The sequence below is a fragment of the Streptomyces sp. NPDC047085 genome (assembly GCF_040643735.1).
GTDB lineage: Bacteria > Actinomycetota > Actinomycetes > Streptomycetales > Streptomycetaceae > Streptomyces.
Genome location: NZ_JBEYUW010000005.1, coordinates 508,027 through 565,109, shown reverse-complemented (window position 1 = coordinate 565,109; position 57,083 = coordinate 508,027). Strand labels below are relative to the sequence as shown.

Here is a 57,083-nt window from a genome sequence, read left to right as displayed (position 1 = left end):
CAGGCGGTGCGCGAACAGCGACGTACAGGGCTCACGACGTTGGACGGTACCGCACTCTTGAGCGGGCCGCGACGACTCTCCACCAGGTCACTCCACCGTGTCGTGCTGTGAGACGCCCCACATGCTTTTCCGAACATACCTTGCTGACCTGCGAGGACGAGGTGGCGCGGGAACTTGGGCGGGGATACGTCCGGTCATGAGTCGGCACAAACACCGTCAATTGCCTTGAGTTCACTGGTCTTGGAAGGTTACGGAAACGAGCCAGACCTTGGCTGGAATGGTCATCCGGCGACATGGGGAGTGGGTGGGGTCGGGGCGGCCGCCGGTGACGGTGGTTGCCGGTGGTCGCAGCGTGGAGCCGGGCGGGCTGGGCGTGGGGCCGGGCGGGCTGGGCCTGCGGGGACTAGGCTTCAGCGGTGATGGACAACCGTGTACCGCCCCGTGCCGCAGGCCCCGGGCCCCGACGTCGTGATCGCCATGGAAGGGGCATGCGAGGGCCCATCGCGCCGCCGCAGGTGCCGCTGGCGGCGAGTCGTGCCGAGGTGTTCGCGGATCTGGTGCAGGACTCCGTGGAGCGGCTCGAGCGGCGGTGGCCGCAGTTGGCGGACATCGATTTCCTCGTGCTCGAGGTGCCTCGGCTGGAGGGGCGGGGTGCGGAGGCGTGGAGCGATGAGCCGGTGCCGCTGGGTGGGGTGATTCCTGCGCGGGACGGGCGGCAGGCGCGGGTGGTCGTGTACCGGCGGCCGGTGGAGATTCGGACCAAGGGGCGGGACGAGCGGGCCGCGCTGGTGCACGAGGTTGTCGTGGAGCAGGTGGCGGAGTTGTTGGGGCTTACCCCGGAGACGGTTGATCCTCGGTACGGGGAGGACTAGGCGCGGCTTGGTGCGGGAGCCTGGGTGCCCTGTGCTTCGGGGACTCCGTGTGCTGTGGCTGGGCTGAGGTTGGGTCGCTTGTCCGCGCTGACGGGGTGCCGCCTTTCTTTGGGACGGGCGCCGCCCCAGCGGCACGACTGCCCGCAGCCGGGTAGGCACGACCGCTGTGGCGCTTCTCGGCCCCTTCTACTTCTGCAGGACCGAGAGGTCTTCGTCTGTCTCTGGGACGGAGACCAGGCCTCGGTCGGTGGGGAGCGTCTGGATGGTGAAGGCGGGGATGCCGGAGGCGGTGGTGGTGAGGGTGCGGGAGGCGTAGAGGGGGCCGCCGGAGAGGGGTTCCAGGGTGAGGGCGTAGGTGCCCTTGAGACCGGAGGGGACGGGGGCGGGGATGTCCTGGGTGGTGCCGGACTTGATCGTGTAGGTCTTGGTCACGGGGGTGCCGCCGTCGCTGCCCGCCGAGGCGGTGATCTTCACCGTGGTGGTGGCCGTGGGAGCGGCGAGGGACAGCGTGGTGCCCTTGGCGCTGTTGTCGGCGGAGGTGGCGCGCCGCCCGACGGGGGCGGTGGCGGGGATGTACGCCGTCTCCTGCTTGTCTCCCTTGCCCCGGACCACGCGCAGCGCGGCCACCAGGGGGACCGACTGGTCGGTGGGGGTGAGGACGAGGGAGCCGGCCTCGCCGCGGGTGACCGCGCCGAGGTCGGTCGCGGTGGTCATGCCGCCCTTGACGTGCAGGGTCTCGTTGCCCGCCGGGGTGAACATGCCGCTGGGGGAGGCCAGGCGGACCTTGAGGTCCGCGTCGGCGTCGCCGGGGGTGAAGGCGATGAGGCGGACGTCGGTGGCGTCCTTCGGGATGCCGGGCAGGACCAGGCTGCCGGCCGGGTCGGTGGACGCGGCCAGCCAGTCGCCGCCCGCCTTGTCGTCGAGGGCCTGCACGGCCGCGCCGACCCGGCCGCTGCGTACGCTGACGTGCACGGTCAGGTCGGGCTGCCGCTGGTCGGTGAGCGTGGAGAGCAGGATCGGCTTGCTGGAGTGGGGCGGGATCGTGAAGCCGTCGGTCACCGTGGACTTGATCGCGCCGTCCTTGCCGTACAGCTCGATGTCGACGACGGCTGCGGAGTCGTCGGGGTTGGTGAGGTGCACGTAGTCGGTGCGGTCGGCGGCGGTGCTCGCGCCCGGGAACCAGAACTCGGTGTCGGCGGGCGTGCAGGTGACGCCCAGGAGACCGCGTCCGGTGCCGGCGGCGACCTCGGTGGTCTCCTGGACGGTCCAGCCGGGCGCGAACTTCCCGTCGGCGGTGCCGACGAGGGCGGGCGCTTCGGCACCGGAGCTGTCGCCGGTGGCGGGTGTGCCGGGTGCCTTCGGTGTCAGGACCGGCTTGTCCGCGCCCTTCTTGGAGTCCTTGCCCTTGCCCGTCTGGGAGCTGTCCGTGCCGTCCGCCGACTGCTCGGCGGCCGCCTGGAGTTCGGCCTTGCCGCCGCTGTCCGCGCCCTGGGTGACGGGCGTGAACGACGTGTACGCCGTGTCGGCGATGTCGGAGATGCTCGGCGCCGGGCACAGCAGGCTGGTGCGCTCCACGGGCAGCTCGGCGGCCGCCTTGGCGGGGCTCGCGCCGGACGCGGAGGGCGTGTCGAGTGCGGCGAACGCGGTGACGGCGGCCAGCGCGGCCGTGCCGGCGATCAGGGACAGGGTGGTGCGGTTCACTGCTGGCTCCCGTCGGGGCGCTCGCTGCCGGTGCCGTAGGGCTGCTGGGCCGGGTCGTAGCCCTGGGGGTAGGACGCCGGGTCGTACGGCATCTGTTCGGCCGTACCGCTATAGGCGTCGGCCGTACCGCCGTAGGCGTAGGGGTCGTACTGGCCGGACTGGTAGGGGTCGGGCTGGTACGCCTGCTGGTCGTAGCCGGCCGACTGGTACTGGTCCTGGTACTGGCCGGTGCCGTAGCCCGGGTAGTCGGCGTCCGCGTAGGAGGCGGCGTCCCAGTCGCCGTACGGCTGCTGGTGCGGGACAGCGGCGGCCGGGGCCTCCTCCGGAGGAGGAGGCGTGCTGCCGGGGGCCGGCTGTTCGAGGTCCGCCTCGTCGGGGCCGGCCTGTTCCTCGGCCTGGGCGCGCAGGCGGCGGGCTCGGCGGCCTTCACCCGCGGTGGCCTGGGCGGGCAGCGGCTGCTCCTCGGGGAGGTCGTCGTCGATGTCGCGGCGGCGGCCGGGCAGGGCGAGGACGACGAGGACGACCGCGAGCAGGCCCTGGGCCCACAGCCAGGCGGTGTGGGTGACCGGAGCGTCGTAGGTGACGTCCAGCCTGCCGCCGCCCGAGGGGAGTTCGAAGCCCTGGGCCCAGCCGTCGACGGTGGTGCGGGTGAGCGGCTTGCCGTCCAGGGTGGCCGTCCAGCCGTCGGCGGCGGCGTCGGCCAGGCGCAGGACGCGGCTGCCCGAGCCGGACGGGACGGTGGTGTGGATCTCCACCGCTCCGGCGGCGACGGGCTGGGTGGTGCCGGAGCCGCCGGCGGGCACGATGGTGGCGCGGGAGACCTGCTGGTCGACGCGCCACAGGGCACTGCCGTTCTGCTCGCTGAGCCGGCTCAGGCCCGGCGTGGCGTCCAGGACGCGGCTGATCTCGCGGGGCGCGCCCTTGTGGACGAGGACGTAGCGCACGGCGAAGCCGCCGAGCTGGCCGGCCTGGTCGGCGCCGGAGCCGGCGACGAGGTTGGCGACGATCTTGTCGAGCTTCGCGTTCTCCCCGTCGGCGGCGGCGAGTTCGGCGTCTCCCATGCGGGCGCCGGAGCCGCGCACCAGGGTGTAGCGCACGCGTGCGGTGGAGTCGCTGTCGAGGATCAGGGTGCGGGCCTGGTCGCGGGTGGTGGCGTCCTCGGCGACGAACGCGGGGACCTGGACCGGGTCGCGGCGCTCCAGCGGGCCGTCGGCGCCGCCGAGCATCCAGCCGGTGGCGACCAGCAGCGGACCCGCTGCGGAGGCGAAGGCGATCAGGGCGGCGACGGGCTGGCGCCAGCCGAAGCTCTGCTCGGCCACGCGTGCGCGTGCCCCGTCGGCGCCGAGCGCGGCGGCGGCCAGCAGGGCGATGCCGTAGACCAGGGTGGCGGGTCCGGCCCAGGTGGAGTGGTTGGACAGGACGGCGAAGACGAGGCCGACCAGGGCGACGGCCCAGGCGGTCCGGATGCCCAACTGCCGCTCGGAGCGCAGGAGCGCGGCCAGCGCGGCGAGGACGATGCCGATGAGCATCAGGCCGTGCACGGTGCCGGGGCCGCCGGGGCTGGCGCCGAGCAGGTCCGTGGCGGAGGCGGCCGAGGAGCCGTACTCCAGGCCGGCTTCCTTGAAGAAGCCGAACGGGAGCAGGGTCAGCGACCAGGGGGCGAGGACCAGCAGCGGGGTGCCGAGCTGGGCGAGCAGGCGCAGGCCTGTGGCGACGAGGTCGGTGCGGCGCACGGCGAGCAGGCCGAGGCCGAGGATCAGCGCGATGGGCCAGACGATCGGCGTGAACGCGGTGGTGATGGTCAGCAGCAGCGCGTACGCCCAGGTGGCGCGCCAACTGCCGCGTGCTCCGGAGCGGCTCGCGAGACCGCTCGCGGCGATGCCCGCGCGCGCGATGAGCGGCAGGAACACGGCGAGGACGGCGGTGCCGATGCGGCCGCCGGCCAGGGCGCCGGTGGCGGCGGGCAGGAAGGCGTAGGCGATCGCCGCCCAGGCGCGCAGCAGGCGGGAGCTGACCAGGGGCCGGGAGGCGAAGTAGGCGGTGAGGCCGGCCAGCGGCACCGAGCAGACCAGCAGGACGGTGACGGCGAGTCCGGTGGAGCCGAAGAGGATCGTGGCGAGGGTCGCGACGACGGCGAGGTAGGGCGGCGCCGCGGGGGTGCCGCCGGCGCCCACCGGGTGCCAGGCGGTGACGTAGCGGGACCACAGGTCGCCGGCGTCGGCCGGGGCGGGCAGCATGGCGCCGCCGGCGAGCGCGCCGCCGCCGAGCAGGGCGCGGCAGGCGACGAGGGAGATCACCAGCAGGGCCAGGAAGAGCACCGGGCCGGGCTTGCGGGCGATGCGCTTGAGCCGGGCGAACTGCTCGATCTCCAGGAAGTCGGCGTCGTCGCCGCCGGGGCCGGACTCCACGGCGCCGCCGTGCCGGCCCGCCGAGGAGGTGTCGCTGTCGGTGCCGCCGGAGAAGTTGCCCGCGATCTGTTCCACGGTGGCGCGGATGGTCGCGCCGGGCGGTGGGAAGAGCCGGCGCAGTTCGGCCTTGTCGATCTGGGAGGGTCCGCGGCGGCGCCGGCCGGCGAGGATCCGCTCGGGCCGCAGCAGAGTGCCCAGCAGACCTCGGATCTCGTCGACGGCCTGCCCGGGGACCTTGCCGACGAGGTAGGCGAGGGTCCGCAGGAGGGTGCCGAGGACAAGTCGCAGCAGCACCCAGGGCAGGGCCCCGGCACGGGTGTTGACGAGGAGGGTGTAGATCGCGCCCGCCTTGTCGACCTTGTGCGGGGAGGCGGTGGTGCGGCCCGCGCAGTCGACGGTGCGGCGCTCGCGGGAGGCGGCCTCGGCGTGCCGGACGACCGCTTCGGGGGCGACGAGGACGCGGTGGCCCGCCTTGTGGGCGCGCCAGCACAGGTCGACGTCGTCGCGCATCAGGGGCAGCCGGCGGTCGAAGCCGCCGAGCTGTTCGAAGACGTCGCGGCGGACGAGCATGCCGGCGCTGGAGACGGACAGGACGGTGCGGACGTGGTCGTGCTGACCCTGGTCCTGTTCGCGGCGGTCCAGGCCGGTCCAGCGGCGGCCGGAGTTGGCGATGGAGACGCCGACCTCCAGAAGCTGCCTGCGGTCGTACCAGCCGCGCAGCTTGGGGCCGACGATCGCCACGTCGTCGCGGCCGAGTTCGATCTCGTTCTCGACGACCCGGAGCAACTGGGCGAGGGCGTCGGGTGCGGGGGCACAGTCGTCGTGCAGCAGCCACAGCCACTGGACGGGCTCGCCGTAGGGCAGCTCGGGCAGGTCGTAGGCGTCGTCGCGCCAGGTGCGGGTGACCGGGTCCCAGCCGCTGGGGCGCTTGAGGTACGGCAGGTCGTCCGGGGTGAGGACGGGCGCGGTGCGGCTCGCCTCCTCGACGGCCTGGCCGAAGCCGGTGCGGCGGGCGAGGTGCAGGACGTTGCCCTCGCCGAGGGCGTCGGTGACCAGCTGGGCGGACTCGTCCGCGCTGCCGGTGTCGGCCGCCACCGCGTACTGGACCGGGCGCTCCTGGCCGAGCAGCCCGGCGAGCGCGTCGGGCAGCCAGCGGGCGCCGTCGTGGGAGACGAGGACCGCGGTCACCACATGACGCGGGAACTCAGGGAGGGCAGCCTGGTCTTGGGCTGCCGTATGGCTGTGCACGGTCATCGAGGTACGGGCCCCGGTTCGATGGACTGCGGTGGACGCCTGTGTCTCCTCGTGCGTCGAGGGGACAGCGGGGCGTCTCGGACGAGCGACCACACTATCGGCTGACCATGACGACGGCCCGCCGCCTGTGGATAACCCACCGGTGACGGGCCGTTCGTGATGGTTTGGTGCGAATGTGTGTTCAGACGGCGGCCTTCTTCAGCCGGCGGCGCTCACGCTCGGACAAACCGCCCCAGATCCCGAAGCGCTCGTCGTTGGCGAGGGCGTACTCAAGGCACTCGGAGCGGACCTCGCAGGCGAGACAGACCTTCTTGGCCTCTCTGGTCGAGCCGCCCTTCTCGGGGAAGAAGGACTCGGGGTCGGTCTGGGCGCACAGCGCGCGCTCCTGCCAGCCGAGTTCCTCGTCCGCGTCGTCGACCAGCAGTTGCTGCACCAGCTCGGTCATGTGCGCCCCTCGTCTGTCTTTCGCGTCCCCGTGTGTAGCCGTTACCGATTTCGGCTGAACGACACGAGTGAAATTACAAGTGTGCTGCTCCGGGCGAGTCAAGCCGAGATCTGCTATTGAGCCCGTTATTCACTCTGCGGAACCAAGGCCGTGCGGAAAGTGTTCAAATCGCCATAAACCTTGACATGCAGACGAGGGCCCGGAGGGGCAGCGGACCCGTACAAGGCTCTGTACGAAGAAGGACGCCCCCGCGTTCGATCGCGTTCCGGGAGGCTCGACCACTCGGATGTGCGCCATGTGTCCCGGGGGTCGGATGAACAAACCTTTCACCTGAGAGCCGTACCGGATGAGGTGAAACATGTCGCACATACCGGGCGTCGAGTTGACAGTGTGGGTGTGAACCGATGTCCTAGTGGGCATGCTCGCGAACTTGGCACCCGCCTCGACCCGCATCGCCGGGTCCCTCGGTGCTGCTCGCGCGCGCTGTTGCTGTTGTTGCTGTCCCAGCTGTTGAGCCCAACGCGCTCCAGCTGTCCCCGGGCCCATCTCGGCCCGGCCGCGTTTCCCCGTTCCTGAACCCTCCTCCAGGACACCCCGCACGCCCGTGACCCGGGCGGACGCCACGCGACACCCAGCCAGCCCCCACTCTTCACCGAGGAACCACCGCACCCCGATGAACAGCGACAACGACCTCCAGATCGCCGGCGACATCCTCGAAGTCCAGCACCTGCTCCAGCCCCCGCGCGAGCACCCCGCCACCGTCGCCGAGTACGTGGGCCTCGCCCGCGCCATCGCCGCCGACCGCGACCAGTGGGCGCACCTGGTCCAGTACGACGCCACCACCCGCTGGTACCACCGGCTGCGCACCGGCCCCGGGTACGAGGTGTGGCTGCTGTCCTGGGTGCCCGGGCAGGGCAGCGGGCTGCACGACCACGGCCGCTCCTCCGGAGTCCTCACCGTCCTGGAGGGCAAGCTGACCGAGCGCACCGAACGCGGCACGCGCGCGTTGGCGGAGGGCGCACAGCGGGTGTTCGCACCGGGCTACGTGCACGAGGTGGTCAACGACACGCTGGAGCCCGCGGTGAGCCTGCACGTGTACTACCCGGGTCTGACCGAGATGCCGATGCACACCTCCCCCAGCTGCGCGGCGCGTACCGAGCCGCGCGCGGTCACCGCCTGAATGACCCATCGGCCACCTGACGCACTGTCGTACCCGCCTGCCAGACTTGCCCCATGCGCATTGTGGTTCTGGCAGGCGGCATCGGTGGTGCCCGGTTCCTGCGCGGTCTGAAGCGGGCCGTGCCGAACGCGGACGTCACGGTCATCGGCAACACCGGCGACGACATCCATCTCTTCGGGCTGAAGGTCTGCCCGGACCTCGACACGGTGATGTACACGCTGGGCGGCGGTATCAACGAGGAGCAGGGCTGGGGACGGGCCGACGAGACGTTCCACCTCAAGGAGGAGCTGGCGGCCTACGGCGTCGGCCCGGACTGGTTCGGGCTCGGCGACCGGGACTTCGCCACACACATCGTGCGGACGCAGATGCTGGGCGCCGGCTATCCGCTGAGCGCGGTCACCGAGGCGCTGTGCGACCGCTGGAAGCCGGGCGTGCGGCTGATCCCGATGACCGACGACCGCGTGGAGACCCACGTCGCCGTCGAGATCGAGGGCGAACGCAAAGCCGTCCACTTCCAGGAGTACTGGGTACGGCTGCGCGCCTCGGTCCCGGCCGAGGCGGTCGTGCCGGTCGGCGCCGAGCAGTCGAAGCCCGCTCCGGGGGTGCTGGAGGCCATCGCCGAGGCGGACGTCATCCTCTTCCCGCCGTCCAACCCGGTCGTGTCCATCGGCACGATCCTCGCCGTGCCCGGCATCCGGGAGGCGATCGCCGAGGCGGGCGTGCCGGTGGTGGGCCTGTCCCCCATCGTCGGGGACGCGCCGGTGCGCGGGATGGCCGACAAGGTGCTCGCCGCCGTCGGCGTGGAGTCCACGGCCGCCGCGGTGGCCGCGCACTACGGCTCGGGACTGCTGGACGGCTGGCTCGTCGACACCGTGGACGCGGACGTGGTCGAGCGGGTCGAGGCGGACGGCATCCGCTGCAAGGCCGTACCGCTGATGATGACCGACCTGGACGCGGCCGCGCAGATGGCCCGGGAGGCGCTGGCGCTGGCCGAGGAGGTGCGGGGCGCGTGAGCGAGGAACCCCCCGGCCGGACCGGCGAGGAGCAGCTCGGATACGCCGGTGAGGAGCGGCCCGGGTACGAGGTGTGGGCGCTGTCCGGGATTCCGGAGGTGCAACAGGGCGACGATCTGGCCAAGTTGATCGCCGCGGCGGAGCCGGCCCTGGCCGACGGGGACGTGCTGCTCGTCACCTCCAAGATCGTGTCCAAGGCCGAGGGCCGGATCGTCGAGGCGGCCGACCGGGAGGCGGCGATCGACGCCGAGGCGGTCCGGGTGGTGGCCCGGCGTGGCACGCTCCGCATCGTCGAGAACCGGCAGGGCCTGGTCATGGCGGCCGCCGGGGTCGACGCGTCCAACACCCCGGCCGGCACGGTCCTGTTGCTGCCCGAGGACCCGGACGCGTCCGCGCGCGCGATCCGCGAGGGGCTGCGGGACACGCTCGGGGTCAACGTGGGGGTGGTCGTCACCGACACGTTCGGGCGGCCCTGGCGCGCGGGGCTCACGGACGTGGCGATCGGCGCCGCCGGAGTGCGCGTGCTGGACGATCTGCGCGGGGGCACGGACGCGTACGGCAACCCGCTCGTCGCCACCGTCGTCGCGACGGCGGACGAGCTGGCCGCGGCGGGCGACCTGGTCAAGGGCAAGGCCGCGGGGCGGCCGGTGGCCGTGGTGCGGGGGCTGCCCCAGGTGGTGACCCCGGTGGAGGACCAGGGCGAGGGGGCGCGGGCGCTGGTACGGAACGCGCAGGACGACATGTTCCGGCTCGGCACGTCCGAGGCGGTCCGCGAGGCGGTGACCCAGCGGCGTACGGTACGGGCCTTCACCGACGATCCCGTCGACCCCGGCGCGGTGCGCCGCGCGGTGGCCGCGGCCCTGACCGCGCCGGCGCCGCACCACACCACGCCGTGGCGGTTCGTGCTGCTGGAGTCGGCGGAGTCGCGGGTACGGCTGCTCGACGCGATGCGGGACGCGTGGATCGCCGATCTGCGCCGGGACGGCAAGAGCGAGGAGTCCATCACCAAGCGGGTGCGGCGCGGGGACGTGCTGCGCAACGCGCCGTACCTGGTCGTGCCGTGCCTCGTCATGGACGGCTCGCACACCTACGGCGACGCGCGGCGGGACGGCGCCGAGCGGGAGATGTTCGTGGTCGCGACGGGCGCGGGCGTGCAGAACTTCCTGGTCGCGCTGGCCGGGGAGCGGCTGGGGTCGGCCTGGGTGTCGTCGACGATGTTCTGCCGGGACGTGGTGCGCGAGGTGCTGGGGCTCCCGGCGGACTGGGATCCGATGGGGGCGGTGGCGATCGGGCGTCCGGCGGAGGAGCCGAGGGCTCGGGCGGAGCGGGATGCGGAGGCGTTCATCGAGGTGCGGTGAGTGTCCCGTCACGGCGGAATGTCCCGTACGGCCGTGTGGTCTCGCCTAGTCTCGTAGGACAGCAGCAGCCTCTCCCCCTCTCCCCCGGACCCCCTAGGACTCCCTCGTGGCAGGACGTTTCGCTCCGCGGCCCACGCGTACGACCGTGCGCGGTGGGGACGTCGCCGTGCCCGTAGCGGCCTCCGGGGTGCCGCGGCAGGCGGTGGGCCCTGCCCGGGTGCGTACGTGGGTACCGGACGGGCCGCTGGATCTCGGGCTAGTGCTCGGGCCGCTGCGGCGCGGGCCCGCCGACCCGACGTTCCGGGCGACGCGGGACGGGTCCGTGTGGCGGGCCAGCCGGACGCCCGCCGGGCCCGGGACACTGCGGGTGTACGGGCACGGCGGTGAGGTGCGCGGCGAGGCGTGGGGGCCGGGGGCCGAGTGGCTGCTGGAGCGGTTGCCGGAGCTGCTCGGGGCCGCCGACGATCCGGACGCGTTCGTGCCCCGGCACCGGGTGGTGGCGCTGGCGCGGCACCGGCGGCCGGGGCTGCGGCTGACGCGGACCGGGCTGGTGCTGGAGTCGTTGATTCCGTCTGTGCTGGAGCAGAAGGTCACGACCGACGAGGCGTATCGGGCGTGGCGTTTGCTGGTGCGGAGGTTCGGGGAGCCGGCGCCGGGGCCCGCGGGGGTGGGCGAGCGGCCCATGTGGGTGATGCCGGCGGCGCGGACCTGGGCGTTGATTCCGTCCTGGGAATGGCATCGGGCCGGGGTCGACGACAAGCGGGCGTCGACGATTCTGCGTGCCGTACGGGTCGCTGCGCGGCTGGAGCAGGCGGTGGGGATGCCGGCGGCCGATGCGCAGGCGCGGTTGGAGGTCGTCCCGGGGATCGGGCCGTGGACGTCGGCGGAGGTCGTGCAGCGCAGTCACGGGGCGCCGGATGCGGTGACCGTCGGGGATCTGCATCTGCCGGGGATCGTGGGGTGGGCGCTGGCGGGGGACCGGCATGCCGACGATGCGGAGATGCTGCGCTTGCTTGAGCCGTATGCGGGGCAGCGGCATCGGGCGGCGCGGTTGATTCTGCTGAGCGGAAAGGGGCCGGCGCGGAGGGCACCGAAGATGCCTCGGGTGGATATCGGGTTGCTGTAGGGGCGTTGCTGCGGCGTCCTGTGCGGCGGCTGGGCGGGGGGTGGGGTTCGCTTGCCCGCGCTGGCGGGGTGCCGCCTTTCTTCGGGACGGGCGCCGCCCTGGCGGCACGACTGCCCGCAGCTATGCGGGGACGGCGGGCCCGTTGCCGTCTGCGGCTCTAGCGACGGCTACGGGCTCCAGCTACGGGGCTACGGCGCCTATGCGGCGGACGGGGCTGCGACTCCCTAGAGGCGCGGGGAACTGCGCGACCAGCCACGGTGGGCCCGCGGCCGAGGGAATGGCGGTGGACCAGCGGCGAGTTGTGTGGGGCTGGGGGCGAAGCCCCTAAGGCGGTGCCCCCAGCTCACCTGTGTGGCTACTGGTCGGAGGAGAAGCGGACCGCGCCCGCTGGGATGTGGGCGTCGCACCAGACGCGGACGCCTTCGCGGAGTTCGTTGTCGGGGCCGACGACCGCGCCGTCGCCGATGACCGTGCCGGTGAGGACGGAACGTCGGCCGACGCGGGCCCGGGTGCCGATCAGGGAGTCGGTGATGACGGCGCCGGGTTCGATGACGGCGCCGGGGAGGATGGTGGAGCCGAAGACGCGGGCGCCCTCGGCTACGAAGGCGCCCTCGCCGACCACGGTGCCGCCCGTCAGCTTCGCGTCCGACGCGACCGTGGCCGTCGGCAGGATCAGGCGGTCGCCGCAGCGGCCAGGGACCGCCGGGGACGGGGCCCGGCCCAGGACCAGGTCGGCCGAGCCGCGCACGAAGGCCGCGGGGGTGCCGAGGTCCAGCCAGTAGGTGGAGTCGACCATGCCCTGCAGGTGGGCTCCGGCGGCGAGGAGTTCGGGGAACGTCTCGCGTTCCACCGAGACCGGGCGGCCCGCCGGAATCGTGTCGATGACCGAGCGGCGGAAGACGTACGCCCCCGCGTTGATCTGGTCGGTGACGATCTCCTCCGGCGTCTGCGGCTTCTCCAGGAAGGCCAGGACGCGGCCGGACGGGTCGGTGGGGACCAGGCCGTAGGCCCTCGGGTCCGTCACCTTCGTCAGGTGCAGGGAGACGTCCGCGCCCGTCGACTCGTGGGTGTCGACCAGCGCCGCGATGTCCAGGCCCGTCAGGATGTCGCCGTTGAAGATGAGTACCGGGTCGTCGGGGCCGGAGTGCAGCCGCGAGGCCACGTTGCGGATCGCGCCGCCCGTGCCGAGCGGCTCCTCCTCGGTGACGTACTCGATGTGCAGGCCGAGGGAGGCGCCGTCGCCGAAGTACGGCTCGAAGACCTCGGCGAGGTAACTCGTGGCGAGGACGATGTGTTCCACGCCCGCGGCTCTGGCCCGCGCCAACTGGTGCGTGAGGAACGGCACCCCGGCCGCCGGGACCATGGGCTTGGGTGTGTGCACCGTGAGCGGCCGGAGCCGGGTGCCCTTGCCGCCGACCAGGAGGATCGCTTCTGTCACCTGTCGTCTCTGCTTCCTGCCGGGACCGGCCGAACTACTCGTATCGGCCGGCCAGTGTATGCAGACCGTGCGACGGAGCCCTCGATAGCCGCGCGGTGTCGAGCGAAATCCGCGTCGAGATCCGCGTACGGTCTCCCCGACCGATCCCGCTCCGCCCGCACCCGTCGCCCCGACGGCAGTGAACGTGCTCCCCCGGCCGCCGGATCGCACAAGACCCGAGACCCGAGACCCGAGACCCTCCAAGCCGCCCAAGTCCCCCGGGCCTCAGCGCCCCTGATACTTGGCCGCGCTGGAACGGGCCGAACCGAGCTTGGCGTAGAGCCGCTTGCTCGGGCAGTCGGTGGCATACCCGTCCCGATGGCCGGAGATCACGTTCAGTCGTACGTTCTTCCCCTTTGGGTAGAGATTGCCACCTCCCGAGGTCAGATATGTCTTTCCGCGCGGATCGGCGCCGAAGAGGCCGAGCTTCCACTCGGTGAGCCGGGTACGGCCTTCACCGCGGCGCCGGCCGGCTTGGTGGAGCCGAAGCTGCCGATCACGGCGATGCCCATGCTGTTGTTGTTGAACCCGAGGGTGTGGGCGCCCAGGACGGCCTTCGCCACGCCGCCGGCCCGGCCCTCGTAGATGGTTCCGCACTTGTCGACGAGGAAGTTGTAGCCGATGTCCCGCCAGCCCATGCTCTTGACGTGGTAGCGGTAGATACCGCGGATGACGGAGGGGGCCTGGGAGCAGCTGTCGGCACCTGGCCCGTGAGCAGGCCCAGTTCCTGCTCGGTGGCCCACCTGCCCAGCTCGGGGATCTCGACGGCGCCGAAGGACCTGGACCGTGCCGTGCAGCTCTCTGTCCGCGTCGTCCCAGACCACACCGACCAGCGAGAAGTGCCGTACGCCGACGCGGAAGAGGCCCTGTTCCTGGGCGGCGCCGAGGACTCGGTCGCGGGAGAGGGGGACGAGGGGCAGCGACTGCGTGCTGCCACCGACCGCGCCCTCGGCCGCCCGGCCCGGGGTGGCCGTCCGCTCCACTCGCGCGGGTGCTGCCGCCGCAGGCGCGGCCGACGGGAGTGCGAGTGCGGCCGCGCAGGTGACGCCGATCGAGGACGTGAGGAGTCCACGCATGCTCACGACCCTGGACATAGTCATTTAAATCTGTCCATCAGGGAACTGACGGGCCGTCGGGAACCGTTCCCCCGAACCGGTGGCCCCGCCGCTCCGTGACCGCACCCGCCCCGGCGTACCCTTGCGCGGGTGAATGCCACCGATCGCACCCCTGCCGACCTGCTGCGTTCCGCGCTCGCCGCGGACCCCGGCCGCCCCCTGGTGACCTTCTACGACGACGCCACGGGGGAACGCGTCGAACTGTCCGTGGCCACCGTCGCCAATTGGGTGGCCAAGACCGCCAATCTCCTCCAGGGCGAGCTGTCCGCCGGCCCCGGCGACCGGGTCGCACTGCTGCTGCCCGCGCACTGGCAGACGGCGGTCTGGCTGCTCGCGTGCGCGTCCGTGGGCACGGTGGCGGACGTCGCCGGGGACCCGGCGGCCGCCGATGTCGTCGTCAGCGGGCCGGACTCGCTGGAGGCGGCGCGGGCGTGCCGCGGGGAGCGGGTCGCGCTGGCGCTGCGGCCGCTGGGCGGGCGGTTCCCGGGGGGTCCTCCGGAGGGGTTCGTCGACTACGCGGTGGAGGTGCCGAGCCAGGGGGACCGGTTCGCACCCTTCGCTCCGGTGGATCCGGAGGAGCCGGCGCTGATCGTCGCCGGGGCGGAGTTCAGCGGGGCCGAGGTCGTGGAGCGGGCCGTGGCGGACGCGCCGTCGCTGGATCTGACGGGGCCCGGATCGAGGTTGCTGTCGGGGCTGCCGTACGACACGTGGGAAGGGCTCAGCGCGGGGCTGTACGCGCCGCTGGCCGCCGGGGGGTCCGTGGTGCTGTGCCGGAACCTGGACCGGCTGGACGAGGAAGGGCTCGCCAAGCGGATCGAGAGTGAGCGGGTGAGCTCGCTGCGCCGCTGAGAGGGCGCTCCTGCGACGTCACCACTGCCACCCACATGGAGTAATACAGGGCGCCTCCGATCCCCCTCGCGGCCATGGTCGTAAGAGCAGGACGTGACCTCGTACGCCGTGAGGGGGACGCAGGTGAACGACACCGCCGGCCAGTCCCCCGGCCAGTCCCCAGGTCAGCCTCCTGGCCGGCCCCTCACTCCCGGTCCCGGCTCCTCCGCGACCGGGCCGGGGCTCATACGGCGGCGTCGGCGGCGGTGGGCCGAGAGGGCGGCGCTGGGGATGATCGTGCTGCTCGTGGCGGCCACCGGGGCTGGCTGGGCCGTCTACGCCAAGCTCAGCGGGAACATCACCCCCGATGAGCGGGCGGCCCGGGAACTCGCCCGCTACGAGCGGGAGCGGCCCACGGCGCTGGTGCGGGGCGCGCAGAACATCCTGCTGATCGGGTCCGACACGCGGGCCGGGGACGGCAACGCCCAGTACGGACGGGATCTGGGCAGCGAGCGGTCCGACACGACGATCCTGCTGCATCTGGCCGCGAACCGGAGCAGTGTCACCGCCGTGTCGCTGCCCCGGGACCTGATGGTGGACATCCCCCGGTGCCTGCGGGCGGACGGCAGCCGGAGCGAGCCCGCGTTCGCGATGTTCAACCACGCCTTCCAGGTGGGCGGTTCGGCGTGCACGATCCGCACGGTCGAGAAGCTGACGAACATCCGGATCGACCATCACATGGTGGTCGACTTCAGCGGGTTCAAGGACATGGTGGACGCCGTCGACGGCGTGCAGGTGTGCTTGAAGGAACCGATCGACGACAAGGCGGCCCGGCTGAAGCTGCCCGCGGGCCGGGTGACCCTCGACGGGGAGCAGGCGCTCGGGTACGTGCGCGCCCGCAAGTCGCTCGGGAACGGCAGCGACACCGAGCGGATGGAGCGGCAGCAGCGCTTCCTCGGCGCACTGGTCGACAAGGTGCGGAGCAACGACGTCCTGCTGAATCCGGTGAAGCTGTATCCGGTGCTGGACGCGGCGACGTCCTCGCTCACCACGGATCCGGAACTGGCAAGTCTGCGCGGTTTGTACCAGTTGGCGCGCGGACTGCGCGATGTCCCCACCGAACATGTGCAGTTCCTGACGGTGCCGCGGGAGTCGTACGTCTACGACGCCAATCGCGATCAACTCGTGGAGCCGGCCGCGGAGAAACTGTTCGCGCGGCTGCGGGCGGACCAGCCGGTGGCCGTGTCGAAGGACATTTCGCAGGAATTCACCGAAGAAGCCCCACCGGGAGGCCCCGGCGGCGACCCCTCCCCGGCGCCGACGTTCCGCGGGAACACCGCCGCCGAGCACAGTTGCGAGTAATGGGCACACCAAATCGGCGAACTTCAGTTCAGAAGAATGCGGTGGATTGCCCGGTTGTAGGGACATGGAATTTGTCACCAGCGTCGCTCGACGCTGAACTGGGCGGATAGTGTGAGCGATCCGGTGCACCCGGCCGCGAGGTCCCACCTGGGGTCGTGCACTGATTCACCGAGACCCGAGCGCCTTTGAGGGGGAAGGCGCCGCGTGGCCCCGACGGAGGATTCGGACAACCGTGGACGCGCAAGGCCGTGGGCGGGCGGACAACATCGATCCCGCAGACCAGTGGGTGCTCAATCCGAACACCGGCGAATACGAACTGCGACTGAGCCCTTCCGCACCGCAGTCGTCGGTGCCAGGCCCCCGGAGACCGAGGCCCCGTGAAAACGGCGGTGTGCCGCGCTCCCGCAACGGCGGCCCGGGCCCCCGGGAGCCGCGGGAGCCGCGCGCGCCCCGGCAGGAGCACGCGGAGGTGCCCGCGCAGCGCCGCGCCCGCCGCACCGAGCCGGAGCCGCCGCAGGGGCGGCGCAGCCGGCGTCCGGTGAAGAAGAAGTCGACGGCGAAGAAGGCGCTGGCGTGGACCGGTGGCGGCCTGGCGTTCGTCCTGGTCGCCGTCGGCACCGCCGGCTACCTCTACCTCAAGCACCTGGAGGGCAACGTCACCGCCGTGGACGTCGGTGACGCGGCCAAGAACGGCTTCAGCAAGGACGACGCCTTCAACATCCTGATCATCGGTACCGACAAGCGGACCGGCAAGGGCAACGAGGGCTACGGCGACAAGGGCAGCGTCGGGCACGCGGACACCAACATCCTGCTGCACGTCTCCAAGGACCGGACGAACGCGACCGCGCTGAGCATCCCGCGCGACCTGATCGTCGATGTGCCGGACTGCGAGATCGTCCAGCCCGACGACACCAAGAAGGTCATCCCCGGCTCCGACGGGGTGCGCTTCAACACGAGCCTGGGCCAGGAGGGCCGGAACCCCGGCTGCACCATGAACACCGTGAAGGCGGTCACCGGCATTCAGCCCGACCACTTCATGATGGTCGACTTCAACGCGGTGAAGACGCTGACGACGGCGGTGGGCGGCGTCGACGTGTGCCTCGCGCACGCTGTCAACGACAAGGACTCGCACCTGAACCTGCCCGCCGGCCCGCACAAGATCGAGGGCGAGCAGGCGCTGGCGTTCGTCCGCACCCGGCACGCCTGGGGCAACAAGGGCGACCTGGACCGCATCAAGGTGCAGCAGAAGTTCATGGGCTCGCTGATGCGCAAGATGTCCTCCAGCGACACCCTCACCAGCCCGACCAAGCTGCTGCACCTGGCGGAGGCGGCCACCAAGGCGCTCACCGTCGACAAGGGCATCAACAAGGTGGGCACGCTCAAGGACATCGCGCTGGAACTGAAGAAGGTGCCACCGAAGAACATCTCCTTCGTGACGGTGCCCGTGCTCGACAACCCGGCCGACGGCGTCGTCCACAAGACGGTCATCGTCAACCCGAACACCGCCCCCGCGGTCTTCGACGCCATCAAGAACGACGTCTCCTTCACCGAGGTCAAGAAGAAGGAGAAGGCGGCCAAGGACGCCCAGGCCGCCCGCCTCAAGGGCAGCAGGTCCGCGCCCTCCGAGGTGCGGGTGCGGATCCTCAACGGCGGTGCCAAGTCCGGCAGCGCGCAGGAGACGCTGAACTGGATGCAGACCGAGAAGGGCGTGCTCAAGTCGGAGAACGCGGGCAACGCCCCGGCGGAACTGGCCAAGACCACCCTCGAGTACGCGCCCGACCAGGCGTCCCAGGCGCGGGAGCTGGCCGCGCTCATGGGCCTGCCCGGCTCGGCGCTGAAGCCCGGCAAGAGCGTGCTCAACGCGCAGGGGCTGCCGGCGATGACACTGACTCTGGGCAAGGACTTCAAGGGTGCGGGCGTCTCCCTCACCGCGCCGACGAAGGCCCCGAAGGTCGACGGCCAGTCCACGGCGGACAAGGTCGAGTGCGCCTCGTAGGTAACCCAACGGGTCCGTCGTGCGTCTAACCGGGCGCGGGACGGACCCGCTGCACCGGCGCAGGGTGGGGAGGCACGGAGTTGTCGCAGAGCGATGTACGGGGGAAGGCTCCTGCGGTCGAGAACACGACGTCGATCGATCCGACGTCGACCGACGCAACATCGACCGGTCCGCGGGCCGCTGACGCGCCGGACGGATCCGCCGGGCGGCACGGCGGCGCACATCGCGGGGGCGGACGTCGCGGAGGCGGCGGCAGGACCGACCGACGGCACCGCAGGCGGCGCGTGCTGCGCTGGTCGGCCATCGTCCTCGCGGTGGTGATACTGGGCACGGCAGGCGCCGGCTACCTGTACTACCAGCACCTCAACAGCAACATCCAGAAGGGGCAGCGGGCCAACGGCGACGACTCCAAGGCCCACCGGACCCGGCCGAACGCGGCCGGTCAGACGCCGCTGAACATCCTGCTGATCGGCTCCGACAGCCGTAACTCCGACGAGAACGTGAAGCTCGGCGGCAGCAAGGACAACCGGGGCAACCCGCCGCTCGGCGACGTGCAGATGCTCATCCACCTCTCCGCGGACCGCCAGAGCGCCGCCATGGTGAGCATCCCCCGGGACACCCGGGTCCCCATCCCCGAGTGCAAGGACCCCGACACCGGGCACGTCTACCCGGCGACCAACGACATCATCAACACCTCGCTGGCCCGCGGCGGAGCCGGCTGCACGCTGCTCACCTGGGAGAACCTGACCGGGGTCTACATCGACCACTGGATGACGATCGACTTCGCGGGCGTGGTGCGGATGGCGGACGCCATCGGCGGCGTCGACGTCTGCGTGAACCAGAACGTGTGGGACCGCTCGACGGCCGCCCAACGCGGCGGCTCCGGGCTGAAGCTGACCGCGGGACACCACAAGGTCAAGCACATCCAGGCCCTGCAGTGGCTGCGCACCCGGCACGCCTGGGGCAGCGACCTGATGCGGGCCCGCGCCCAGCACATGTACCTGAACTCGATGGTCCGCACGCTGAAGCACCAGAACGTCTTCACCGACTCGGGCCGGCTGATGGACCTGGCCGAGGCGGCCACAAAGTCCCTGAAGGTGTCCGAGGAGATCGGCACGGTCAAGAAGCTCTACGACCTCGGCATGGAGATGAAGTCGGTGCCGTCGGACCGCATCACGTCGGTCACCATGCCCAACGTCCCCGACCCGCAGAACCGGGAGCACGTCGTACCGGAGAAGGCCGGCGCCGACCGGATATGGCAGATGCTCCGCGACGACGTGTCGTTCGACAAGAACGGCAGGTCGGCGGGGGCGAAGAAGGCCTCGGACACGGCCCAGCCGACGAAGACCCCGTCGCTCGACCCGGCCCGGCTCGGGGTGCTGGTGCAGAACGCCACGCAGTCCTCCACACAGGCCGCCGTCGGGGGCCGGGCACGCACGATCGGCCAGGTGCTCGCGGAGAAGGGGTACAGCAGGGCCACGGCCGACACCACGGCGGCGACGGCCGCGGACGAGACGGTGGTGCGCTACCCGAGCGCCGACCTGGAGGGCGACGCGCAGGCCGTCGCCAAGGCGCTGGGGATCCCGCTGAACCACGTGGAGAGGTCGACCGACGTGTCGGGCGTCACGGTCCTCGTCGGCGCCGACTGGCGCACGGGGACGACGTACCCGAAGAAGTCCGCCCCGAAGGCCGGCGACCTGCCCGGCAACTCCGACGCCATCAACGGCTCGGACGACTCCCAGTGCATGGACGTGTACAAGCCCTACCAGTGGTAGGCGGCTGAGCATGTGAAAGGGGGCCCCTCCTCGGCTGGAGGGGCCCCCTTCACATGCTCACCGGGTCACACGCGTTCGGCGGGGGGTTCGAGGACCGCCGGGCGCCGAGAGGCGATCACGCGCTTCGCCAGGGACCTGGGGCTGGTCAGGAAGCCCCAGCCCCACGACATGTGCATGGTCGCCAGGGCGACCGGGATCCGCAGCCGGGCGCTCAGCGGCAGGCCCTTGCCCGCGGGGACGGAACCGAGGGCGATCGCCGCGAGGTAGCCGCCGGGGATCACGAAGGCCAGCGGGGTCACCAGCGCGCCCACCAGCAGGCCCGCCGCTATCACGCAGACCGCCGTCGGCGGGGCGAGGTAGCGCAGGTTGATGGAGCCCTCGTGGTAGCGGGCCACCACATGGCGCCAGCGGCCGTAGTCCTTGTACTGCTTGGCGAGCGCCTTCACGCTCGGCCGCGGCCGGTACGAGACCCTCAGCTCGGGCGAGAACCAGATCAGCCCGCCGGCCTCGCGGATGCGGAAGTTCAGCTCCCAGTCCTGGGCGCGGATGAACTCCTCGTTGTAGCCGCCCTGCTGTTCCAGGGCCTCGCGGCGGAAGACGCCGAGGTAGACCGTCTCGGCGGGGCCGGCCTGGCCGCCGGTGTGGAAGGCCGCGTTGCCGACGCCGATCTTCGAGGTCATGGCGGCGGCGACCGCGTGCTCCCAGTCGTTCTCGCCCTCGGCGTGCATGATGCCGCCGACGTTCTGCGCGCCGGTCTCCTCCAGGAGGCGTACGGCGGTCGCGATGTAGTTCGGCGAGAGCATGCCGTGGCCGTCGACACGGACCACGATGGGGTGCCGGGACGCCTTGATCGCCGCGTTCAGCGCGGCGGGGGTGCGGCCGGTCGGGTTCGGGACGGTGTGCACGCGGGGGTCTTCGGCCACGAGCTCGGCGGCGATCTCGTCCGTGCGGTCCGTGGACGGACCGAGGGCGATCACGACCTCCATCTCGCCGGCGTACTCCTGCGCGAGGATCGCTTGGACGGCCCCGCGCAGATGCCGCTCCTCGTTGAGGACGGGCATGATCACAGACACGGCGGGGAGTCGCACGTCGGGCTTGGCGTTCATAGGGGGCTCACGTTACCGCGAACGGGGGACACCGGTGCGCGCCGCCGGGGCTGAGACGCGGGCTGGAGATCCTATCGGCCTACGGTGCACACAAATCCCACGTACGGCCGCAGCCCGGAGGTGTCCCTTGCCCAGCCCGCCTCGGTCCCCCGCCCGGCCGCAGCGCCGACCGCAACCGGTTCGCCGTGTGCCACGGCCGCCCCAGCGGCCGGTGAGAGCCGGGCGGCCCAGGCGGCCCAGGCGGCCCCGCTGGGCCATGCGCGCGCTGACCACGCTGTCCGTGGTGGTGCTCGCCGCCGCCGGGATCGGCCACGCGGTGGTCGCCGGACTGGACACGGGCATCGCCAGGGTCGACGCCTTCAAGGACATGAAGAACCGGCCCCAGGGCAGCCACGGCATGAACGTCCTGCTGGTCGGCACCGACGGCCGCGACCGGATCAGCGAGGCGGAGCGGCGCGCGTACCGGCTGGGCGGCGCGCCCTGCCACTGCACCGACACGATCATGATCGTGCACATCTCGGAGGACCTGGACCGGGCGAGCGTGGTGAGCCTGCCCCGGGACTCGTACGCCGAGGTGCCCGCGCACGTCGACGAGAACAGCGGGCAGCAGCACGGCCCGCACCCCATCAAGCTCAACGCGGCCTACGCGGAGGGCGGCCCCCAGCTGACCGTGCGCACGGTCGAGAACATGACCCACGTGAAGATCGACCACTATCTGGAGGTCGACTTCACCAGCTTCATGAAGACGGTCGACGTGCTCGGCGGCGTCCAGATCTGCACGCCGACCCCGATGAAGGACTCGTACACCGGGCTCGACCTCGCGCCCGGCACCCACCTCCTGAAGGGCGGGCAGGCGCTGCAGTACGTCCGTGCCCGGCATGTGGACGGGGCGAGCGACCTGGGCCGGATGAAGCGGCAGCAGCGGTTCCTGGCCGCGCTGATCGAGCGGGCCACCTCCTCCGGGGTGCTGCTCAACCCGATGCGGTTCCGGGACGTGACGCGGGCGGTGCTGGGCTCGGTGCGGGCCGACGAGGGCTTCGGCACGGACGAGCTGCTCGACCTCGGCCGGGCCATGCGGAACTTCTCCCCCTCCTCCTCGGAGTTCACCACCGTGCCCATCGGGCAGATGAACTACCAGGTCAAGGGCATCGGCTCGACCCTGAAGTGGGACCCGGTCAAGGCGGACCGGCTGTTCACGTCGCTGCGCGACGACAAGCCACTCGCCATGGACCGCCCGAAGCAGGGGCCTGCGGCGGCACCGGTCGAGGTCGACCCGCGGCAGATCCGGGTCCAGGTGGAGAACGGCACCGAGACCGCCGGACTGGCCAAACGGCTCGACGCCGCGCTCGCGGCGACCGGCTTCGCCACCACCCACCGGCCGGTCACCGCGAAGGAGCAGGGGGCCGCGCACACGGTGATCTCCTACGACCCCCGCTGGGACCGCTCCGCCCGCTCCCTCGCCGCCGCCCTCCCCGGCAGCGAGCTGCACCCGGTGAAGGGCCGGGGCCCCCTGCTGAAGGTCACCGTCGGCGCCGACTTCCAGGACACGGGCAAGGTCCGCAGAGTCAAGGCCCATGACACGGCCCAGACGGACCAGGGCGTGGTCCGGGGCAACGAGGTGGTCTGCTCGGGAGCGCAGGGGGCGTAGGGGGACGGCCAGGACGCGTAGGGGGACGGCCAGGACGCGTGGGGCGTAGCCGGGGAGGTGGTGGGAGGTCTTAGTCCTCGAAGCCCTCGGCGGCGCGCTTCTCGCGCAGTTCGCGGATGGCGCGGCGGCGGGCCAGCCGGTGGGTGCGGCGGATCTGGGCCTCCTGGTAGCGGCGCCGGTCGCGGTCGGTCTCCGGTATCACCGGCGGCACCACGCGCGGCTTGCCGTCGGCGTCCACGGCCGCGAAGACCAGGTAGGCCGAGCCGACCTGGGTGGCGGGTGTCGACTCGTTCCAGCGCTCGGCGAGGACCTTCACGCCGACCTCCATCGAGGTCCGGCCGGTCCAGTTGACCTGCGCCTTCACATGGACCAGGTCGCCGACGCGGATCGGCTCCAGGAACGCCATCTCGTCCATGGACGCGGTGACGGCGGGCCCGCCCGAGTGCCGGCCGGCCACCGCGCCCGCGGCGTCGTCGACCAGCTTCATGATCACCCCGCCGTGCACCGTCCCCAGCAGGTTGGTGTCGTTGTGGGTCATGATGTGGCTGAGGGTGGTGCGGGAAGCCGAGGTGGGCTTGCCCGCGATGTCCGGATCCGCGTCCGGGGCCAGGTCTGTCATGGCCTCTACCTTATGCCGAAGCGACATTCACGGAATTTGTGTCGGGTTCGCAACAGCGGCGCTCTTATTTTCCGACATCCCTTGTAAGCCACATGGCGGCGCCCTGCACACTGGGGCGCATGAATGACTGGCCCGAGGGATGGTCCGACGACAACCGCGGCCCGCGCTACGGACGCGGCAGCGCCGGCGCGCAGCCGGAAGGCGCCCGCGTGATGCGTCATGTGCAGCGCGGCCCGGTGCCGCCCGGACAGCGCGGATACGGCGCCCCCGGGCCGTCGGCGCCGCAGTACAACGCCGGAGTGCCGCAGCAGCCGTCGTACACCGACGGCCAGGGGTACGACGAGTACGGCGACTACGACAGCGGCTACAACACGGGCCAGGTCTACGGCGGCGGCCACGGCGGGGGCGGCGGCTTCGTCCCCAACGACAACGACGCCGACCCGGAGATGCAGCGCTACCGTCCGCGCCCGAACTGGCGGCGGCGGATCAAGTGGACCGCGATCACGCTGGCCGGTGTGCTCATCGTCACGTCGGTGGCGACCTACTTCTGGGCCGACTCCAAGCTGCGCCGCGAGGTCGACCTGTCGAAGGTCATCGACCGGCCGGAGTCCGGTGCGGGCACGAACTACCTGATCGTCGGCTCGGACAGCCGCGAGGGCATGTCCAAGGCGGACGAGAAGAAGCTGCACACCGGTGGCGCCGAGGGCAAGCGCACCGACTCGATGATGATCCTGCACGTCGGCGACAACGGGGACACCCTGATCTCGCTGCCGCGTGACTCGAACGTCACGATCCCGAAGTTCCAGGGCTCGGAGTCCGGCAAGATCAAGGGCCCGCTCGGCCCGAACAAGCTGAACGCGGCGTACGCGTTCGACGGCCCGACGCTCCTGGTCCGCACGATCGAGTACAACACCGGCCTGCACATCGACCACTACGTGGAGATCGGCTTCCAGGGCTTCGCGAACATCGTGGACGCGGTCGGCGGCGTCGACATCACCATCGACCAGGCCTTCAAGGACAAGTGGTCCGGCGCCGACTTCAAGGCCGGCAAGCAGACCCTGAACGGCCAGCAGGCCCTCGCCTTCGTCCGCACCCGGCACGCCTTCGCGACCAGCGACCTCCAGCGCACCAAGAACCAGCAGAAGTTCCTGTCCGCGCTGGCCCACCAGGTGGCGACCCCGTCGACCGTCCTGAACCCCTTCAAGTTCTACCCGGTCATGGGGGCGGGCCTGGACTCCCTGATAGTCGACAAGGACATGAGCCTGTGGGACCTGGCGTCCATGTTCTGGGCGATGAAGGGCGTCAGCGGCGGTGACGGCAAGTCCATGAACATGCCGATCTCCGGCTCCACCGGCGGCAACCTCGTCTGGGACAAGGCGAAGGTGAAGACGCTGGTGAACGAGCTGAACAACGACGAGAAGGTCACTGTCAGCGGCAACTGAGGCAGCTCGACGACGGCGAAGGGGCGCCGACCGTGCGGTCGGCGCCCCTTCGCCATGGGCCGAGGACGCCCGTTTACGGCGCCTGCCACTCCGCCTGGAGCTGCGGGGCCAGACGCTGCGCCCCGTTGAACTGGAGAGAGGAGGCGTTGAGTCCGGTGGTCTGGAAGGCGTGGAGGGTGATCCGGTCACCGGCCTTCAGGGGGAGGATCGTGGACACCTCTTGTGACACGGCTCCGGCGAAGCCGCTCACACCGTTGGTGTCCTGCACGTCGTCAGCGACGGGGCCACCATTGACCTCGATCGCGAGTTCGCGCTCGCCCTCCACGTTCGGCGTGAACTGCCACAGCAGCCTCGACTTGAGCAGGTAGCGGCCCGGGGTGCTGACCACCAGAGACGAGTCCGACGGATCGAACATCATGTTCGTGGCGTACACGACGGTGTCGAAAGCGATTTGGGTGTCGGTGCCGGTCGGAACGTCCTGCGTGGGTCCGGCGAGGCTCGCACCGACATTGACCGTGGGCCCGGGGGCTCCGGTTGAACCCGTCGCACCCGTGGCACCCGTGGCCCCCAGATCGCCCTTCGGACCCGTCGGACCCGTAGAACCGGTCGCCCCCAGATCACCCTTCGGACCCGTCGGACCCGTAGAACCGGTCGCCCCCAGATCACCCTTCGGACCCGTCGGACCCGTAGAACCGGTCGCCCCCAGATCGCCCTTCGGACCCGTCGGACCCGTAGCACCGGTCGCCCCCAGATCACCCTTCGGACCGGTCGGACCCGTAAGACCGGTCGCCCCCGGATCACCCTTCGGACCGGTCGGACCCGTAGCACCCGTAGGACCGGTCGCCCCCGTCTTGCATTCGTCGCCACCGTTGCCCGGCAACCGCGCAAGGGCCCTGTGGCCCGGCTTGCACTCGTCACCCCCGCCGTGCCCGCGGACCGATACGCTCGCATGTCGACTCACGCTCTGCGTCGCCGCCACGGCGGGGCTGACCACCCCGGCCGCGAGAACCAGCGCGAGCGACGCGAGCGCGCTGCCGCTCATCCACGGGCCTCGACGGGGCAGTGGTCCCAGCCGGGACGCCGTCCTGCGCTCAGGACTCATGTACATGCTCCTCGTGTCCACCGGCTCGGGGATTCCCCCGAGCCCGAGAGGAGCTTGATCCGGCAGCGCGGGCGATCCCGCGAGACGCGACCGGAGCACGGATATTAGCGATCAATCGGACGAACCCGTGCGCCTGAACGGGGCAGCGACTGCCGGGCCCTGCGCACAGACGTGCGACCGCCGGCTGTGCGCCCGCGGTCGCAGTCTGGGCGTTGGTCAGCCGGTCAGGGGAGGTTCCGCTCTCATGCGGTCAAGGGCACCCGTGCGGGTGCCCTTGAGCCGTTCGGGCGTCCGTCGGTGGTCACATCCGGGCGGCCGCCATCGCCCGGCACGTCTCGGAGGCGCGGCGACACGCCTCCGCACAGCGCATCAGCTGTGGGTCGTCGGGCATCGCCATACACGCCTCGGCGCACATGTCACAGGCCTTGGCGCACATCGCGCACATCTCCTGGGACATGGGCGAGCGGCGCATCATCATGTCGGCGCACATGCGGGTCATTTCGGAGCAGTCCATGAGCGCGCGCATGACCTGCATCTGGGCCTGCCCGCCCATCTGCATGCAGGCGCTCATGGTCTCCTCGCAGATGCTGTGGCAGTTCATGCACGCGTCGACGCAATCCTGCATCTGCTTGGTCATCGCGGGCATCGTCGAAGGCTGGGCCATGGCTCCTCCTCGGAGCGGGGGACCCGGGGCGGGCCCCGTGTGCTTCCGTCCTACGCCAGCCGGACACCGCCCGCATGTGACCGACCGGTCGGGAGGCGTACCCGGAAAGACGGGAAGGCGCCCCGCAGGACGCCTTCCCGGAAACGCTTGGCCCGTTGGCTGCTTACGGCAGGTTGCGGGCCATGACGATCCGCTGGACCTGGTTGGTGCCCTCGTAGATCTGGGTGATCTTGGCGTCGCGCATCATGCGCTCGACCGGGTAGTCGCGGGTGTAGCCGTAGCCGCCGAGGAGCTGGACGGCGTCGGTGGTGACCTCCATGGCGACGTCCGAGGCGAAGCACTTGGCGGCGGCGCCCTGGAAGGTGAGGTCGCTGTCGCCGCGCTCCGAGGCGGCGGCGGCCTGGTAGGTCAGGGCGCGGGCGGCGGCGATCTTCATGGCCATGTCGGCGAGCATGAACTGGATGCCCTGGAAGTCGCCGATCGGCTTGCCGAACTGCTTGCGCTCCTGGACGTAGCCCTTGGCGTAGTCGAGGGCGCCCTGGGCGACGCCGAGGGCCTGGGCCGCGATGGTGATGCGGGTGTGGTCCAGGGTCTTCATGGCGGTGGCGAAGCCGGTGCCCTCCTCGCCGATCATGCGGTCGGCGGGGATGCGGACGTTGTCGAAGTAGACCTCGCGGGTCGGGGAGCCCTTGATGCCGAGCTTCTTCTCCGGGGCACCGAAGGAGACGCCCTCGTCAGACTTCTCGACGACGAAGGCCGAGATGCCCTTGGAGCGCTTCTCCGGGTCGGTCACGGCCATCACCGTGTAGTACTCGGAGACGCCCGCGTTGGTGATCCAGCGCTTGACGCCGTTGAGGATCCAGTGGTCGCCGTCGCGGACCGCGCGGGTCTTCATGCCGGCCGCGTCCGAGCCCGCCTCCGGCTCGGAGAGGCAGTAGGAGAACATGCCCTCGCCCTTGGCGAGCGGGGTCATGTACTTCTTCTTCAGCTCCTCGGAGCCGGAGAGGATCACCGGCAGGGAGCCCAGCTTGTTCACGGCGGGGATGAGGGAGGAGGACACGCAGGCGCGGGCCACCTCCTCGATCACGATGACCGTGGCGAGCGCGTCGGCGCCGGCGCCGCCGTACTCCTCGGGGACGTGCACGGCGTGCAGGTCGTTGGCCACGAGGGCGTCCAGGGCCTCCTGCGGGAAGCGGGCCTCCTCGTCCACCGCGGCGGCGAACGGCGCGATCTTCGCCTCCACCAGCGAGCGGACGGCGTCACGGAGCATGTCGTGCTCTTCGGACGGGCGGTACAGGTCGAATTCAGCCGAGCCGGCCAAGGTCTCTCACGCTCCAAAGACGCTGTGATAGTGACGCTAATTACCGTTAAGTAACCCAAATTTTAGTGGGCGGCCCGGAGGACGCCTACGTGAGCTACGCGACAGCGGGGAAATTCCCCGGTGGGCGGCCCGACTATGCTCGGCTCCGCATCACCGACGTACCCGATCTGGAGCACATCCATGAGCCTGAAGATCACCGTGATCGGCACCGGCTATCTGGGCGCCACGCATGCAGCGGCCATGGCCGAGCTGGGCTTCGAGGTGCTCGGTCTCGATGTCGTGCCCGAGAAGATCGCCATGCTGGAGCGCGGCGAGACCCCGATGTACGAGCCGGGGCTCGACGAGCTGCTGCGCCGGCACGTCGCGGGCATCGAGGGGTCCTCGGGGCGGCTGCGCTTCACCACCGACTTCGCCGAGGTCGCGGCCTTCGGTGACGTCCACTTCGTCTGCGTGAACACTCCGCAGAAGCACGGCGAGTACGCCTGCGACATGTCGTACGTCGACTCCGCCATCGCCTCGCTCGCCCCGCATCTGCACGGCCCGGCGCTGGTCGTCGGCAAGTCGACCGTGCCGGTCGGCTCGGCCGAGCGCCTTGCCGCCTTCCTCGCCGAGCACGCGCCGGCAGGCGCGGACGCCGAGCTGGCCTGGAACCCGGAGTTCCTGCGCGAGGGGTTCGCCGTCCAGGACACCCTGCACCCGGACCGGATCGTGGCCGGTGTGCGCAGCGAGCGTGCCGAGAAGCTGCTGCGGGAGGTGTACGCCACGCCGATCGGCGAGGGCACGCCGTTCGTGGTGACCGACTTCCCGACCGCCGAGCTGGTGAAGACGGCCGCGAACTCCTTCCTCGCCACCAAGATCTCCTTCATCAACGCGATGGCTGAGGTGTGCGAGGCGGGCGGCGGTGACGTGGCGCGGCTGGCGGAGGCCATCGGGTACGACGACCGGATCGGCAGCAAGTTCCTGCGCGCCGGCATCGGCTTCGGCGGCGGCTGTCTGCCGAAGGACATCCGGGCGTTCATGGCCCGGGCCGGTGAGCTGGGCGCGGACCAGGCGCTGACCTTCCTGCGGGAGATCGACTCCATCAACATGCGCCGGCGCGGCCAGATGGTGGAGATGGCCCGCGAGGCGCTCGGGGGCGGTTCGTTCCTGGGCAAGCGGGTCGCGGTGCTGGGCGCCACCTTCAAGCCCGACTCGGACGACGTCCGTGACTCGCCCGCGCTGAACGTGGCCGGGCAGATACACCTCCAGGGCGGCCAGGTGACCGTGTACGACCCCAAGGGCATGGACAACGCCCGCAAGGTCTTCCCGACGCTGGGCTACGCCGGCTCGGCGCTGGAGGCGGTCCGGGGCGCCGACGTGGTCCTGCACCTCACCGAGTGGCGGGAGTTCCGCGAGCTGGACCCGGCGGCGCTGGGCGAGGCCGTGGCGGCCCGGGTGATCCTGGACGGGCGCAACGCCCTCGACCCGGAGCAGTGGCGCCGGGCCGGCTGGACGTACCGGGCGATGGGCCGCCCGACGGCGTAGCACGTCACCACGCTGCACCACACTTCACCGGCGACGCCGGTTCGGCCGAGGCTCAGTCGGCCGAACCGGCGTCTTCCCGCATTCTGCACCAACGGACATATCCGTGGCCGATGAAGTCCCCGCGCCTTACCGCTCCTTGCACATCCGTGCCCGATGAGGTCCCGCGCCTTACCGCTCCTTGGCCCGGTACCGGCGCATCTTCGCGCGCGACCCGCACACCTGCATCGAGCACCAGCGTCCGCGTCCGGCGGGGCTGCGGTCGTAGTACGCCCAGTGGCAGGTCTCGGCCTCGCAGGCCTTCAGCCGGTTCCAGGTCCCGGCGACCAGCGCCTCGGCGACCGCGGCGGCGACACGGGAGAGCAGGGGACCGCTGTCGGCGGGGGCGAGGGCCGCTGAGCCGTCGTGGTCGTCGACGGCGACGTACAGGGGGGGCGCGGGTGGTCCCCGGAGGGCAGGCACTCGCCTTCCAGCGGGCGGACGGGTTCGTGCCGCCGACGTGGCCCGCGCCGGACGCCTCGCAGCAGTTCCACCTGGACCTGGCCGTGGCGGACCTGGACGCCGCCGAGCAGGGCGTCCTCGATCTCGGTGCGAAGCCGCTGGACGCGGCGGACCGCTCCCGCACCTGGCGTGTGTACGCCGACCCGGCGGGGCATCCGTTCTGTCTGTGCGCATGCTGAGAAAGGACAGGGAGGACACCATGGCGCCCGTCGCCCGATTCCGTTCCGTCGTGCTCGACTGCCCCGACCCGCCCGCGCTGGCCGCCTTCTACGCGGCCGTCGCGGGAGGCACCCTTCGCTCCGAGGACGACGACTGGGTCGTTCTGCAGGTACCGGACGGGCCCCGGATCGCCTTCCAGCGGGCCGAGGGGTACGTCCCGCCCGAGTGGCCCCGGGCGGACCGGAACTCGCAGCAGTTCCACCTCGACCTCGACGCGGGGTCCACCTGGGAGGAGGTGGACGCGGCGGAGAAGAGGGTGCTGGAGCTGGGTGCGCGGCTGCTGCGGCGGGAGGCCGACCCCGTGGAGGAGGACTACCGGGTGTTCGCCGATCCCGCGGGACACCCGTTCTGCCTCTGCCGGATCGACCACTCCTGAGGCTCGGCCGTCCGGCTCCACTGCTGAGGCCCGGCCGTCCGGCTCCGCGCCCGAGGCTCAGCCGTCCAGCTCCGCGATGCTCGCCGTGGACGGCACCCGGCGCTGTTGTGCGGCCTTCGCCGTGAAGTCGGCGCTGCGCAGGACCCGCTGGACGTTTCCCCAGGTCAGCAGGGACAGCTCGGTCTCGGACCAGCCGCGGCGGAGCAGTTCCGCGACGAGGTGGGGGTAGCGGGAGGCGTCGGCGAGGTCGTCGGGGTGGGTGGCGCCGGAGTCGTAGGTGCCGGACAGCCCGACGCACTCGGGGCCGGCGACCGCCCGGACGTGGCCGAGGTGGTCGGCGACGTCCTGGACGGTGGGGCCGGTCTGCTCGGCGGTGAGCGGCACCATGCACAGGCCCTTGGCCCGGCCCAGCTCGGCGAGCAGGGCGTCGGGCAGGTTGGCGGGGTGCGGGCGCAGGGCGCGGGCGGCGGAGCGGGTGCACAGCACGGGGGTCCTGGAGACGGCGACGGTCCGGCCGACGGTGGCCTCGGAGGCGCCGGAGAGGTCGGCGAGCACGCCGAGCCGGTTCATCTCCCGGACGACCTCCTCGCCGAACCGGGTCAGCCCCGCCTCGCCCGCCCAGGCGGTGCCGGTCAGGGTGAGCACGCGCAGGCCGAGGCTGTGCAGGACGCGCAGGACGGCCAGGGAGTCGTCGAGCGCGCCGGCCTGGGCGGGGCCGAGGACGACGGCGGCGCGGCCGCAGTTGCGGGCGTCGATGATCTGCCCGGCGGTGGTCGCCAGCCGCAGGCCCTCGGGGTGGGCGTCGACGACCGAGCGGGCCAGGTCGAGCTGTTCCAGGGTCGCGGCCACCGCGCGGCCGCCGCCCGCCGGCTCAGGCCGGTGCAGTGACCAGAACAAGACGCCCACGTGGCCCTCGCGCAGCCGCGGCAGATCGGTGTCGACGGCCGCCTCGCCCTGCTCCAGGTCGTACCGGCTCAGATGGCGCAGGGCCCACGGGAGCCCGCTGTAGCCATCGGCGACGGGGTGCTCGGCGAGCAGGGCGTGGGCGCGCTCCAGTGCCTCGTCCCGGGCGCCGCCGTCGTCGTGCGGCCCGGCCGGGAAGGGGTCGTACGGCACGCCGCCGATCTCGCCGACCTCGGGCTTGGCGGACATGTCGTTCTGGAGGTCGGCCATGGGCGGGCTCCGTACGTCGTCGTGAGCTACGTCGTGTCGTGGCTGGCGTACGGCCACGGTCGCACGGAGCGGACGGATCCTTCCTGGCGAGCGGGGCGTTCGGGGGTACGGCCGAACGCCCTGGTCGGAGCCAACGCCATGGCCGGATCCGCGCCGTCAGTCGTGATAGTGGTAGCGGGCCTTGAGGATCTTCACTTCCTTGTCGTCCGCCCGGTACACCAGTCGCACGTGCCGGTCCGCATCAGCTCCAACCGACGACTACGAGTCATGGCAGGAGACGGTGTACCTCGGTCATCTGCCATCACCCTCTCTACGGTCGTACCAGAAAGCGGTACCGCGTCAGTACGACTTTCCGGTACGACCGAGAGGGACGCCTAGCCGTCGAGTGATTGCAGCGTGGCGGTGGACGGGGCGCGGGTCGCCTGGAGGTCGCGGGCCTCGTCTTCCGCCGCGCCCAGGACCCGTACCGCGTTCTGCCAGGTCAGCTTGGCCAGGTCGGGCCGGGACCAGCCGCGCCGCAGCAGTTCGGCGATCAGGTTGGGGTAGCCGGAGACGTCGTTCAGGCCGTCCGGGGTGAACGCGGTGCCGTCGTAGTCGCCGCCGATGCCCAGGTGGTCGATGCCCGCCACCTCGCGCATGTGGTCGAGGTGGTCCGCGACCGTCGCCACGGTGGCGACGGGGCGCGGGTTGGTCTCCTCGAAGACGCGGTGCACCTTCATCGCCTCGGGGGTGGTGTCCAGGTGGTGGAAGCCGTGCGCGCGCATGTTCTCGTCCGCGGCGGCGGTCCAGTCGACGGCCGCCTGGAGCACGAACTTGGGCACGAACGTCACCATCGCCATGCCGCCGTTGGCGGGCAGGCGTTCGAGGACGTCGTCCGGGATGTTGCGGGGGTGGTCGCACACGGCCCGCGCCGAGGAGTGGGAGAAGATCACCGGGGCGGACGACGTGTCCAGCGCGTCCCGCATGGTCGTCGCCGCCACGTGGGAGAGGTCGACGAGCATGCCGAGCCGGTTCATCTCCCGTACGACCTCGCGGCCGAAGGCCGTCAGACCGCCCGCCTTCGGCTCGTCGGTCGCCGAGTCCGCCCAGTCCACGTTGTCGTTGTGGGTGAGCGTCAGGTAGCGCACGCCGAGCGTGTACAGGCTGCGGAGCGTGCCGAGGGAGTTGGCGATGGAGTGGCCGCCCTCGGCGCCCATCAGGGAGGCGATCCGGCCCTGGGCGCGGGCGGCCTCCATGTCGGCGGCGGTCAGGGCGGGCGCCAGCCGGTCCGGGTACCGCTCGATCAGCCGTCGCACGCAGTCGATCTGCTCCAGCGTGGCCGGCACCGCGTCCGGCAGGTCCGAGCGCACGTACACCGACCAGTACTGCGCGCCGACCCCGCCCGCGCGCAGGCGGGGCAGGTCGGTGTGCAGGTGGGCGTTCTGCGACGTGGCGATGTCGCGAGCGTCGAGGTCGTAGCCGACCTGCTCGCGCAGCGCCCAGGGCAGGTCGTTGTGGCCGTCGACGACCGGGAACTCGCGCAGCAGGTCCCGGGCTTCCTCCAGGAAGGTCATCGGCGTCACTTCCCGAAGCCGAAGCCCTGCGCGCCCTCGACCTTGGAGCGCAGCCGCTTGCCCTTCTCGGTGGCCTGGTCGTTCAGGTCCTGCTGGAAGTCGCGCATCTTCTGCAGCAGGTCCTCGTCGTGCGCGGCGAGCATGCGGGCCGCGAGCAGACCGGCGTTGCGGGCACCGGCGACGGAGACGGTGGCGACGGGCACGCCGGCCGGCATCTGCACGATCGACAGCAGGGAGTCCATGCCGTCGAGGTACTTCAGCGGCACGGGGACGCCGATGACCGGCAGCGGGGTGACGGAGGCGAGCATGCCGGGCAGGTGGGCGGCGCCGCCCGCCCCGGCGATGATCACCTTCAGTCCGCGGTCGGCGGCCTGCTCGCCGTACGTGATCATCTCGCGCGGCATGCGGTGCGCGGAGACGACGTCGACCTCGTACGCGATCTCGAACTCGTCGAGGGCCTTGGCGGCGGCCTCCATGACGGGCCAGTCGGAGTCCGACCCCATGACGATGCCCACGACGGGGCCGGCAGCGGTGCTCATTCGGTGATGGTGCCTCTCAGATAGCCGGCTGCATGACGGGCGCGCTCCAGCACGTCGTCCAGGTCGTCGCCGTAGGTGTTGACGTGTCCGACCTTGCGGCCGGGCTTCACGTCCTTGCCATACATGTGGATCTTGAGCTTGGGGTCGCGGGCCATGCAGTGCAAGTACGCGGAGTACATGTCCGGGTAGTCGCCGCCCAGGACGTTGGCCATCACCGTCCACGTGGCGCGCGGGCGCGGGTCGCCGAGCGGGAGGTCGAGCACGGCACGCACGTGGTTGGCGAACTGGGAGGTGATCGCGCCGTCCTGGGTCCAGTGCCCGGAGTTGTGCGGGCGCATCGCCAGTTCGTTGACGAGGATGCGGCCGTCGCGGGTCTCGAACAGCTCGACGGCGAGGTGGCCGACGACGCCGAGCTCCTTGGCGATCCGCAGCGCCATCTCCTCGGCTCGGAGAGCCGACTCGTGGTCCAGGTCGGGCGCGGGCGCGATCACGGTGTCGCAGACGCCGTCGACCTGCCGGGACTCGACCACCGGGTAGGCGACGGCCTGGCCGTGCGGGGAGCGTACGACGTTGGCGGCGAGCTCGCGGACGTAATCGACCAGTTCCTCGGCGAGGACCGGCACGCCCGCGCGGAACGGGTCGGTGGCCTCCTCGGCGGACTCCACGACCCACACACCCTTGCCGTCGTAACCGCCGCGGACGGTCTTGAGGACGACCGGGAAGCCGTCGCCCTCCGCCGCAAAACGGACCACGTCCTCGGCGTCGATCACGATGCGGTGCCGCGGGCAGGGAATGCCGATCGCGTCGAGCTTGGCGCGCATCACCCCCTTGTCCTGGGCGTGCACCAGCGCGTCCGGCCCCGGGCGCACGGGTATGCCGTCCGCCTCCAGGGCCCTGAGGTGCTCGGTGGGTACATGTTCGTGATCGAAGGTGATCACATCGCAACCGCGCGCGAACTCACGCAGCGTGTCGAGATCGCGATAGTCGCCGATGACGACATCGCTCACGACCTGCGCCGCGGAATCCTGAGGGGTGTCACTGAGGAGCTTGAACCTGATGCCCAACGGGATGCCCGCTTCGTGCGTCATACGCGCGAGCTGCCCCCCGCCGACCATGCCGACTACCGGGAACGTCACCCCCCTAGCGTATCGGCCATGTCGGCCGGGCCCGTTTTCGTCCGTCTCGCGTCTTCTTACCCAGCACTTTCCCGGCTCTTTCCGACCTGTTCCCCGGGAGTGGCCCGGTGAGGGAGCGTCGGCGGGTCCGCGTGGATAGCATGGCTGGGCTGACGAAACCTACGGACGGGAGCTGCACGGCCATGGAACACGGTTCCTCGAGGCTGCGACGGCTCGTGCGCGAGTTGGCCAAGTTCGGCGCCGTCGGCGGTGCCGGTGTCCTCGTCAATCTCGGCGTGTTCAACCTGGTCCGGAACGTTTCCGACCTGCCCGTGGTGCGCGCCAGCATCATCGCGACCGTCGTCGCGATCATCTTCAACTACATCGGCTTCCGTTACTGGACGTACCGGGACCGCGACAAGAGCGGGCGCACCCGGGAACTCACGCTGTTCCTGTTCTTCAGCGCGATCGGTCTGGTGATCGAGAACGGCGTGCTCTACCTGGCGACGTACGGCTTCGGCTGGGACACCCCGCTGCAGAGCAACGTCTTCAAGTTCATCGGCATCGGCGTGGCCACCCTGTTCCGGTTCTGGTCGTACCGCACCTGGGTGTTCCGCGCGCTGCCCGCGCACGAGGCCGTGGCCGGCGCGCAGTCGATCCTGGAGCGGGAGTCGGTCCTGGAGCAGAGGTCGCGCAGGCCCCGCTCCAAGGCGCGTCAGCGGGTCCCGTAAGCGGCTTCCGCGAGGCGGCATCCGGTCATCGCCCGGAAGTCCGGCGCACAGCGGCACCGTCGGCGGAGCGTCTAGCGGACCGTCGGCTCCTCGTCCAGCTTGCGGGCCGGGGGCGTGCGGGACAGGAACAGGCCGAACACCGGCGGCTGCGACTGGAGCAGCTCCAGGCGGCCGCCGTCCGCCTCGGCGAGGTCGCGGGCCACGGCGAGCCCGATCCCCGTGGAGTTGCGGCCGCTGATCGTCCGCTCGAAGATCCGCGCCCCCAGGTCGGCGGGGACGCCGGGCCCCTCGTCGGTGACCTCGATCACGGCCTGGTTGCCGGTGACCCGGGTGCGCAGGGCGACGGTCCCGCCCCCGTGCATGAGCGAGTTCTCGATCAGCGCGGCCAGCACCTGCGCGACCGCGCCGGGCGTGCCGACCGCCTTCAGATGCCGTTTGCCGGAGCTGACGATGGCCCGGCCGACATTGCGGTAGGCGGGCCGCCACTCGGCGAGCTGCTGCTGGATGACCTCGTCCAGGTCGAAGGAGACCGCGGAGCCGGTGCGCGGGTCGCGCGAGTTGGTCAGCAGCCGCTCCACCACGTCCGTGAGCCGCTCGACCTGCGCGAGCGCGACGTTCGCCTCCTCCTTCACCGTGTCCGGGTCGTCGGTGAGGGTGATCTCCTCCAGCCGCATGGACAGCGCGGTCAGCGGCGTGCGCAGCTGATGGGAGGCGTCGGCGGCCAGCCGCCGCTCGGCGGTCAGCATGCGCCCGATCCGCTCGGCGGAGGCGTCCAGCACATCGGCGACCCGGTCCAGCTCGGGGACGCCGTAGCGCTTGTGCCGCGGACGCGGGTCGCCCGACCCGAGCCGTTCCGCGGTCTCGGCGAGGTCGGTCAGCGGGGAGGCGAGCCGGTTGGCCTGGCGCACGGCGAGCAGCACGGCCGCTATCACGGCGAGCAGGGCGACCAGCCCGATGATCAGCAGGGTGCGGCCGACCTCACGGGTCACGGCGGAGCGCGGCTCCTCCACGGTGACCGTCTCGCCCTCCTCGCCCTTCTGCGTGGAGTGGATCACGTCGCCCTGCGGCTTGGTGCCGATCTCGATCGGCGGCCGACCCGGCACGCGGATCACCGCGTACTGGGTCTTGCTGACCGGGTTGCGCAGGACCTCGGAGTTCACGTGCTCGTCCGCGAGGATCCGGCTGTCCACGATGCTCGCCAGCCGCACCGCCTCGGACTCCACCCGCTCCTGCGCGCTGCTGGTGATCGTCCGCGTCTCCACGATCACCAGCGACACGCCGAAGACGGCGATCACCACGAGAACGACGGCGAGGGTGGACTGGATGAGACGACGACGCACGGGGGCCCTCCGGGCAGCGGCTTACGACGACCAGTGTGCCTTGGTCAGCTGCAAGCCCCGGGCGCGGGCCGCACGCTAACTCTTCTCGAACCGGAACCCGACACCCCGCACCGTGGCGATGTACCGGGGGTTCGCCGCATCGTCCCCGAGCTTCTTGCGCAGCCAGGAAATGTGCATGTCCAGCGTCTTGGTCGACGACCACCACGTGGTGTCCCAGACCTCACGCATCAGCTGGTCGCGCGTGACCACCCGGCCGGCGTCCCGCACCAGCACCCGCAGCAGGTCGAACTCCTTCGCGGTCAGCTGGAGTTCCTCGTCGCCCATCCACGCCCGGTGCGACTCCACGTCGATCCGCACCCCGTGCGTCGCCGGCGGCTGCTGAGGCTCGGCGGCACCGCGCCGGAGCAGCGCCCGCACCCGGGCGAGCAGTTCGGCGAGCCGGAAGGGCTTGGTCACGTAGTCGTCGGCGCCGGCGTCCAGGCCGACGACGGTGTCCACCTCGTCGGCCCGCGCGGTCAGGATGAGGATCGGCACGGTGTGGCCGTCGGCGCGCAGCCGGCGGGCGACCTCCAGGCCGTCCATGCCGGGCAGGCCCAGGTCCAGCACGACCAGGTCGACGCCGCCCTGCATTCCGGCGTCGAGCGCGGTGGGTCCGTCCTCGCGCACCTCGACCTCGTAGCCCTCTCTGCGCAGGGCGCGGGCCAGCGGCTCCGAGATGGACGCGTCGTCCTCGGCGAGCAGTACACGGGTCATGAGGTGATGGTAGACCGCCCGCGCGCAGTGCCGGGGTGTGATCGGTTCCCGGGATTCTTACCTTCGCCCCGCTGGTACGAACCATTGTCCGTGGGATGAGATCGTGGAAGAGACCTTCGAAATCCGTCGCGCGGTTCCCCCGACACCTGTGATCCGTGTCTCAAGTCCTTCCATATCCGGCAGTGTCCTGCCGTATGGTGACCTGCAACGCCTGTAGTACACCGGGGACCTTTGGCGGGCACATGACGCTGAAGGTCTTTTTTGTGTGCGGGCTGATGAACATCACTGGTGAACGTCAGCCTTGAAAGGAATGACCTCTGGCCGGGCTCCGGACGCAGCGACGCGTCGGGGGCGTGGATCCCGGTGGTCGCCGTCCGCCGCGCCGCGACCCGGCACGGACTCCCCCTGGGCGTGGGGGTGGACGGCCGACCCGCCGGTGCCGGCCGCACCCCACCGGGCGCGCCGCGCTCCAACGCGCGTCCCGACCAGCAAGGAACGACCATGGCGTCCAGCCTGACGAAGGACTCGGTCCGACCGGGCACCCCCGGATCCGAGAAGACCTTCTTCGGCCACCCCCGAGGACTGGCCACTCTTTTCATGACCGAGATGTGGGAGCGTTTCTCCTACTACGGCATGAGGGCCCTGCTCCCGCTGTACCTGCTGGCCCCGAACGGCCTGCACCTGAGCCCGGGCACGACGACCGCGATCTACTCGGTCTACGTGTCGCTCGTGTACTTGCTGGCCCTGCCCGGCGGCTGGGTCGCCGACCGCTTCCTCGGCCCCCGCAAGACGGTCGCCTTCGCGGGCCTGATCATCATGCTCGGCCACCTGTGCCTGGCGCTGCCGGCCGCCGTCAGCTTCTTCGTCGGCCTCGGTCTCGTCGCGATCGGCTCGGGTCTGCTGAAGGCCAACATCTCCACGATGGTCGGCCACCTGTACAAGGGCCCGGACGACCCGCGCCGTGACGGTGGCTTCACCATCTTCTACATCGGCATCAACGCGGGCGCGTTCGCCGCGCCGCTGGTCATCGGCACCGTCGGTGAGAACGTCAACTGGCACTTCGGCTTCGCGCTGGCCGCGCTCGGCATGGCGCTGGGTCTGGCCCAGTACCTGCTCGGCGGCCGTCACCTGAGCGAGAAGAGCGATGTCGTCCCGACGCCGATGTCCGCCGAGGAGAAGGCCGCCACGCTGCGCAAGGGCCTGATCTGGCTGGCGATCGCCGTGGTCTTCTACGCCGTCGTGGGCTTCTCCGGTCACTTCACCCTGAACTGGGCGCTGATTCCGCTCACGCTCATCGGTCTGATCGTGCCGATCCTGGTCATCACCCGCATACTCCGGGACAAGGACATCGACCGGGCCGAGCGCTCGAAGGTCTCGGCGTACGTCTGGTTCTTCGTCGCCGCCGCCGTCTTCTGGATGATCTACGACCAGGGTGGTTCGACCCTGTCGCTCTTCGCCGAGGGCAAGGCCGAGAACACCATCTTCGGCTGGAAGTTCCCGGTCTCCTGGTACCAGTCGGTCAACCCCGTCATGATCATGGCGCTGGCGCCCGTCTGCGCCTGGCTGTGGCTGTGGCTGAACCGGCGCGGCAAGGAGCCGAGCACGATCGTGAAGTTCGCCTCCGGCCTGGTGCTGATCGGTGCGTCCTTCTTCCTCTTCCTCGCCCCGCTGTCGATCGCCGAGGACGGTCACAAGGCCGCGGCGATGTGGCTGGTCGCGATCTACTTCGTCCAGACGATCGGTGAGCTGACGCTGTCTCCGGTGGGTCTGTCCGTGACGACGAAGATGGCGCCGAAGAAGTACGCCTCGCAGATGATGGGCGTCTGGTTCCTCGCGGTCACCGCGGGCGACTCGGTCACCGCGCTGCTGTCCAACCCGGCCGTCGGCGGGGTGAACCTCGACAGGACGGGCTTCGTCACCCTGGAGGCCGTGCTCGCCGTGGTCGCCGGTGTCGCGGTGTGGATGTACCGCAAGAAGGTCAACAAGCTGATGGGCGACGTGCACTAGTCGCTCGCCGCTGAGCTCGGCCGCCGGAGGGCCACCGCATCCTGGGGATGCGGTGGCCCTCCGGGCGTTTCGGCGTGGCCTGGCCCATGGCGGGCTCGGCCTGCGCCGGTTCAGCGCGTCCTGCGTCCCGGCATGAACGTGAACACCGCGCCGCCCAGCAGGATCGCCGTGCCCGCCACCAGGCCGAGCGCCTTGAGGGCGCCGTGGTCACCGGAACCGGTCTCGGCGAGCCCGCCGTCACCGCTGCCGCTGCCACTGCCGCCGGTCGCGGAGGAGCCCCCGGAGGTCGAGGTGCCGCCCGAGGCGCCGCCCGGCTGCTGGGAGGTGTCCAGGGTGAGCGAGACCTCGGTCTTCGTCGGCGTGCAGGTGGTCGTCGTGCCCAGGGCCTTGACGGTCAGCACGCCCGGGGACAGCGTCGACTTCCCGCTCGCGCCCGGCTTGTAGGTGCCCTTGAGGTCGGGGATCTCGATCGGCTCGCCGGACTTGATCTCCTTGGCGTTCGTCGGCCCCTCCACATGCACGGTGCCCTTGTCCGCGCCGCCCAGCACGACCTCCATCGAGGGCTTCACGGAGTCCTTCGGGATGTCGGCGGGGCTGTCCATCACGGACTTCTTGAACTGCACGGTGAGGTCGTAGCTCCCGCCGTTCTTCCTGGCGTTGATCTGCACCGGCGAGGTCGCGTTCTTGTCGCCGATCGGCGTCTTGCACGCGTACGGCACCTGGACCTCCTTGCCGGTGAAGTCGGTCTGGCCGGTGCCGCCGCTGCTCGACGGGCTCGCGCTGTTCGAGGGGCTCGCGCTGCCGGACGGGCTCGACGACTGGCTGGGGGGCGGACTGGACGAGCCGCCGCCGCCCGGCATCACCTGGATCGTCGCCGCCTTCTGCACGGTCTCCTTCGGCGTGCACTTCGTGTTCGTCGACATCGCGTTGACCGTGTACGCGTCCGGTGTCAGCGTCACCTCGCCGGGCGCCGTCAGCTTCAGCGTGCCCTTCATGGCGGACAGCACCATGTCGGCGCCCTTGGGGATCGGCGGGTTCTCCCGGGGCCCCTGCATGGCGATGTCCGCCGCCTGCGCGCCGGCCGCCTTGAGGACGCCGGACGGCTGGACCGAGTTGGCCGGCAGGTCGATGATGTCCGGGTTCTTCGAGGCGGCCTGGACGAACGTCCACACGACGTTCACCGTGTCGCCCACCTTCGCCGTGGCGGGCGCGGTGATCTCCACCTTCGTGGTGCCGTCGACGGGATCGATGCCCGCGGGCGGCACGCAGTGGGTGGCGAACGACACCTGGGCCGCCTGCGCGGGCGCCGCGGCCACGCCCAGCAGCACGCCCGCCGAGCAGAGCACCAGTGCGGCGCCCGCGGCGCCCGTCCTCCTGGCCGGTGTACCTCTCCTTCGCATGCTCACGTGGATCCCTTCTGGGTGGGAGTCGTCGGACTCGTCGGGCTGTCGTCGTGCGGTGCGGAGAGCCGGCCGGCCGGGGTGCCCGGAGCGGAGCCCGGGGTGAACCACGGCAGGGTCGGAGTCGGGCCGGGCCCGGGCCCGGAGGTGTCGCGGTCGGGCCCGGAGGAGTCGCGGTCGGGCCCGGGGGTGCGGGAGCGGGGCAGCCGCAGGGCCGGCCGGGTGAGGCGCCGGTGGCGGACACCGCCCGGCCGGCGGGGCCGTACCCGGTCCACGACGGCCATCCCGGCGCGGAAGACGGCGGCCGGGACGACCAGGCACAGCAGGATCCAGAACAGGGTCACGCCCCAGGGCCGGCCCACGCCCCACGGCTGCTCGGCGAGGACCTTGCCGTCGTACTCCAGGCTCACGGTGTAGTCGCCGTGCGCCCCGGCCGACAGCTCGACCGGCAGCCTGATCTCGGCCTTCTTCCCGGGCGCGAGCGTCCCGCGCCACTGCTGCTCGTCCCACTGGGGCGCGAAGACGCCGTGCGCGGTGCCGACCCGGAAGACCGGGTCCTTGATCGCGGTGGAGCCGACGTTGCCGGCGGTGAAGACCAGGGTGCGGCCCGGCGGCGCCCCGAACCAGGTCAGCAGCCCGCTCGAGCCGGTCAGCCGGGTGTCGGACAGGATCGACAGCCGGCCGCCGGATGCCTCGGCGGGCAGCGGGGCGACGGGATGCCCGGCGACCTGGAGGACCGCGTCCGCCTCGGCCTTCGCACCGGTCACCGTGGCCACGTGCACCGCACAGGGACAGGGCACCGGCGGCTCGGCGACCGGCAGCTTCCGGGCGAAGGCGCCGACGGCGTCGGTGGTCACGGCCCGGCCGTCGGCGTTGGCGCAGGAGTTGGTGCCGCCGATCACGCCCCGGGCCGGGGTGGCCCGCCCGCAGATCAGCATCATCAGCAGGGTGCGCGGCCGCCAGCCGCTGCCGCTGACGGTGACCGAACCGCCCGCCCCCGCCTGCGCCGCGGACAGCTTCACACCGGGCCGCCGGTCCGACTCGGCCGCAGTAGCCGCCGGGACCGCCGGCCCGGCGAGCGGCAGCAGGAGCAGCAGCGCGAGCACCGCGGCCCACACCGGCGGCCGCACCATCCGTACGATGCCGCTCACTTCACCGCACCTCCCGTCAGCTCGGCGTCGGTGGACGAGGGTTCGGGCGCGAGGGCACCGGCCCCGGTGATGCCGGGCGGCGGGCCGTCGAGCGCCGGGCCGTCGTCCGTCGTACGGCGCCCCCGTCGTCGTACGAGGAGCAGCGCGCCCGCGCCGACGGCCACCGCACCCGCCGATCCCGCCACCGTCCCCCACGGCACGAACCGCGCCGACGCGGTCGCCGTGTCGTGCGCCCCGTCCGCCGCCGTGACGGTGAGCCGTATGTCGACCGCGTCCAGGGCCGGCCGGTCCGGCCAGGGTTCGGTGAGCTTCCGGCGGGTGCCCGGGAGCAGGCGGACGGGGAGGGTGCGCGGGGCGCGGTCCAGGACCCGGCCGAAGACACCGTCCGCGCGTACGGCGAGCCGGGGCACCAGGACGGTCGTACCGCGGTTGACCAGCTCGTACGTGATGCGGTCGCCGTGCAGGGCCACATGCTCGACGGTGAGCGCGGCGAGCGCCGGGCCGCCGACGCGCAGGCGCAGCCGTACGGTCCTGGTCCGGCCCTCGGCATCGCGCGCGACGATCGCGCCGGAACGGTCGCCGGGCTCGGACGCGGCCGGCACGGTCACCGTGAAGGGCACCTCGGCGCGGGTGCGGGCGGGTACGCGCACGTCCGTGTCGGCGAAGGCGGTCCGGACGCCGGTGCCGGACAGGCGGACGTCGACGGGAGCGTGCCCACGGTTGGTGACGGACACCGTGTCGCGCAGAACCGTTCCGGGCGGGCCCTCGGCGTAGAAGGAGGGGCGGCCGCCTCCCGACGGCGCGACGGACCAGCCGCCCGGCTCCGTGCGCGGGGGCGCCCCCCAGGCGGCGGGCGCCGCACCCAGCAGGGCCAGCAGGCACAGGACGGCCGCGCGCAGGCACAGGGCCATGGGCAGGGAGCGGGGCAGGGACCGGAGCAGGGGCAGGGACCGGAGCAGGGGCAGGGGGCGGGGCAGGGGCAGGGAGCGGGGCTTGGACAGGGAGCGGGCCATGGGCGGGCGCCGTGGGCGGGGCACGGCGTGGGCGTCGGGCGGCATGGGCGGCTGCACGGGCGGCTCCATGAGTGGGGTTCAGCGGCGTACGGCCTGGTTCCGGCGGGTCAGCCAGAGGGCGCCCGCCGCGCCCGCGAGCAGAACCGTTCCGCCGAGCGTGCCGAGGGCGACGGTGGAGTCCGCGGGGCCGGTCTGCGGGAGCTGGGCGCCGGAGCCGCCGGCCGAGGACGAGGAGCCGCCGGTCGAGGACCCCGAGCCGCCGGCCGCCGTCACGTCCAGGGTCAGGGACGGCTTGGGGTTGTTGGCCGGGGTGCAGGTCGTCGTCGTACCGAGCGCCTTGATGGTGAGCGTGGCCGCCGTGAACGTGACCTTGCCGGTCTTCTTCGGCGTGTAGGTGCCGCTCAGGTCACTGATCTTGATGGGGGTGTTGGCCGGAATCGCCGCCGAGTTGGGCGGTCCGGAGACGGCCAGCGTGCCGCTGTCGGCGCCGCCCAGCCGGATGGTGGCGCTCGGACTCATCGCGCCCTTGCCCAGCTCGACCGGGCTGGAGGAGACGCCCTTCTGCCAGGACATGGTGATCCTGTAGCCGCTGCCGCTCCTGACGCCCTTGATGTCGATGGGCGAGACGGCGCTCTTGTCTCCGATGGGTGTCTTGCAGTGGTAGTTGACGTCGACGACGTCGGCGTGGGCCGCCGGCGCGGCCAGCAGCACGGCCGCCCCCGCCAGGGCCGCGGCGGACGCGAGCGCGGCGGTTCGTTTCGGGTACGACACGGTCGGTCCACCCCATTCATTCCTGACGGGACATCAGATTCGGCCGTCAAGGTACGCCCGGGGTGGTGAGGAAGGAAGACGCGTCACACGCCGGAGTTGTGTCGATCCGGCGTACGCGGAAAGGGAGTCGAGTGGAGACGGTGACTCAGATAGACCTCAGGGCATGGCAGTTGGGGCGAGCCCGAGTCGCCCCACGCGCCGTCAGCCGAGTCGCGCCTCACGCCGCCGTCAGGCCGGGGTGCCCCACACGCCGTCAGGCCGGAGCACCCAGCTCCGCCCACACCGTCTTGCCCGGGCGGCCCGGCGTACGGACGACACCCCAGTCCAGGCACAGCCGCTGCACGATGAACATGCCGTGGCCGCCGGGGCGCCCGGCGCGGTGCGGGGTGCGGGGGGCCGGCTGGCCGGTGCCACGGTCGGAGACCTCCAGCCGGATCACCTTGTCGTCGCAGGTGAGGAACAGTTCGTCGGGGCCCTCGGCGTGCAGGCAGGCGTTGGTGACCAGTTCGGAGACGACGAGCAGCACGTCCTCGGCGGCGGCGCGCCGGTCGGCGGTGGCGGCGGGCAGCCAGCCCCACGCGTACAGCGCCTGGCGGGTGAAGTCCCGGGCCAGCGGCACGACCCCGCTCTCGCCGACCAGGCGGAGCCGACGGACCTGGCGCACCTGGCGGACCTGGGTCTCCCGCGCACCCTCGGCCGGCGCGGACTGCCCGGACGGCCCGGACTGCGCGGACGGTTCGGTCGGCGCGGACGGTGCGGCTGTCCCCATGGACGCGCCGTCCGCCGGCGCTCTTCCCTCGGACGCCCCGGAAGCGCCGCTCGGCTCCGGGCCGCGGTCGCCCGGCGAACAAGGCCGGGTACTGCTCATCAGCGCTTCACCTCACCGATTCACCAGTTCACGATTCAAAAGTCCGGCCAGAGGTCCGATCGAAGGTCCGATTCCGTTCGGGCCGGCCGGTCCCTCCGCCGCCCGCCGGTCGTCCACCCCGCGTTCCTGCACCCGCTCCTGTGCCTGTCCCTGCGCCCGTTCCCGGGCCCGTCTCTACGTCGCACCCGGGCCGTTCGCCGGTTCCCGGGCCACGTCCGGTCCGGTCCGGCGGCCGGAGCACCCTGGACGGCCGACGGGTTTCTGGATGTCTCCTGCCCGGCCGATCCGGCGGGACACCCCCCTGTTCGCCCGGCGCGCGACGACGTCCGGGGCACCGGCCGCAACCTGGCGGCCGGGTGGGGCAGGAGTCAGTCGGCCTCGTCGGCCAGCGCCTCCTCGATGGAGTCATGGACGGTGAAGACCGCCCCGGCACCCGTGATCTCGAACACGCGTGCGACGACGGGCAGCATGCCCGCCAGATGAACCCTGCCCCCGGCGGCCTCCGCCTTCAGGCGGGCGCCGAGCAGCACGTTCAGTCCCGTGGAGTCACAGAACTCGAGCCGTGAGCAGTCGACCACAAGCCGTGAGTACCCCTTCGTGAGGAGGGCGTCGAGCGGCTCGCGCAGGAGATCGGCGGTGTGGTGATCCAGCTCACCCGCGGGTGTCACTACGGCGCTGGAGCCCTCTTCGCGCACCTCCACCAGAAGCCGGCCCGACTGTGCGCTGCCGACCGTCCCGTGGTCCATGCCGTCTCTCTCCCGAGGTCGTGGCTGCTGATGCCCTCGAACATTACGCCTTCCGAACGCACTCCGACATCCGAACAACCCACCAAAGTAGGACATATCACCACAGAACGCACTTGCGATCGCCTCGGTCGAGCCGGTAGGGCTAGTAAGGACACATTCCGCTACTCGCCGGCTTTGGAGGCGCCGCACACCGCAGTGCACGTACTGGCTTCGGCAGCCATATGCCGAGAACGATGGAGGACACCCATGTCACCCCGGCTCGACGCATCGCATACCCCGCTCGCGACGTCGACACCCCCACCGGAACAACTGGATCATCCCATCGATCCCGTCGATGCCCTCGACCCGCTCGAGGGACTCCCGGAGATCCCCCCCTTCGACGAGGTCGGCCCCGTCGACGCGCGGGCCCTGTCCAAGACCCTCTTCGAGCGGCTCGAATCGCTGGAGGAAGGCACGCACGAGTACGCGTACGTCCGCAACACGCTCGTCGAGCTGAACCTCGCGCTCGTCAAGTTCGCCGCGTCCCGCTTCCGCTCCCGCAGCGAGCCGATGGAGGACATCGTCCAGGTCGGCACGATCGGACTGATCAAGGCGATCGACCGCTTCGAGCTCTCCCGCGGTGTCGAGTTCCCCACCTTCGCGATGCCGACCATCATCGGCGAGATCAAGCGCTTCTTCCGTGACACCTCGTGGTCCGTGCGCGTACCGCGCCGGCTGCAGGAGCTGCGCCTGGACCTGGCCAAGGCCGGGGACGAGCTGGCCCAGCGGCTGGACCGCTCCCCCACCGTCCCGGAGCTCGCCGAGCGGCTCGGCCTCTCGAACGACGAGGTCATCGAGGGCATGGCCGCCTCGAACGCCTACACCGCCTCCTCCCTGGACGCCCAGCCGGAGGAGGACGACTCCGAGGGCACGCTCGCGGACCGCATCGGCTACGAGGACCACGGACTCGAAGGCATCGAGTACGTCGAGTCGTTGAAGCCGCTGATCGCGGAACTGCCGCCCCGGGACCGGAAGATCCTGTCCCTGCGCTTCGTCGCGGGCATGACCCAGTCGGAGATCGGCGACGAACTCGGCATCTCCCAGATGCATGTCTCGCGGCTGCTGTCGCGCACGCTGGTGCGGCTGCGCAAGGGGCTGACCGTCGAGGAGTGACGGCGCGCGAGCGCCGCCGGGGTGACGGGAGGGTGCGTACGAACGCCCCTCCCGTGCCCGGGCGTTGTGTGTGAACCGTTATGCGAACCGTCACCTGTTACCTGAGGTAACCTCTTTCCCGAATGGCGCCCCTCCACCACCATGGCCACCCAAACCGGCTGGTAGGTCAGAAGTTTCGGGGGACGGAGGGCACGCATGGCTCAGGGCGACCGGGCCGCATCGGGCGAGGGCTCGGGCGAGGTCTCGGGAGAGGGCGCGGGAGACGGTTCGGGCCAGGGCGTCGAGGACGTCCCGGACGCGCGGATCGTCGAACTGCTGCGCACCGCCTCCCCGACGGCGTACCCGGCACTGCAGGAGCTGCGCCGCCGGCACCAGGCGTCGGTCCTCGCCTACGCCCGCCTGTGCGCCGCCGGCGAGTCCACCGCCCGCCGGCTGGCCGCGGAGGCGCTCGCCACGGCGGCCCGCGACATGGCGCGCGGTGTCGAGCCGAGGGTTCCGCTGCGGCACCATCTGCTGCTCGTGGCCGCCCGCTCGGCGGCCTCCTGGGCCCGCGACGAGCGGGCGGCGGGCCTGGACCCGGGCCTGCTTCTGGTGCTGAACTCCGGCGGGCCGCCCGACGTGCCGACCCCGCCGCTGCTCCCGGCGTTCCAGTCGCTCTCGTCCCGCATCCAGGGCCTGCTCTGGTACGGCGTGCTCGAACAGGAACCCCCGGAGCGGACCGCCGCGTTGCTCGGACTCGGCCCCTCCGACGTCGTCTACGACACCCCGAAGGCCCTCAAGGCGCTGGCCCAGGCCTGTCTGCGACACCGTCTGGCCGCCTCCGACGATCCGCGCTGCGCCGACTTCCGCCGGCTGATCGAGGAGGCGGTACGGCCGGACGCGCCCCGCTACAGCGCCGACCTGGACACCCACACGACGCACTGCCCGTACTGCGCGGCCGCGATCGCGGACCTCACCGCCCTGCGGGACACCCCGGGACAGGCGCTGGCCGAGGGCCTGCTGCCGTGGCGGGGAACGGCGTACGTGCGGGACACCGCCGCGACGCCCCCCAGGCCCAAGACGTCGCCGGTCCCTTCGGGTTGGCCGGGTTGGCCGCCCCGGCGCCGCTATCTGCTGGCCTCGGCGGCCCTGGGCGTGGCCCTCGCCCCGCTCCTGGTGTTCCTCCTCGCCCCCTCCAATGACCCCCACGGTCAGCCGGTGGCGGCGACCCCCGCACCCCCACCGGTGACGGTCACGGCCACCGTCTCCGTGTCCCCCTCCCCGTCCCCCAGTCCCTCCCGCACGGCCAAGTCCCCGTCCCCTTCCCCGTCCCCGACCAGGACCTCGCACCGGCCGGTCACGCCGTCGCCCTCACCGGCCAGGCCCAAGCCGAGCCCCAAGCCCCCGCAGGCCCCGGCGACCCACGCGCCGAACGGCACCTACGCCCAGATCGTCAACAACGCGACGGGGCTGTGCCTGGACGTCCGGGACGGCTGGTTCGACAACGGCACCGACGTGATCACCGCGCCGTGCTCCGGCTCCGACACCCAGCTGTGGCGCGTCGACGCCGAGCGCGAGGTGGTGCAGTCGTACGCCGACGAGGACTACTGCCTCGACAGCCGCGGCTCGACGGACCGGGGCGTCGGCATCTGGACCTGCTCCTCGGTCTACAGCGGCAACGGCCGGAATCTGAGGTTCTCCGTGCAGGACGACGGGCTGATCATCCCGCACATCGACTGGGACACGGCGGTGACCGCCACCGGCGGCGACAGCGTGTGGCTGGACTACGCCGACGGTAACGCGTCGAAGTGGCACGCGGGGCGGTCCGGCTGAGACGCGGTCGGGACGAGAGGCGGTCCGGATGAGAACCGCCGTCACACCACCCGTACACCCTGTCGCCAGACCCCGCTGACCAGCGGGACGCCCGGGCGGTAGGCCAGGTGGACGTGGCTCGGGGCGTCCAGGAGGGTCAGGTCGGCCCGGGCGCCCGGGGTGAGGCGGCCGATGTCGGTGCGGCGGAGGGCCGCGGCGCCGCCCGCGGTGGCGGACCAGACCGCCTCGTCGGGGGTCATGCGCATGTCCCGGACGGCCAGGGCGATGCAGAAGGGGACGGAGGAGGTGAAGGACGAGCCCGGGTTGCAGTCCGTGGAGAGGGCGACCGTGACGCCCGCGTCCAGCAGGCGGCGGGCGTTCGGCCACTCGGCGCGGGTGGAGAACTCGGCGCCGGGGAGCAGGGTGGCGACCGTGTTGCCTTGGGCGAGCGCGTCGACGTCCTCGTCCGTGAGGTGGGTGCAGTGGTCGGCGCTCGCCGCGTCCAGTTCGACGGCCAGCTGGACGCCGGGGCCGTAGGAGAGCTGGTTGGCGTGGACGCGGGGGTGCAGGCCCTTCGCCTTGCCGGCGGTGAGGATCGCGCGGGCCTGGTCGCCGTCGAAGGCGCCCTTCTCGCAGAAGACGTCGATCCAGCGGGCGTGCGGCGCGCAGGCGTCCAGCATCTCGCCGGTGACCAGGGCGACGTAGGCCGCCGGGTCGTCGGCGTAGTCGGGGGAGACGATGTGGGCGCCGAGGTAGGTCACCTCGTCGGTGTGCCGCGCGGCGATGCGCAGGGCGCGGGACTCGTCCTCGACGGTGAGGCCGTAGCCCGACTTCGTCTCGAAGGTGGTGGTGCCCTGGCGGAGGGCCTCCGTCAGGTAGTGGGTGAGGTTCGCCTCCAGTTCCGCGTCGGTCGCGGCGCGGGTGGCCGCGACCGTGGTGCGGATGCCGCCCGCGGTGTAGGAGCGGCCGGACATGCGGGCGTTGAACTCCTGCGTGCGGTCACCGGCGAAGACCAGGTGGGAGTGGGAGTCCACGAAGCCCGGCAGCACCGCCCGGCCGCCCGCGTCGACGCGATTGTCAGTGGCGGGTGCTTTGCTGGATTCACCGGTCCACGCGATGCGGTCGCCGTCGATGACGACGGCCGCGTCCTGGATCAGACCGAGGGGGGAGCCGTCACCGAGGGAGGGGTCGTTGGTGACCAGCGTGGCGATGTTGGTGATGACGGTGCTGCTGCTCATGGTGTCCTCAGGGGTGGCGATGGGTTTCAGCCTCGCAGGGCCTCGATGGAGTCCGCCAGCGCGGACGGAACGTCCGGTACGAGCTGGTGGACCCCGTCGCGTACGACCTGACGTCCGCCCACGACCGTGTGGCGTACGTCCGCCGCGGAGGCGGCGAATACGGCGGTCTCCGCGCCGAGTCGCGGCACCGGTCCCGCTGTCCTGACGGAGTCGAGGGCGACGGTGGTGAAGTCGGCGAGCGCCCCCGCCTCCAGCGTGCCCGCGTCCTGCCAGCCCAGCGCCGCGTGACCGTCCGCCGAGGCCGCGCGCAGCAGGGCCGCGGCGGTCCAGTGGCCCCGGGTGCGGGTGCGCAGCCGCTCGTTCAGCTCCATCGCCCGCGCCTCTTCGAGCAGGTCGATGACGGCGTGGCTGTCGGAGCCGAGGGAGAGCGGGGAGCCCGCGCGCTGGAGGGCGACGGCCGGTCCGATGCCGTCCGCCAGATCGCGCTCGGTGGTCGGGCACATGCAGGTGCCGGTGCCAGAGTCGCCGAGCAGCGCGATGTCCTCGTCGGTGAGGTGCGTGTTGTGCACACCGGTGGTGCGCGGCCCGAGGACGCCGTGGTCGGCGAGCAGCCGGGTGGGGGTGCGGCCGTGCGCGGCGAGGCAGGCGTCGTTCTCGGCGGTCTGCTCCGACAGGTGCACATGCAGCGGGGCCCGCCGCTCCTCCGCCCAGCGTGCGACGGTCGCCAACTGGTCGGCGGGCACGGCCCGTACGGAGTGGATCGCCGCCCCGATCCGTGCGTGATCCCGTTCCTTGAGAACTGAACAGCGTTCGGCCCAGGCCTCCGCGCTGCCGTCGGAGAAGCGCAGCTGGTGGATGTTGGGTTCCGCGCCGAAGCCGGAGGAGAGGTAGGCGGTGTCCAGGAGGGTGATGCGGATACCGGCGTCGGCGGCGGCCGCGATCAGCGCCTCGCCCATGGCGTTGGGGTCGGCGTAGGCCGTGCCGCCGTGGGCGTGGTGCACGTAGTGGAACTCGCCGACACAGGTGATGCCGGCCAGGGCCATCTCGGCGTACACCGCGCGGGCGAGGGCGTGGTAGGTCTCCGGGGTCAGGTGGTCGGCGACGGAGTACATCACCTCGCGCCAGGTCCAGAAGGTCCCGCTGCCGACCTGGACCGTGCCGCGCAGCGCCCGGTGGAAGGCGTGGCTGTGGGCGTTCGCCAGGCCCGGCAACGTGAGCCCGCGCAGGACCTCGGCGCCGGGCGGCGGGGTGGGGACGCCGGTGCGGACGGCGGTGATCCGCCCGCCTGCCACGTCGACCGCCACGCCCGGCTCGACGTTCGTGCCGAGCCAGGCGTGCTCCAACCAGTAGGTTCCCTTGGTCACCTGCAGGCCAGTCCTTCCAGTACGTCGGCGAGCGCGCGCACGCCGGCCACGCAGTCGTCCTCGGCGGCGAACTCGGCCGGGGAGTGCGAGACACCGGTGGGGTTGCGCACGAACAGCATGGCGGTCGGAATGCTGCCGGAGAGAATTCCGGCGTCGTGTCCGGCCCCGGTCCCCAGGACGGGCACGTTCAGGTGGTCGCCCGACGTCCCCAGGATGCGGCCGAGTTCGTCGCGCAGGGCGTGGTCGAACTCGACGACCGGGGTGAAGGACTCCCGGACGACGTCGAGGTCGATGCCGTGCGCGTCGGCGTACTCCCGGGCGGCCTTCTCGATGCCGCCGACGACGGTGTCCAGGGTCTCCTGGTCGGCGGCGCGGGAGTCGAGCCAGCCGCGCACCAGGGAGGGGATGGCGTTGACGCCGTTCGGCTCGACGGAGATCTTGCCGAAGGTGGCGACGGCACCGGCGAGCTGTGCCTCGCGGCGGGCGGCCAGGACGGTCTCGGCGTACGACAGCATCGGGTCGCGCCGGTCCACGAGCCGGGTCGTGCCCGCGTGGTTGGCCTCGCCCCGGAAGTCGAACCGCCACCGCCCGTGCGGCCAGATGGCGCCGGCGATGCCGACCCGGTCGCCGGACAGGTCCAGCGCGCGGCCCTGCTCGACGTGCAGCTCCACGAAGGCGCCGATGCGGGCCAGCCGCTCCGGGTCGGGCCCGATGGCCTCGGGGTCGTATCCGGCGGCCTCCATGGCCTTCGGGAGGCTGATCCCCTCGCCGTCGGTGAGCCGCCGCGCCTGCTCGGCGGTCAACTGCCCCGAGGTGAGCCGGGACCCGACACAGGCGAGCCCGAACCGGGCCCCCTCCTCGTCGCCGAAGTTGACGATGGCCAGGGGCTTGGTGAGCTGTACGTTCCGCGCGCGCAGTTCGTCGAGCGCGGCGAAGGAGGACACGACCCCGAGGGGCCCGTCGAAGGCCCCTCCGTCCGGCACCGAGTCCAGATGCGACCCCGTGACGACGGCGTCCCCGGCGGCCGGGTCCCCCAGCCAGGCCCACTGGTTCCCGTTGCGGTCGACCTCGTACGCCAGCCCGCGCGCCTCGGCCTGCTCCTTGAACCAGGCCCGGCACTCGACGTCGGCCCCGGTCCAGGCGTAGCGCCGGTAGCCGCCGGAGGCGGAGCTGCGGCCGATCGGCAGCAGCTCCGCCCACATGCTGTGGAAGGTCACGCCTCGTCACCCTCGCGCATCGGCACCCGGACGCCGCGCTCCTGCGCGACGGACTCCGCGATGTCGTAGCCCGCGTCCACGTGCCGGATGACGCCCATGCCGGGGTCGTTGGTGAGGACGCGGCGGATCTTCTCGCCGCCGAGCTTCGTGCCGTCGGCCACCGTGACCTGGCCGGCGTGGATGGAGCGGCCCATGCCCACGCCGCCACCGTGGTGGATGGAGACCCAGGAGGCGCCCGAGGCCACATTGACCATCGCGTTCAGCAGCGGCCAGTCGGCGATCGCGTCGGAGCCGTCGAGCATGGCCTCGGTCTCGCGGTACGGGGAGGCGACGGAGCCGCAGTCGAGGTGGTCGCGGCCGATGGCCAGCGGGGCGGCCAGCTCGCCGGAGGCGACCATGTCGTTGAAGCGCTCGCCGGCCTTGTCGCGCTCGCCGTAGCCGAGCCAGCAGATGCGGGCGGGCAGGCCCTGGAAGTGGACGCGCTCGCCGGCCATCTTGATCCAGCGGGCCAGCGACTCGTTCTCCGGGAACAGCTCCAGGATCGCCTTGTCGGTCTTGGCGATGTCGGCCGGGTCGCCGGACAGCGCGGCCCAGCGGAAGGGACCCTTGCCCTCGCAGAAGAGGGGGCGGATGTAGGCGGGGACGAAGCCCGGGAAGGCGAAGGCGCGGTCGTACCCGGCCAGCTGGGCCTCGCCGCGGATGGAGTTGCCGTAGTCGAAGACCTCGGCGCCGGCGTCCATGAAGCCGACCATGGCCTCGACGTGCTTCGCCATCGACTCCCGGGCCCGCGTGGTGAAGCCGGCCGGGTCCTTGGCGGCGGCGTCGGCCATGTCCTCGAAGGCCACACCGACCGGCAGGTACGACAGCGGGTCGTGCGCGGAGGTCTGGTCGGTGACGATGTCGATCGGCGCGTTCATCGCGAGCAGCTGCGGGACCAGCTCGGCGGCGTTGCCGAGGACGCCGATGGAGAGCGGCTTGCGCTGGTCGCGGGCCTCGGTGGCCAGCTGGAGCGCGTGGTCGAGGCTGTCGGCCCTGACGTCCAGGTAGCGGTGCTCGATGCGGCGCTCGATGGCGCGCGGGTCGCAGTCGATGCAGATGGCGACGCCGTCGTTCATCGTCACGGCGAGCGGCTGGGCGCCGCCCATGCCGCCGAGGCCGGCGGTGAGGGTGATGGTCCCGGCGAGGGTGCCGTTGAACTTCTTCGCGGCGACGGCGGCGAAGGTCTCGTAGGTGCCCTGGAGGATGCCCTGGGTGCCGATGTAGATCCAGGAGCCGGCGGTCATCTGGCCGTACATGGTCAGGCCGAGGGCCTCCAGACGGCGGAACTCCTCCCAGTTGGCCCAGTCACCGACGAGGTTGGAGTTGGCGATGAGGACACGCGGGGCCCACTCGTGGGTCTGCATGACGCCGACCGGGCGGCCGGACTGGACCAGCATGGTCTCGTCCTGCTTGAGGGTCTTCAGCGTGCGCACCATGGCGTCGAAGGAGCGCCAGTCACGGGCGGCCTTGCCGGTGCCGCCGTAGACGACGAGCTTGTCGGGGTGCTCGGCGACCTCGGGGTCGAGGTTGTTCTGGAGCATCCGCAGGGCGGCCTCCTGCTGCCATCCCAAGGCGCTCAGTTCCGTGCCGCGCGGTGCTCGTACGGGGCGGGGTCCCGACATCGTCTGCCTCCTCTGTTGCTGCGTCTATTCACATCCTGTCTCCCTGAATAGAACTAGTCAATACGTCGAGGCGGCCACGTCGGCGCGTCGCGAGTGTTTGGCTGGAAGTACTGCCGTACGAGACGGGGACGACAGGGACGACAGGGACGCGAAGGCCGACAGGACGGGGGAAGAGCCATGGAGCACGACATCGAGCACGAGGCCCGGGAGCACGAGGCCCAGGACCGCGAGCCTCGGGAGCGCGAGGCCCAGGACCGCGAGGCCCAGGACCGCGATGCCCGGGAGCGCAAGGCCCGGGAGCGCGCCGCCCGGCGGGACGAGGCGGTGCGGGGCGCGGTGGAGCAGGGCCTGCTGGGCCCGGACGCGCCGGTGGCGGGCCTGCTGGACGTCACCGGCATCCGGGAGTCGGCGGCCGCCCTGCGCGCGGCGTTCGACGCGGTCGTACCGCCCGGGACGCCGGTGCTGCACGCCTTCGCGGTGAAGGCGACCCCGCTGGTGCCGGTGCTGAGCCTGCTGCACGCGGAGGGCATCGGCGCCGAGGTGGCGAGCCCCGGCGAGCTGGCGCTGGCGCGGGCGGCCGGGGTGCCGGTGGCCCGGACGGTGCTGGACTCCCCCGCCAAGACCCCGGCGGAGCTGCGCGAGGCGCTGGCGCTGGGCATCGCCGTCAACGCGGACAATCCGCAGGAACTGGACCGCATCGACGGCATGGTCCGCACCGCGCCCACCCGGTCCCCGCTCGGCATCCGGGTCAACCCGCAGGTCGGCGGCGGCACCATCGGGGCGACCTCGACGGCGACGGAGACCTCCAAGTTCGGAGTGGCGCTGCGCGACGAGGGGGCCCGGGAGTGGGTCGTACGGGCATACCTGGAGCGGCCGTGGCTGACCCGGCTGCACGCGCACACCGGCTCGCAGGGCATCCCGTTGTCCCTGCTGGCGCGGGGCGTGGCGGAGGCGTACGCGCTCGCCGAGGAGATCAACGCGCGCGCCGGGCGGCATCAGATCGACACGCTCGACATCGGCGGCGGGCTGCCGGTCGACTTCACCGGGGAGGCGACGGTGCCGACGTACGCGCAGTACGCGCGGCTGCTGGCCGAGGAGGTGCCGGGGCTGTTCGACGGGCGGTACGGGCTGGTGACCGAGTTCGGGCGGTCACTGCTGGCCAAGCACGGCACGGTGGTGGCGCGGGTGGAGTACGCCAAGAGCGCGGGCGGGCGGCGGATCGCGGTGACCCACGCGGGCGTGCAGGTGGCGACGCGGACGGTGTACGCGCCGGGGAGCTGGCCGCTCAGGATCGCCGGGTACGACGGGAAGGGGCGGCCGAAGGAGGGGCCCCTCGTCGTGCAGGACGTGGCCGGTCCCGCGTGCTTCTCGGGCGACCTGCTGGCGGAGGCGCGTGCGCTGCCCCTGCTGGAGCAGGGTGATTACGCGGCGGCGCTGGACACGGGCGCGTACTACTTCGCGCACCACTACGCCTACAACTCCCTTACCCGGCCTGGAATCTATGGCTTCGCGCCGGACGGAACGGGCGGCGTGGCCTTCGCGACCGTGCGGGAGCCGCAGACCGTGGCGGAGGTGGTGGCCGAATCCGGAGGGGCGTACGCGGCCGGGCTCACCACCCTGCCCGCGTCCGGGAGCCGTTGACGCACCCCTGCCCCACCTCGAACAAATGGATCAACTGCCGTGACACAGCCGTCAGTTGACCCACACTAGTACGCCGGACGCACGTTCCAATGGAAAATGCCAAAGCCCTCATCTCCCGCGCACACGTTGCGTAGTGTCCTTGTCACTCAACCGGGGTCCAGCGGGGAGGGGAGCCGGCGTGCCCGGAATCGACGAGTGCCTACTGGAAGCGATGCGGCTGCCCGGCGCACGGGGGGCCGCGCTGGTGGACTGGACGAGCGGACTGGCGCTGGGCGCTGTCGGGGACGCCCCCGGCGGCGACCACGAGACCGCCGCGGCCGAGGCCGCCGAACTGGCCCGGCTGGCCGCCGAACACGGCGCCTTCGCGGCCGGCGAGACGGAGGACGGGCGACCGCCCGTCGAGGACGTGATCGTCAGCAACCACGACAGCTACCACCTGCTGCGGTTCGTGGACACGTCCTTCGACAGCAGCGTCTTCCTGCACCTGTGGCTCGGCCGCGAGGAGGGCAACCTCGCCCTCGCCCGGATCCGGCTCGGCGAGATGGCTGCCCGGCTGGTGCTGGGATGACGATGGTCGAAACGCCTCCGCCGCTGCCGGTGCGGGACAAGGCCACGGCGCCGGACCGCACGGCGGGCGCGCTGTCGCCCATGCTGCGGCGGCTCGCCGAGGAGCAGGCCACCGGCATCCTCGTCCGCGAGCACGGCACCCTGCACCTCGCCGAGGGCCGGGTGGTGCACGCCGAGAGCCGCCACTCCCCCGGTCTCGACGTGCTCCTCACGGCCCACGGCACCCTCGCCACCGCCGCCTGGCGGCGGGCGGCCCGGCAGTCCGACGGCCCCGCGGACGCGGCCCGCCTGCTGCTGGCCGAAGGGCTGCTGCCCGAGGGCGCCCTGGAGCTGTGTCACCTGGACGCGCTGTACGACGCCGGGTACTTCACGCTCTCGCCGAGCAGCACCCCGGGGCGCTTCCGCTACGGCAGCGCCACCCGCCCGGGCCCGCTGCCCTCGGTCCCCGTCATCGCCCTGGAACGCGAGACGCTGCGTCGCCGGCTGCGACTGCACCGCCTGTGGCCGGATCCGGCCGCCGACAGCGCCCCGCTGATCCGCGCCGCCCCGGCCGCCGCGGCGCCGGTCACCCCTCGCGCACGGGCGGTCCTGGACCGGGTGGACGGCGTCCGCACGGCCCTGGAGATCGCCCGCGACCTGGGCCGGCAGGCGTTCCACACGCTCGTGGACGTACGGCGGCTCGCGGCGGCCGGACTCGTCCGGCCGACGCCCGCGGCCCCCGTCCCGCCGATGGTTCCCCCGGCTCCCCCACTCACGGTCACCGACCCCGACATCGCGCTGCTGAAGAGGCTCAGGGATGCGCTGGAGGCGCTTTGAACGGCACCAACCCGCCGAGAGGAGAGAGCTGATGGTGTCCGAGAAGG

48 protein-coding genes and 3 pseudogenes (2 of these 51 only partly in view) are annotated in these 57,083 nt (G+C 71.9%); 22 read left to right on the top strand and 29 right to left on the bottom strand.

The genetic code is table 11. The features are described from left to right. Positions 1-83: the 5' end (the start) of a DUF3499 domain-containing protein gene (locus ABZ865_RS21250; protein ID WP_031225760.1), read on the bottom strand. The gene continues 343 nt to the left of window position 1, outside the view; the window shows 83 of its 426 coding nt (coding positions 1-83); it begins with the start codon at positions 81-83; its stop codon lies beyond the left edge, outside the window. A gap of 405 nt (positions 84-488) precedes the next feature. Here ABZ865_RS21250 and ABZ865_RS21245 point away from each other — a divergent pair, with 405 nt between their 5' ends. Continuing rightward, positions 489-872, top strand: a complete 384-nt coding sequence (locus ABZ865_RS21245) for a metallopeptidase family protein (protein WP_361232223.1) — start codon at positions 489-491, stop codon at positions 870-872. A 186-nt stretch (positions 873-1,058) separates the two neighbouring features. On the opposite strand, the gene ABZ865_RS21240 is transcribed toward ABZ865_RS21245, so the two are convergent. The 3 genes from ABZ865_RS21240 to ABZ865_RS21230 all read right to left on the bottom strand — a co-directional run bounded on the left by ABZ865_RS21240 (position 1,059) and on the right by ABZ865_RS21230 (position 6,680). After that, on the bottom strand, positions 1,059-2,573 hold the full coding sequence (locus ABZ865_RS21240; RefSeq protein ID WP_361232220.1) for a DUF5719 family protein: 1,515 nt from the start codon (positions 2,571-2,573) through the stop codon (positions 1,059-1,061). Next, entirely contained in the window at positions 2,570-6,235 is a 3,666-nt protein-coding gene (locus tag ABZ865_RS21235; protein ID WP_361232217.1) for a glycosyltransferase, read from the bottom strand. Before ABZ865_RS21235 ends, ABZ865_RS21240 begins: the two co-directional genes overlap by 4 nt. Before the next feature lie 181 nt (positions 6,236-6,416). Then, positions 6,417-6,680, bottom strand: coding sequence for a WhiB family transcriptional regulator (locus ABZ865_RS21230; protein ID WP_003975777.1), 264 nt, complete (start codon positions 6,678-6,680; stop codon positions 6,417-6,419). A gap of 673 nt (positions 6,681-7,353) precedes the next feature. Here ABZ865_RS21230 and ABZ865_RS21225 point away from each other — a divergent pair. The 4 genes from ABZ865_RS21225 (at position 7,354) to ABZ865_RS21210 (ending at position 11,357) form a co-directional block, all read left to right on the top strand. Continuing rightward, a complete protein-coding gene (locus ABZ865_RS21225; protein WP_361232214.1) occupies positions 7,354-7,860 on the top strand; it encodes a cysteine dioxygenase family protein in 507 nt (168 codons plus the stop codon). A gap of 53 nt (positions 7,861-7,913) precedes the next feature. After that, positions 7,914-8,873 carry a 2-phospho-L-lactate transferase gene (gene cofD, locus ABZ865_RS21220; protein ID WP_361232211.1) on the top strand — a complete coding sequence of 320 codons (960 nt, stop codon included), beginning with the start codon at positions 7,914-7,916 and terminating at the stop codon, positions 8,871-8,873. A 71-nt stretch (positions 8,874-8,944) separates the two neighbouring features. Beyond that, complete coding sequence (locus tag ABZ865_RS21215; RefSeq protein WP_361232320.1) at positions 8,945-10,231, top strand: coenzyme F420-0:L-glutamate ligase; 1,287 nt, start codon at positions 8,945-8,947, stop codon at positions 10,229-10,231. Positions 10,232-10,337: 106 nt separating this feature from the next. Further along, complete coding sequence (locus ABZ865_RS21210) at positions 10,338-11,357, top strand: DNA-3-methyladenine glycosylase 2 family protein (protein WP_361232207.1); 1,020 nt, start codon at positions 10,338-10,340, stop codon at positions 11,355-11,357. Between the two features lie 355 nt (positions 11,358-11,712). Here ABZ865_RS21210 and ABZ865_RS21205 read toward each other — a convergent pair whose 3' ends face one another. Continuing rightward, positions 11,713-12,795, bottom strand: a complete 1,083-nt coding sequence (locus ABZ865_RS21205; protein ID WP_361232204.1) for an NDP-sugar synthase — start codon at positions 12,793-12,795, stop codon at positions 11,713-11,715. A 264-nt stretch (positions 12,796-13,059) separates the two neighbouring features. Beyond that, positions 13,060-13,910, bottom strand: a pseudogene (locus ABZ865_RS21200) (N-acetylmuramoyl-L-alanine amidase). A gap of 129 nt (positions 13,911-14,039) precedes the next feature. On the opposite strand from ABZ865_RS21200, the gene ABZ865_RS21195 reads away from it, so the two are divergent. From ABZ865_RS21195 to ABZ865_RS21180, 4 genes are all read left to right on the top strand, one after another. Continuing rightward, complete coding sequence (locus ABZ865_RS21195; RefSeq protein ID WP_361232201.1) at positions 14,040-14,798, top strand: TIGR03089 family protein; 759 nt, start codon at positions 14,040-14,042, stop codon at positions 14,796-14,798. A 123-nt stretch (positions 14,799-14,921) separates the two neighbouring features. Beyond that, a complete protein-coding gene (locus ABZ865_RS21190) occupies positions 14,922-16,139 on the top strand; it encodes an LCP family protein (RefSeq protein WP_361232198.1) in 1,218 nt (405 codons plus the stop codon). A 232-nt stretch (positions 16,140-16,371) separates the two neighbouring features. Then, the gene (locus ABZ865_RS21185) at positions 16,372-18,135 is read left to right on the top strand and encodes an LCP family protein (protein WP_361232195.1); all 1,764 of its coding nucleotides are present in this window, start codon (positions 16,372-16,374) and stop codon (positions 18,133-18,135) included. Positions 18,136-18,215: 80 nt separating this feature from the next. Continuing rightward, positions 18,216-19,910 carry an LCP family protein gene (locus ABZ865_RS21180; RefSeq protein ID WP_361232192.1) on the top strand — a complete coding sequence of 565 codons (1,695 nt, stop codon included), beginning with the start codon at positions 18,216-18,218 and terminating at the stop codon, positions 19,908-19,910. Between the two features lie 65 nt (positions 19,911-19,975). Here the strand turns inward: ABZ865_RS21180 and ABZ865_RS21175 are convergent, their stop codons facing one another. Beyond that, positions 19,976-21,016 (bottom strand): glycosyltransferase family 2 protein, encoded by a 1,041-nt coding sequence (locus tag ABZ865_RS21175; protein WP_361232190.1) that lies wholly within the window; start codon positions 21,014-21,016, stop codon positions 19,976-19,978. Positions 21,017-21,272: 256 nt separating this feature from the next. Between ABZ865_RS21175 and ABZ865_RS21170 the strand changes: the two genes are divergently transcribed. After that, positions 21,273-22,664 carry an LCP family protein gene (locus ABZ865_RS21170; RefSeq protein WP_361232187.1) on the top strand — a complete coding sequence of 464 codons (1,392 nt, stop codon included), beginning with the start codon at positions 21,273-21,275 and terminating at the stop codon, positions 22,662-22,664. A 70-nt stretch (positions 22,665-22,734) separates the two neighbouring features. Here ABZ865_RS21170 and ABZ865_RS21165 read toward each other — a convergent pair whose 3' ends face one another. Further along, on the bottom strand, positions 22,735-23,310 hold the full coding sequence (locus ABZ865_RS21165; protein ID WP_361232184.1) for an acyl-CoA thioesterase: 576 nt from the start codon (positions 23,308-23,310) through the stop codon (positions 22,735-22,737). Positions 23,311-23,402: 92 nt separating this feature from the next. Between ABZ865_RS21165 and ABZ865_RS21160 the strand changes: the two genes are divergently transcribed. Then, complete coding sequence (locus ABZ865_RS21160; protein ID WP_361232181.1) at positions 23,403-24,725, top strand: LCP family protein; 1,323 nt, start codon at positions 23,403-23,405, stop codon at positions 24,723-24,725. A 73-nt stretch (positions 24,726-24,798) separates the two neighbouring features. On the opposite strand, the gene ABZ865_RS21155 is transcribed toward ABZ865_RS21160, so the two are convergent. The 3 genes from ABZ865_RS21155 to ABZ865_RS21145 all read right to left on the bottom strand — a co-directional run bounded on the left by ABZ865_RS21155 (position 24,799) and on the right by ABZ865_RS21145 (position 27,812). Further along, complete coding sequence (locus ABZ865_RS21155) at positions 24,799-25,143, bottom strand: hypothetical protein (protein WP_361232178.1); 345 nt, start codon at positions 25,141-25,143, stop codon at positions 24,799-24,801. Positions 25,144-26,128: 985 nt separating this feature from the next. After that, entirely contained in the window at positions 26,129-26,491 is a 363-nt protein-coding gene (locus ABZ865_RS21150) for a four-helix bundle copper-binding protein (RefSeq protein WP_361232175.1), read from the bottom strand. A 163-nt stretch (positions 26,492-26,654) separates the two neighbouring features. Further along, positions 26,655-27,812, bottom strand: coding sequence for an acyl-CoA dehydrogenase (locus ABZ865_RS21145; protein ID WP_361232173.1), 1,158 nt, complete (start codon positions 27,810-27,812; stop codon positions 26,655-26,657). Positions 27,813-27,992: 180 nt separating this feature from the next. On the opposite strand from ABZ865_RS21145, the gene ABZ865_RS21140 reads away from it, so the two are divergent. Beyond that, the gene (locus ABZ865_RS21140; protein ID WP_361232170.1) at positions 27,993-29,336 is read left to right on the top strand and encodes a UDP-glucose/GDP-mannose dehydrogenase family protein; all 1,344 of its coding nucleotides are present in this window, start codon (positions 27,993-27,995) and stop codon (positions 29,334-29,336) included. Positions 29,337-29,504: 168 nt separating this feature from the next. Here the strand turns inward: ABZ865_RS21140 and ABZ865_RS21135 are convergent. After that, positions 29,505-29,765, bottom strand: a pseudogene (locus ABZ865_RS21135) (CGNR zinc finger domain-containing protein); the annotation flags it as partial. Between the two features lie 8 nt (positions 29,766-29,773). On the opposite strand from ABZ865_RS21135, the gene ABZ865_RS21130 reads away from it, so the two are divergent. Both ABZ865_RS21130 and ABZ865_RS21125 read left to right on the top strand, forming a co-directional pair. Then, positions 29,774-30,013, top strand: coding sequence for a VOC family protein (locus ABZ865_RS21130; RefSeq protein ID WP_361232167.1), 240 nt, complete (start codon positions 29,774-29,776; stop codon positions 30,011-30,013). 20 nt (positions 30,014-30,033) lie between these two features. Continuing rightward, entirely contained in the window at positions 30,034-30,429 is a 396-nt protein-coding gene (locus ABZ865_RS21125; protein ID WP_361232164.1) for a VOC family protein, read from the top strand. Positions 30,430-30,486: 57 nt separating this feature from the next. Here ABZ865_RS21125 and ABZ865_RS21120 read toward each other — a convergent pair whose 3' ends face one another. From ABZ865_RS21120 to ABZ865_RS21100, 5 genes and pseudogenes are all read right to left on the bottom strand, one after another. Next, entirely contained in the window at positions 30,487-31,602 is a 1,116-nt protein-coding gene (locus tag ABZ865_RS21120) for a dipeptidase (protein WP_361232162.1), read from the bottom strand. Positions 31,603-31,758: 156 nt separating this feature from the next. Then, positions 31,759-31,862 (bottom strand): annotated as a pseudogene (locus ABZ865_RS21115) (type II toxin-antitoxin system YoeB family toxin); the annotation flags it as partial. A 114-nt stretch (positions 31,863-31,976) separates the two neighbouring features. Further along, positions 31,977-33,155, bottom strand: coding sequence for a dipeptidase (locus ABZ865_RS21110; protein WP_361232317.1), 1,179 nt, complete (start codon positions 33,153-33,155; stop codon positions 31,977-31,979). 5 nt (positions 33,156-33,160) lie between these two features. Beyond that, complete coding sequence (gene purE / locus ABZ865_RS21105; RefSeq protein WP_361232159.1) at positions 33,161-33,694, bottom strand: 5-(carboxyamino)imidazole ribonucleotide mutase; 534 nt, start codon at positions 33,692-33,694, stop codon at positions 33,161-33,163. Beyond that, positions 33,691-34,830, bottom strand: a complete 1,140-nt coding sequence (locus ABZ865_RS21100) for a 5-(carboxyamino)imidazole ribonucleotide synthase (protein ID WP_361232156.1) — start codon at positions 34,828-34,830, stop codon at positions 33,691-33,693. The genes purE and ABZ865_RS21100 overlap by 4 nt, the downstream gene beginning before the upstream one ends. 182 nt (positions 34,831-35,012) lie before the next feature. Here ABZ865_RS21100 and ABZ865_RS21095 point away from each other — a divergent pair, with 182 nt between their 5' ends. Beyond that, positions 35,013-35,540: a GtrA family protein gene (locus tag ABZ865_RS21095; RefSeq protein WP_361232152.1), complete on the top strand. Its 528-nt coding sequence runs from the start codon at positions 35,013-35,015 to the stop codon at positions 35,538-35,540. Between the two features lie 71 nt (positions 35,541-35,611). On the opposite strand, the gene ABZ865_RS21090 is transcribed toward ABZ865_RS21095, so the two are convergent. Both ABZ865_RS21090 and ABZ865_RS21085 read right to left on the bottom strand, forming a co-directional pair. Continuing rightward, the gene (locus ABZ865_RS21090; protein ID WP_361232149.1) at positions 35,612-36,880 is read right to left on the bottom strand and encodes an ATP-binding protein; all 1,269 of its coding nucleotides are present in this window, start codon (positions 36,878-36,880) and stop codon (positions 35,612-35,614) included. A 75-nt stretch (positions 36,881-36,955) separates the two neighbouring features. Beyond that, a complete protein-coding gene (locus tag ABZ865_RS21085; RefSeq protein ID WP_020940464.1) occupies positions 36,956-37,633 on the bottom strand; it encodes a response regulator transcription factor in 678 nt (225 codons plus the stop codon). A gap of 501 nt (positions 37,634-38,134) precedes the next feature. On the opposite strand from ABZ865_RS21085, the gene ABZ865_RS21080 reads away from it, so the two are divergent. Then, a complete protein-coding gene (locus ABZ865_RS21080) occupies positions 38,135-39,640 on the top strand; it encodes an oligopeptide:H+ symporter (RefSeq protein WP_361232146.1) in 1,506 nt (501 codons plus the stop codon). A gap of 110 nt (positions 39,641-39,750) precedes the next feature. Here ABZ865_RS21080 and ABZ865_RS21075 read toward each other — a convergent pair whose 3' ends face one another. The 6 genes from ABZ865_RS21075 to ABZ865_RS21050 form a co-directional block, all read right to left on the bottom strand. Further along, positions 39,751-41,040: a hypothetical protein gene (locus ABZ865_RS21075; RefSeq protein WP_361232143.1), complete on the bottom strand. Its 1,290-nt coding sequence runs from the start codon at positions 41,038-41,040 to the stop codon at positions 39,751-39,753. Positions 41,041-41,042: 2 nt separating this feature from the next. Further along, positions 41,043-42,173 (bottom strand): hypothetical protein, encoded by a 1,131-nt coding sequence (locus tag ABZ865_RS21070; protein WP_361232314.1) that lies wholly within the window; start codon positions 42,171-42,173, stop codon positions 41,043-41,045. A 14-nt stretch (positions 42,174-42,187) separates the two neighbouring features. Continuing rightward, positions 42,188-43,261 carry a hypothetical protein gene (locus ABZ865_RS21065; RefSeq protein WP_361232140.1) on the bottom strand — a complete coding sequence of 358 codons (1,074 nt, stop codon included), beginning with the start codon at positions 43,259-43,261 and terminating at the stop codon, positions 42,188-42,190. Between the two features lie 21 nt (positions 43,262-43,282). Next, positions 43,283-43,975 carry an LPXTG cell wall anchor domain-containing protein gene (locus ABZ865_RS21060; RefSeq protein ID WP_361232137.1) on the bottom strand — a complete coding sequence of 231 codons (693 nt, stop codon included), beginning with the start codon at positions 43,973-43,975 and terminating at the stop codon, positions 43,283-43,285. 253 nt (positions 43,976-44,228) lie between these two features. Then, on the bottom strand, positions 44,229-44,843 hold the full coding sequence (locus ABZ865_RS21055; RefSeq protein WP_361232134.1) for an ATP-binding protein: 615 nt from the start codon (positions 44,841-44,843) through the stop codon (positions 44,229-44,231). 368 nt (positions 44,844-45,211) lie between these two features. Next, positions 45,212-45,589: an STAS domain-containing protein gene (locus ABZ865_RS21050; protein WP_361232131.1), complete on the bottom strand. Its 378-nt coding sequence runs from the start codon at positions 45,587-45,589 to the stop codon at positions 45,212-45,214. 246 nt (positions 45,590-45,835) lie between these two features. Between ABZ865_RS21050 and ABZ865_RS21045 the strand changes: the two genes are divergently transcribed. Further along, positions 45,836-46,741, top strand: a complete 906-nt coding sequence (locus tag ABZ865_RS21045; RefSeq protein WP_100826610.1) for an RNA polymerase sigma factor SigF — start codon at positions 45,836-45,838, stop codon at positions 46,739-46,741. Between the two features lie 195 nt (positions 46,742-46,936). After that, on the top strand, positions 46,937-48,553 hold the full coding sequence (locus ABZ865_RS21040; protein WP_361232127.1) for an RICIN domain-containing protein: 1,617 nt from the start codon (positions 46,937-46,939) through the stop codon (positions 48,551-48,553). A 41-nt stretch (positions 48,554-48,594) separates the two neighbouring features. Here ABZ865_RS21040 and hutI read toward each other — a convergent pair whose 3' ends face one another. Genes hutI through hutU form a run of 4 tightly spaced genes read right to left on the bottom strand, consistent with a single transcriptional unit; the run spans position 48,595 to position 54,012 of the window. After that, complete coding sequence (gene hutI / locus ABZ865_RS21035; RefSeq protein WP_361232124.1) at positions 48,595-49,770, bottom strand: imidazolonepropionase; 1,176 nt, start codon at positions 49,768-49,770, stop codon at positions 48,595-48,597. A 26-nt stretch (positions 49,771-49,796) separates the two neighbouring features. Then, positions 49,797-51,134, bottom strand: a complete 1,338-nt coding sequence (locus tag ABZ865_RS21030) for a formimidoylglutamate deiminase (RefSeq protein ID WP_361232121.1) — start codon at positions 51,132-51,134, stop codon at positions 49,797-49,799. Beyond that, positions 51,131-52,351: an allantoate amidohydrolase gene (locus ABZ865_RS21025; RefSeq protein ID WP_361232118.1), complete on the bottom strand. Its 1,221-nt coding sequence runs from the start codon at positions 52,349-52,351 to the stop codon at positions 51,131-51,133. Before ABZ865_RS21025 ends, ABZ865_RS21030 begins: the two co-directional genes overlap by 4 nt. Continuing rightward, positions 52,348-54,012 (bottom strand): urocanate hydratase, encoded by a 1,665-nt coding sequence (gene hutU / locus ABZ865_RS21020; protein ID WP_361232115.1) that lies wholly within the window; start codon positions 54,010-54,012, stop codon positions 52,348-52,350. Before hutU ends, ABZ865_RS21025 begins: the two co-directional genes overlap by 4 nt. A gap of 177 nt (positions 54,013-54,189) precedes the next feature. Between hutU and ABZ865_RS21015 the strand changes: the two genes are divergently transcribed. From ABZ865_RS21015 to ABZ865_RS21000, 4 genes are all read left to right on the top strand, one after another. After that, positions 54,190-55,653: a diaminopimelate decarboxylase gene (locus ABZ865_RS21015; RefSeq protein WP_361232113.1), complete on the top strand. Its 1,464-nt coding sequence runs from the start codon at positions 54,190-54,192 to the stop codon at positions 55,651-55,653. A 178-nt stretch (positions 55,654-55,831) separates the two neighbouring features. Further along, positions 55,832-56,221 (top strand): hypothetical protein, encoded by a 390-nt coding sequence (locus tag ABZ865_RS21010; RefSeq protein ID WP_361232110.1) that lies wholly within the window; start codon positions 55,832-55,834, stop codon positions 56,219-56,221. Continuing rightward, positions 56,218-57,036 carry a transcriptional regulator gene (locus tag ABZ865_RS21005; protein ID WP_361232107.1) on the top strand — a complete coding sequence of 273 codons (819 nt, stop codon included), beginning with the start codon at positions 56,218-56,220 and terminating at the stop codon, positions 57,034-57,036. The genes ABZ865_RS21010 and ABZ865_RS21005 overlap by 4 nt, the downstream gene beginning before the upstream one ends. 31 nt (positions 57,037-57,067) lie before the next feature. After that, positions 57,068-57,083: the 5' portion of a roadblock/LC7 domain-containing protein gene (locus ABZ865_RS21000; protein WP_361232105.1), read on the top strand. It continues 476 nt past the right edge of the window; the window shows 16 of its 492 coding nt (coding positions 1-16); it begins with the start codon at positions 57,068-57,070; its stop codon lies off the right edge, out of view.

Coding starts and splice junctions, on each gene's coding strand:
- ABZ865_RS21040 (WP_361232127.1), top strand. CDS start 46,937: ATGGCTCAGGGCGACCGGGCCGCATCGGGCGAGGGCTCGGGCGAGGTC.
- ABZ865_RS21120 (WP_361232162.1), bottom strand. CDS start 31,602: ATGGCCGACCTCCAGAACGACATGTCCGCCAAGCCCGAGGTCGGCGAG.
- ABZ865_RS21235 (WP_361232217.1), bottom strand. CDS start 6,235: ATGACCGTGCACAGCCATACGGCAGCCCAAGACCAGGCTGCCCTCCCT.
- ABZ865_RS21095 (WP_361232152.1), top strand. CDS start 35,013: ATGGAACACGGTTCCTCGAGGCTGCGACGGCTCGTGCGCGAGTTGGCC.
- purE (WP_361232159.1), bottom strand. CDS start 33,694: ATGAGCACCGCTGCCGGCCCCGTCGTGGGCATCGTCATGGGGTCGGAC.
- ABZ865_RS21050 (WP_361232131.1), bottom strand. CDS start 45,589: ATGGACCACGGGACGGTCGGCAGCGCACAGTCGGGCCGGCTTCTGGTG.
- ABZ865_RS21080 (WP_361232146.1), top strand. CDS start 38,135: ATGGCGTCCAGCCTGACGAAGGACTCGGTCCGACCGGGCACCCCCGGA.
- ABZ865_RS21045 (WP_100826610.1), top strand. CDS start 45,836: ATGTCACCCCGGCTCGACGCATCGCATACCCCGCTCGCGACGTCGACA.
- ABZ865_RS21125 (WP_361232164.1), top strand. CDS start 30,034: ATGGCGCCCGTCGCCCGATTCCGTTCCGTCGTGCTCGACTGCCCCGAC.
- ABZ865_RS21160 (WP_361232181.1), top strand. CDS start 23,403: ATGAATGACTGGCCCGAGGGATGGTCCGACGACAACCGCGGCCCGCGC.
- ABZ865_RS21075 (WP_361232143.1), bottom strand. CDS start 41,040: ATGCGAAGGAGAGGTACACCGGCCAGGAGGACGGGCGCCGCGGGCGCC.
- hutI (WP_361232124.1), bottom strand. CDS start 49,770: ATGAGCAGCAGCACCGTCATCACCAACATCGCCACGCTGGTCACCAAC.
- ABZ865_RS21085 (WP_020940464.1), bottom strand. CDS start 37,633: ATGACCCGTGTACTGCTCGCCGAGGACGACGCGTCCATCTCGGAGCCG.
- ABZ865_RS21070 (WP_361232314.1), bottom strand. CDS start 42,173: ATGGTGCGGCCGCCGGTGTGGGCCGCGGTGCTCGCGCTGCTGCTCCTG.
- cofD (WP_361232211.1), top strand. CDS start 7,914: ATGCGCATTGTGGTTCTGGCAGGCGGCATCGGTGGTGCCCGGTTCCTG.
- ABZ865_RS21170 (WP_361232187.1), top strand. CDS start 21,273: ATGCGCGCGCTGACCACGCTGTCCGTGGTGGTGCTCGCCGCCGCCGGG.
- ABZ865_RS21005 (WP_361232107.1), top strand. CDS start 56,218: ATGACGATGGTCGAAACGCCTCCGCCGCTGCCGGTGCGGGACAAGGCC.
- ABZ865_RS21165 (WP_361232184.1), bottom strand. CDS start 23,310: ATGTCGCTTCGGCATAAGGTAGAGGCCATGACAGACCTGGCCCCGGAC.
- ABZ865_RS21225 (WP_361232214.1), top strand. CDS start 7,354: ATGAACAGCGACAACGACCTCCAGATCGCCGGCGACATCCTCGAAGTC.
- ABZ865_RS21015 (WP_361232113.1), top strand. CDS start 54,190: ATGGAGCACGACATCGAGCACGAGGCCCGGGAGCACGAGGCCCAGGAC.
- ABZ865_RS21245 (WP_361232223.1), top strand. CDS start 489: ATGCGAGGGCCCATCGCGCCGCCGCAGGTGCCGCTGGCGGCGAGTCGT.
- ABZ865_RS21110 (WP_361232317.1), bottom strand. CDS start 33,155: ATGACCTTCCTGGAGGAAGCCCGGGACCTGCTGCGCGAGTTCCCGGTC.
- ABZ865_RS21175 (WP_361232190.1), bottom strand. CDS start 21,016: ATGAACGCCAAGCCCGACGTGCGACTCCCCGCCGTGTCTGTGATCATG.
- ABZ865_RS21150 (WP_361232175.1), bottom strand. CDS start 26,491: ATGGCCCAGCCTTCGACGATGCCCGCGATGACCAAGCAGATGCAGGAT.
- ABZ865_RS21230 (WP_003975777.1), bottom strand. CDS start 6,680: ATGACCGAGCTGGTGCAGCAACTGCTGGTCGACGACGCGGACGAGGAA.
- hutU (WP_361232115.1), bottom strand. CDS start 54,012: ATGTCGGGACCCCGCCCCGTACGAGCACCGCGCGGCACGGAACTGAGC.
- ABZ865_RS21155 (WP_361232178.1), bottom strand. CDS start 25,143: ATGATGTTCGATCCGTCGGACTCGTCTCTGGTGGTCAGCACCCCGGGC.
- ABZ865_RS21055 (WP_361232134.1), bottom strand. CDS start 44,843: ATGAGCAGTACCCGGCCTTGTTCGCCGGGCGACCGCGGCCCGGAGCCG.
- ABZ865_RS21140 (WP_361232170.1), top strand. CDS start 27,993: ATGAGCCTGAAGATCACCGTGATCGGCACCGGCTATCTGGGCGCCACG.